This is a genomic window from Aurantibrevibacter litoralis (assembly GCF_034651555.1).
GTDB classification, from domain to species: Bacteria; Bacteroidota; Bacteroidia; order Flavobacteriales; family Flavobacteriaceae; genus Aurantibrevibacter; species Aurantibrevibacter litoralis.
The window spans coordinates 1-57,671 of sequence record NZ_JAYEEQ010000018.1 but is presented as its reverse complement, the minus strand read 5'-3'; the positions used below and the strand labels follow the sequence as shown (position 1 = coordinate 57,671).

General features: G+C 40.3%; 45 protein-coding genes (1 of these 45 running past the window's edge). 26 read left to right on the top strand and 19 right to left on the bottom strand.

The annotated features are described in order from the left end of the window. The 14 genes from U1E44_RS13540 to U1E44_RS13475 form a co-directional block, all read left to right on the top strand. On the top strand, positions 1-786 hold the 3' portion of the coding sequence (locus U1E44_RS13540; RefSeq protein ID WP_322931635.1) for a CDP-glycerol glycerophosphotransferase family protein. It extends 285 nt beyond the left edge of the window; 786 of the gene's 1,071 nt are visible here — the last part of the coding sequence; its start codon lies beyond the left edge, outside the window; the stop codon is at positions 784-786. 20 nt (positions 787-806) lie between these two features. Then, positions 807-1,571, top strand: coding sequence for a glycosyltransferase family 2 protein (locus U1E44_RS13535; RefSeq protein ID WP_322931634.1), 765 nt, complete (start codon positions 807-809; stop codon positions 1,569-1,571). Positions 1,572-2,055: 484 nt separating this feature from the next. Beyond that, on the top strand, positions 2,056-2,865 hold the full coding sequence (locus U1E44_RS13530; RefSeq protein ID WP_322931633.1) for a glycosyltransferase family 2 protein: 810 nt from the start codon (positions 2,056-2,058) through the stop codon (positions 2,863-2,865). A 108-nt stretch (positions 2,866-2,973) separates the two neighbouring features. Continuing rightward, positions 2,974-3,546, top strand: coding sequence for an L-threonylcarbamoyladenylate synthase (locus tag U1E44_RS13525; protein WP_322931632.1), 573 nt, complete (start codon positions 2,974-2,976; stop codon positions 3,544-3,546). A 4-nt stretch (positions 3,547-3,550) separates the two neighbouring features. Beyond that, a complete protein-coding gene (locus U1E44_RS13520) occupies positions 3,551-4,978 on the top strand; it encodes a CCA tRNA nucleotidyltransferase (RefSeq protein ID WP_323673905.1) in 1,428 nt (475 codons plus the stop codon). A gap of 88 nt (positions 4,979-5,066) precedes the next feature. Next, a complete protein-coding gene (locus tag U1E44_RS13515; protein ID WP_322931630.1) occupies positions 5,067-6,101 on the top strand; it encodes a COX15/CtaA family protein in 1,035 nt (344 codons plus the stop codon). A gap of 27 nt (positions 6,102-6,128) precedes the next feature. Continuing rightward, complete coding sequence (locus tag U1E44_RS13510) at positions 6,129-6,623, top strand: IS1096 element passenger TnpR family protein (RefSeq protein ID WP_322931629.1); 495 nt, start codon at positions 6,129-6,131, stop codon at positions 6,621-6,623. An 81-nt stretch (positions 6,624-6,704) separates the two neighbouring features. Then, the gene (locus U1E44_RS13505) at positions 6,705-7,763 is read left to right on the top strand and encodes a nucleoid-associated protein (protein ID WP_322931628.1); all 1,059 of its coding nucleotides are present in this window, start codon (positions 6,705-6,707) and stop codon (positions 7,761-7,763) included. A 797-nt stretch (positions 7,764-8,560) separates the two neighbouring features. Continuing rightward, positions 8,561-10,162 (top strand): glutamate synthase-related protein, encoded by a 1,602-nt coding sequence (locus tag U1E44_RS13500; protein ID WP_322931627.1) that lies wholly within the window; start codon positions 8,561-8,563, stop codon positions 10,160-10,162. Between the two features lie 13 nt (positions 10,163-10,175). Then, the gene (locus tag U1E44_RS13495; RefSeq protein ID WP_322931626.1) at positions 10,176-10,958 is read left to right on the top strand and encodes a hypothetical protein; all 783 of its coding nucleotides are present in this window, start codon (positions 10,176-10,178) and stop codon (positions 10,956-10,958) included. A gap of 20 nt (positions 10,959-10,978) precedes the next feature. Beyond that, complete coding sequence (locus U1E44_RS13490; RefSeq protein ID WP_322931625.1) at positions 10,979-11,260, top strand: DUF427 domain-containing protein; 282 nt, start codon at positions 10,979-10,981, stop codon at positions 11,258-11,260. Further along, entirely contained in the window at positions 11,260-12,417 is a 1,158-nt protein-coding gene (egtB, locus tag U1E44_RS13485; protein ID WP_322931624.1) for an ergothioneine biosynthesis protein EgtB, read from the top strand. The genes U1E44_RS13490 and egtB overlap by 1 nt, the downstream gene beginning before the upstream one ends. Then, a complete protein-coding gene (locus U1E44_RS13480) occupies positions 12,418-13,359 on the top strand; it encodes an L-histidine N(alpha)-methyltransferase (protein ID WP_322931623.1) in 942 nt (313 codons plus the stop codon). Between the two features lie 523 nt (positions 13,360-13,882). Further along, positions 13,883-15,229: a metal-dependent hydrolase family protein gene (locus U1E44_RS13475; protein WP_322931622.1), complete on the top strand. Its 1,347-nt coding sequence runs from the start codon at positions 13,883-13,885 to the stop codon at positions 15,227-15,229. 74 nt (positions 15,230-15,303) lie between these two features. Here U1E44_RS13475 and U1E44_RS13470 read toward each other — a convergent pair whose 3' ends face one another. Continuing rightward, a complete protein-coding gene (locus U1E44_RS13470) occupies positions 15,304-16,389 on the bottom strand; it encodes a hypothetical protein (RefSeq protein ID WP_322931621.1) in 1,086 nt (361 codons plus the stop codon). An 87-nt stretch (positions 16,390-16,476) separates the two neighbouring features. On the opposite strand from U1E44_RS13470, the gene U1E44_RS13465 reads away from it, so the two are divergent. The 5 genes from U1E44_RS13465 to uvrB all read left to right on the top strand — a co-directional run bounded on the left by U1E44_RS13465 (position 16,477) and on the right by uvrB (position 23,186). Continuing rightward, the gene (locus U1E44_RS13465; protein WP_322931620.1) at positions 16,477-17,382 is read left to right on the top strand and encodes an ABC transporter ATP-binding protein; all 906 of its coding nucleotides are present in this window, start codon (positions 16,477-16,479) and stop codon (positions 17,380-17,382) included. Between the two features lie 4 nt (positions 17,383-17,386). After that, entirely contained in the window at positions 17,387-18,220 is an 834-nt protein-coding gene (locus tag U1E44_RS13460; protein ID WP_322931619.1) for an ABC transporter permease, read from the top strand. Between the two features lie 35 nt (positions 18,221-18,255). Then, complete coding sequence (locus U1E44_RS13455) at positions 18,256-20,001, top strand: T9SS type B sorting domain-containing protein (protein WP_322931618.1); 1,746 nt, start codon at positions 18,256-18,258, stop codon at positions 19,999-20,001. A 156-nt stretch (positions 20,002-20,157) separates the two neighbouring features. Next, positions 20,158-21,006: a T9SS type B sorting domain-containing protein gene (locus tag U1E44_RS13450; RefSeq protein WP_322931617.1), complete on the top strand. Its 849-nt coding sequence runs from the start codon at positions 20,158-20,160 to the stop codon at positions 21,004-21,006. Positions 21,007-21,197: 191 nt separating this feature from the next. Next, entirely contained in the window at positions 21,198-23,186 is a 1,989-nt protein-coding gene (gene uvrB / locus U1E44_RS13445; protein WP_322931616.1) for an excinuclease ABC subunit UvrB, read from the top strand. Between the two features lie 280 nt (positions 23,187-23,466). Here the strand turns inward: uvrB and U1E44_RS13440 are convergent, their stop codons facing one another. Further along, a complete protein-coding gene (locus tag U1E44_RS13440; protein ID WP_322931615.1) occupies positions 23,467-23,892 on the bottom strand; it encodes an Hsp20/alpha crystallin family protein in 426 nt (141 codons plus the stop codon). A gap of 202 nt (positions 23,893-24,094) precedes the next feature. Between U1E44_RS13440 and U1E44_RS13435 the strand changes: the two genes are divergently transcribed. Then, complete coding sequence (locus U1E44_RS13435; protein WP_322931614.1) at positions 24,095-24,463, top strand: DUF1456 family protein; 369 nt, start codon at positions 24,095-24,097, stop codon at positions 24,461-24,463. A gap of 32 nt (positions 24,464-24,495) precedes the next feature. On the opposite strand, the gene U1E44_RS13430 is transcribed toward U1E44_RS13435, so the two are convergent. The 11 genes from U1E44_RS13430 to U1E44_RS13380 all read right to left on the bottom strand — a co-directional run bounded on the left by U1E44_RS13430 (position 24,496) and on the right by U1E44_RS13380 (position 43,126). Next, positions 24,496-24,831 (bottom strand): hypothetical protein, encoded by a 336-nt coding sequence (locus tag U1E44_RS13430; RefSeq protein ID WP_322931613.1) that lies wholly within the window; start codon positions 24,829-24,831, stop codon positions 24,496-24,498. Positions 24,832-25,058: 227 nt separating this feature from the next. Continuing rightward, positions 25,059-26,474, bottom strand: coding sequence for a glucuronate isomerase (uxaC, locus tag U1E44_RS13425; protein ID WP_322931612.1), 1,416 nt, complete (start codon positions 26,472-26,474; stop codon positions 25,059-25,061). Position 26,475: 1 nt separating this feature from the next. Continuing rightward, positions 26,476-27,657, bottom strand: a complete 1,182-nt coding sequence (gene uxuA / locus U1E44_RS13420; RefSeq protein WP_322931611.1) for a mannonate dehydratase — start codon at positions 27,655-27,657, stop codon at positions 26,476-26,478. Between the two features lie 22 nt (positions 27,658-27,679). Further along, positions 27,680-28,507: an SDR family oxidoreductase gene (locus U1E44_RS13415; RefSeq protein ID WP_322931610.1), complete on the bottom strand. Its 828-nt coding sequence runs from the start codon at positions 28,505-28,507 to the stop codon at positions 27,680-27,682. Positions 28,508-28,617: 110 nt separating this feature from the next. Beyond that, the gene (locus tag U1E44_RS13410) at positions 28,618-29,811 is read right to left on the bottom strand and encodes a Gfo/Idh/MocA family protein (RefSeq protein ID WP_322931609.1); all 1,194 of its coding nucleotides are present in this window, start codon (positions 29,809-29,811) and stop codon (positions 28,618-28,620) included. 114 nt (positions 29,812-29,925) lie between these two features. Then, positions 29,926-31,266, bottom strand: a complete 1,341-nt coding sequence (locus tag U1E44_RS13405) for a Gfo/Idh/MocA family protein (protein WP_322931608.1) — start codon at positions 31,264-31,266, stop codon at positions 29,926-29,928. A 10-nt stretch (positions 31,267-31,276) separates the two neighbouring features. Beyond that, a complete protein-coding gene (locus U1E44_RS13400) occupies positions 31,277-32,656 on the bottom strand; it encodes a 3-keto-disaccharide hydrolase (RefSeq protein ID WP_322931607.1) in 1,380 nt (459 codons plus the stop codon). 167 nt (positions 32,657-32,823) lie between these two features. After that, positions 32,824-34,902, bottom strand: coding sequence for a glycoside hydrolase family 3 protein (locus tag U1E44_RS13395; protein ID WP_322931606.1), 2,079 nt, complete (start codon positions 34,900-34,902; stop codon positions 32,824-32,826). 113 nt (positions 34,903-35,015) lie between these two features. Continuing rightward, a complete protein-coding gene (locus U1E44_RS13390) occupies positions 35,016-38,381 on the bottom strand; it encodes a VCBS repeat-containing protein (protein ID WP_322931605.1) in 3,366 nt (1,121 codons plus the stop codon). 75 nt (positions 38,382-38,456) lie between these two features. Then, positions 38,457-40,052: a RagB/SusD family nutrient uptake outer membrane protein gene (locus tag U1E44_RS13385; RefSeq protein WP_322931604.1), complete on the bottom strand. Its 1,596-nt coding sequence runs from the start codon at positions 40,050-40,052 to the stop codon at positions 38,457-38,459. A gap of 23 nt (positions 40,053-40,075) precedes the next feature. Continuing rightward, positions 40,076-43,126, bottom strand: coding sequence for a SusC/RagA family TonB-linked outer membrane protein (locus tag U1E44_RS13380; protein ID WP_322931603.1), 3,051 nt, complete (start codon positions 43,124-43,126; stop codon positions 40,076-40,078). A 283-nt stretch (positions 43,127-43,409) separates the two neighbouring features. Between U1E44_RS13380 and U1E44_RS13375 the strand changes: the two genes are divergently transcribed. Further along, entirely contained in the window at positions 43,410-44,474 is a 1,065-nt protein-coding gene (locus U1E44_RS13375; RefSeq protein WP_322931602.1) for a substrate-binding domain-containing protein, read from the top strand. Positions 44,475-44,563: 89 nt separating this feature from the next. On the opposite strand, the gene sucC is transcribed toward U1E44_RS13375, so the two are convergent. Next, positions 44,564-45,760: an ADP-forming succinate--CoA ligase subunit beta gene (gene sucC / locus U1E44_RS13370; RefSeq protein WP_322931601.1), complete on the bottom strand. Its 1,197-nt coding sequence runs from the start codon at positions 45,758-45,760 to the stop codon at positions 44,564-44,566. A 268-nt stretch (positions 45,761-46,028) separates the two neighbouring features. Between sucC and lysA the strand changes: the two genes are divergently transcribed. Together lysA and U1E44_RS13360 are read left to right on the top strand one after the other, a co-directional pair. After that, positions 46,029-47,270: a diaminopimelate decarboxylase gene (gene lysA, locus U1E44_RS13365; RefSeq protein ID WP_322931600.1), complete on the top strand. Its 1,242-nt coding sequence runs from the start codon at positions 46,029-46,031 to the stop codon at positions 47,268-47,270. Positions 47,271-47,401: 131 nt separating this feature from the next. Then, on the top strand, positions 47,402-47,866 hold the full coding sequence (locus U1E44_RS13360) for a thioredoxin family protein (protein WP_323673904.1): 465 nt from the start codon (positions 47,402-47,404) through the stop codon (positions 47,864-47,866). Positions 47,867-48,007: 141 nt separating this feature from the next. On the opposite strand, the gene guaB is transcribed toward U1E44_RS13360, so the two are convergent. After that, a complete protein-coding gene (guaB, locus tag U1E44_RS13355) occupies positions 48,008-49,480 on the bottom strand; it encodes an IMP dehydrogenase (protein ID WP_322931598.1) in 1,473 nt (490 codons plus the stop codon). A 479-nt stretch (positions 49,481-49,959) separates the two neighbouring features. Between guaB and U1E44_RS13350 the strand changes: the two genes are divergently transcribed. Further along, entirely contained in the window at positions 49,960-52,185 is a 2,226-nt protein-coding gene (locus tag U1E44_RS13350) for a TonB-dependent receptor family protein (protein ID WP_322931597.1), read from the top strand. 46 nt (positions 52,186-52,231) lie between these two features. On the opposite strand, the gene U1E44_RS13345 is transcribed toward U1E44_RS13350, so the two are convergent. Beyond that, entirely contained in the window at positions 52,232-53,098 is an 867-nt protein-coding gene (locus tag U1E44_RS13345; RefSeq protein ID WP_322931596.1) for a hydroxymethylglutaryl-CoA lyase, read from the bottom strand. Positions 53,099-53,132: 34 nt separating this feature from the next. After that, positions 53,133-53,759, bottom strand: coding sequence for a LysE family translocator (locus tag U1E44_RS13340; protein ID WP_322931595.1), 627 nt, complete (start codon positions 53,757-53,759; stop codon positions 53,133-53,135). A gap of 83 nt (positions 53,760-53,842) precedes the next feature. On the opposite strand from U1E44_RS13340, the gene U1E44_RS13335 reads away from it, so the two are divergent. Next, complete coding sequence (locus U1E44_RS13335; protein ID WP_322931594.1) at positions 53,843-54,259, top strand: Dabb family protein; 417 nt, start codon at positions 53,843-53,845, stop codon at positions 54,257-54,259. A 110-nt stretch (positions 54,260-54,369) separates the two neighbouring features. Here the strand turns inward: U1E44_RS13335 and U1E44_RS13330 are convergent, their stop codons facing one another. Continuing rightward, positions 54,370-55,413 carry a quinone-dependent dihydroorotate dehydrogenase gene (locus U1E44_RS13330; RefSeq protein WP_322931593.1) on the bottom strand — a complete coding sequence of 348 codons (1,044 nt, stop codon included), beginning with the start codon at positions 55,411-55,413 and terminating at the stop codon, positions 54,370-54,372. An 87-nt stretch (positions 55,414-55,500) separates the two neighbouring features. Further along, entirely contained in the window at positions 55,501-55,914 is a 414-nt protein-coding gene (locus U1E44_RS13325; protein ID WP_322931592.1) for a hypothetical protein, read from the bottom strand. Between the two features lie 373 nt (positions 55,915-56,287). Here U1E44_RS13325 and pepT point away from each other — a divergent pair, with 373 nt between their 5' ends. Then, positions 56,288-57,517: a peptidase T gene (gene pepT / locus U1E44_RS13320; RefSeq protein WP_322931591.1), complete on the top strand. Its 1,230-nt coding sequence runs from the start codon at positions 56,288-56,290 to the stop codon at positions 57,515-57,517. Positions 57,518-57,671: the final 154 nt, after the last annotated feature.

Here is a 57,671-nt window from a genome sequence, read left to right as displayed (position 1 = left end):
GACCAATTTACCATACGGAATTTCTTTGATCTATATTGCACTCAAGGCCCTACTTCTACGGACGTATTTAAGGCAAAAAGTTTGAGATTAAAACATTTTGAGGTGATAGAAACCGGGTGGCCTAAAATGGATGCACTGTTCCCTTTGGAGGCCATAAAAAGGACTGTTACAAAACCTGTTATTCTTGTGTCGTCTACATTTACCAAAAAATATAGCTTGGCTTTGAATGATGAATTCTGCACGGAATTGCAACGTCTTTCAAAAACCGGAAAATGGCACTTTGACGTGGTATTGCACCCCCTACTGCCTAAGAGTGTGGTTAAAAAATTTAAGACCATGCAACACGAAAACTTTTGCTATCACGACACTACAGATTTAATACCCCTGTTTAAAAAGTCCGATATAATGATCTGCGATACCTCATCGGCCATTATTGAATACCTTTTACAAAAAAAGCCGGTGGTTACGTTTCGAAATAATAAGCCACTACCCAGCTACCTCAATATTACGGCGGTTTCAGAACTGGAAAATGCTATAAACGACGCCTTATCCTATCCCTCTTCACTTTTGAGCGAAATAGAAAAATATGCCCGGGCATCGCACCCTTATGAGGACGGAAAATCTTCACAACGTGTCCTAGATGCGGTGTTACATTTCTTACAGAAAGACAAATCGCACTTAAAACCAAAACCCCTAAGTGTATTGCGAAAATTTAAAATTCGGAAAAAATTACAATTTTGGACTTTGCAGAGTTACCGCAAACCCATCACACTCGCTATTGATTAAAATTTATTTACCGGCACATATTGAAAAATAAAGTAAAAATTTCGGGTTTGCTCATCACCTATAACGAGGAAGAATTTATTGATGATTTTATAATCGCTTTGGATTTTGTAGATGAGTTAATCATTATAGATTCTTATAGCACGGACAGCACCGTCGAAAAAATTAAAAAATATCCTCACGTAAGGCTTATTCAACGACCTTTTAAAAATTTTACGGACCAAAAATCATTTGCCTTAAAACAGGCTACCCATAACTGGGTTCTTTTTCTGGATGCTGATGAAAGAATTCCCGAAGCATTGAAAAATGAGATTTTGAGTACCATAAATTCGGAGGAATCTACGGCGAGTGCCTACTTTTTTTACAGAACCTTTATGTTCAAAAATAAAGTACTTCACTTTAGTGGTTGGCAGACAGATAAAAACTATAGACTATTTAAAAAAGACAAGGTAGCGTTTACACAAGACCGTATCGTTCACGAAACCCTAGTTGTAGACGGTGTATCTGCTACGCTTCAAAATAAGCTCATTCATTACTCGTATAAGACCTACGAGGATTACAAAGGCAAAATGATACGCTATGGGGAACTCAAAGCGCAGGAAGAATATCAAAAAGGAAAAAGATGGTCCCTAGCCCAACAGCTATTGCGGCCGGCTTGGAAATTTATGAACCATTACCTCTTACGTTGTGGTATTTTGGACGGAAGTAAAGGCCTTATAATCTGCTATTTAAATGCCCTTGGCGTATATGCTCGGTATAAAAAACTTAAACAATTGGATAGCCTTTAAGATGCGCAAAGAAAATAACAGCATCCTATGTTAGTTTTGGCGGTTATTAGAACGATATTAGCGTCTCCTAAAAAATTTCTTAACAGGAATAGATTGATAAATAATCACTCCAGCGAATCTTTTTGACCTCCTTGCTGTTAACCCACATCATAAAGAATGGAAAATTAAAATTACTACGGAGCATTAAATTCAAAAAATGATGCTAAATAGTTGTGGATAGCATTGGTAAACGCCTGATTTTTAGATTAAATTTAGCTTCCATACTACATCAAGGTACCTATGCATAGTTTAAAAAGTGTATGGTTTCATCAAAAAAAAATCAACAATTTGCACTACAAATCCTTATCATAAACCAATCGTGTAGCTTACCTTTGTCACTTTTGTACTAAAAATCGTATGTTTTAAAGAGAAGGATATACTTTTTTAGTCTTTTTTGAGTTTAAATATACGAGCATCAACGTTTCATTGCCCCAATATAATTGAAATGCGCACACCCTTAACTGCTTTGGTAATTACCTATAATGAGATGCATTGTATTGAACGTTGCATTGCGTCAATCTCTTTTGCCGACGAAATTATTGTGGTTGATTCGTTTAGTACAGACGGCACCTACGAATATCTTTTAACCCATCCCAAAGTAAAGGTGGTGCAACGACCCTTTGAAAATTTTACAAGGCAAAAGTCTTTTGCACTTTCCAAGGCAACCCACAATTGGGTGCTCTTTGTTGATGCTGATGAAGAGATAACCGCCCCATTACAGACTGAAATTAAAAGTACCCTACAACACAATACCAGTTGTGTGGCATATTGGTTTCGGCGAAAGTTTATGTTCTGTGGCAAACCGCTACATTTTAGTGGCTGGCAAACCGATAAAAATTATCGCTTATTCCGAAAGGATAAAGTGCAATTTTCCGAAAAAAGAATGGTTCATGAAACCTTGGAAATCAATGGAAAATCAGGTATTCTTAAAGAAAAACTAATTCATTATTGCTATCGGGATTACGACAACTACAAATCCAAAATGCGTCATTACGGACAATTGAAAGCCAAAGAGTATTGTATGTTAGATAAAAAATTTAACTACATGCAGTTGATCCTTAAACCCTTTTGGAAATTTACCTACAATTATGTGGTGCGCCTCGGATTTTTAGACGGTAGAAAAGGAATAACCATTTGCTATCTGGGGGCGCTAGAAGTTATTGTTCGCTATGCCGAACTACGCAAACTAGAGACACGTAACCAACGGCAAGCTTATTATTATAGCGCCAACAAGAAGTCGGTTTTGGCAGAGTAACACTTCCGGTTTTCTGACCGTTTTCCTTTTTACATCTTCTACTTTTTATACGACCCCTAATTCCCTTATTTTGGAAATTCAATTTTTATATCTTTGTGCTCCAAAATTATGGATACAAAATTAGTAGAAGAAGCAAATCAGTGCTATACCATCTTACAGCAGGGCGGTATTATACTCTATCCTACAGATACCGTTTGGGGCATTGGTTGCGATGCTACCAATGAGGAAGCAGTAAAAAAAATATACGCCCTAAAAAAAAGAGACGAGGCTAAGGCTATGATTTGTTTGGTTGCCAACGAACCTATGCTGGGCAAGTATGTAAAGGAAGTGCCGCAAATGGCTTATACACTCATCGAATTATCGGAGAAGCCCATCACTATTATCTACGACAATCCAATTGGTGTTGCCCAAAACCTCATCGCCGAAGACCAAACCTTGGCACTTCGTGTTGCGCAACATGCGTTTTGCCAATACCTTATTAAAAAACTTAGGAAACCCCTTGTATCTACATCGGCCAATGTAAGTGGTAGTCCCTCACCATCAAATTTTAAAGAAATAAGTTCCGCGATTTTAAAAGGTGTAGACTATGTCGTAAATTTGGAGCGAGATACCGCTAAAAGCAAGCCTTCATCAATTATAAAACTCGGTACGGATGGAACGGTAAAAGTGATCCGTGAATAATACCATGCATAAAAACTGTAGTGAAGCCATACAACTCCCTATATTCTCTATCATTGCAACGGCAGCCGCTGATCTGGGGGTAGACTGTTACCTGATTGGAGGTTATGTGCGCGATTTTTTATTACAACGTCAAAGTCCAAAAGATATAGATATCGTAGCCATTGGCAGTGGTATTGATCTGGCGAAAAAGGTAGCCGAAAAATTACCCGGAAAACCAGAAGTGACCGTATTTAAGAATTTTGGTACGGCCATGCTGAAACATGGTACTATAGATTTGGAATTTGTGGGAGCGCGAAGAGAGAGTTACCGGTCGGAGAGTAGAAAGCCCTTTGTAGAAGATGGTACTTTAGAAGACGACCAAAAAAGAAGGGATTTTACCATAAATGCCTTGGCTATTTCCCTTAACAAAGCGAATTATGCCGACTTATTAGATCCTTTTCAGGGCCTAACAGATTTAGAACGAAAGCAAATTAGGACGCCATTAGAACCAAGTATTACTTTTTCGGACGATCCGTTGCGAATGTTACGTGCCATTCGGTTTGCAGCACAATTAAACTTTACTATAGATGCTAACGCATTACAGGCTATAGCCAACAACAAGGATCGTATAAAAATAATTTCCGGAGAACGCATCGTAGAAGAACTTCACAAAATCCTTTTAAGTCCAAAACCATCTATAGGCTTTACACTTTTGCACCACACCGGGTTACTGGCACACATTCTTCCGGAATTAGTAGCATTGCAAGGGATAGAAGAGGTAGAGGGACAACGCCACAAAGATAATTTTTGGCACACGCTGGAAGTGGTAGATAATATTTCAGAGCATACAGATCATCTATGGTTGCGCTGGGCCGCTTTGCTACACGATATTGGGAAAGCCCCCACAAAACGCTTTGACAAAAAAATAGGCTGGACTTTTCACGGCCACGAATACGTTGGCTCCAAAATGGTGCACAAAATCTTCAAACGGCTAAGAATGCCCCTGAATGAGAAATTAAAATTTGTTCAAAAAATGGTGCTGATGAGTTCCCGACCTATCGCACTTTCAGTAGAACACGTTACGGATTCGGCGGTGCGGCGTCTCGTTTTTGACGCTGGTGACCACGTGGATGACCTCATGACATTATGCGAGGCAGACATCACTACCAAAAATCCAAAGAAACAAAAAAAATATAAGAACAATTTTAAGGAAGTACGGCAAAAAATAATAGAGGTAGAAGAACGAGACCATATAAGAAACTTCCAACCTCCGGTAACCGGAGAGGAAATAATGACCATTTTTAATTTAAAACCATCAAAGAAAATTGGGATTATAAAAGAGGCTATAAAAGAGGCTATCCTAGAGGGAGAAATTCCTAATGAACACGAAGCCGCCTTTCAGTTTATGCTAAAAAAAGGGAAGGCATTAGGTTTAGTTACTACCTCAAAATAAAGAGGTCCTTTTTTTAAAACACTATAAACCAAAACTTTGTGATTGCCCTTTTCACCTACGCCAAAGGATTAAAGCCTTAGGATAAATTATGGAAAAACGTTTTAGAAATATCGCGAAAGTAGCTTTGGTATTAGTATATCTAGTCATTGTGGCCGGAGCTGTGGTACGTATGACCGGAAGTGGTATGGGCTGCCCCGATTGGCCCAAATGTTTTGGCTATTATATTCCGCCCACCCATGCCTCGGAATTAGAATGGAAACCCACCCACACCTATCGTTCCGGTCAGGTAATTATAAGAGACGAAACGCTGCAGGTAGCCAAAACCGATTTTACCACAGAAACCGCGTTCGACACTAAAAATTGGGAACCCTATACTAAACACGATTATGCGGTCTTTAATCCGGCACATACTTGGACAGAATTTATTAATAGACTTTTTGGTGCTTTGGCCGGTTTAGGAACCCTCGTGCTTGCTTTATATTCCCTAACGTTTTGGAAAAAACAAAAGGTCGTTACCCTAGTGTCTTGGGTTGTAGTTCTCGCTATGGGCTTTCAGGCTTGGCTGGGTGCTACTGTGGTGTACTCGGTATTAGAACCTGTGAAAATTTCAGTTCATATGGTCATGGCTTTAGTTATTGTGGCGCTTTTGTTATTCCTAATTCATAAAACAAAAAACAGGGATACGCCCCTACCCTATGATCCCCTTACCGTAAGACTCCTTTTCGTAGCGCTGGCATTCTCCTTGTTTCAAATTATAGTAGGCACTCAGGTACGCCAATTTGTAGATGTTCAAACCGATCTTTTTGGGGAAAGCAACAAACACTTATGGCTACAAAATCCGAACGTTCAATTTTATGTACATCGCAGCTTTTCTATTTTAGTAGTGCTTTTAAATCTCTTTCTTGCGTACCGCATAACCAAAAAAAATCTGGGATATGATAAAATTCGGTGGGTGCTTTTGTTGCTTTTTCTAGAGGTTATTTCTGGTATGGGTATGTACTACCTTCATTTTCCCTTTAGTAGCCAACCGTTGCATTTAGTTTTTGCTGCGGTGCTGTTCGGACTTCAATTCTATTTGATATTGGAACCTATAAAATCGGCTACAAGTCCTAAAACTTTGTAACTTTGTGGCACCCAAAACACCTAGGCAATGATATATAAAATCAGAATTATTTTGGATGCGGAAGAAGACATCTTTAGGGATCTGGAAATTGAAGGAGATAATACCTTAGAAGACTTCCACAATTCCATAACACAGGCTTTTGGCTTTGGCGGACACGAAATGGCTTCGTTTTATACTTGCGACGACCAATGGAACCAACAGGAAGAGATTGCGCTTTTTGATATGAGCGAAAACGGTTCTGACTTAAGGCTAATGAGTGAGACTTTTGTAGAAGATCTTTTGACCGAAAATACCCCAAAACTCATTTATGTGTACGACTTTCTAAGCATGTGGACGTTCTTTGTAGAATTGGCCGATATTGTAGATCCTATGCCCGGACAAGCCTATCCTAATTTACTTTTCAGTTTCGGTGAAATTCCCGATGCCGCTCCCGATAAAAAGTTTGAAGCCGAACCCGGATTTGATTTTGAAGATACCCTTGATAATTACGAAGATCTTGATTTTGATGAAAATTGGAACTAATCCATAGGCTTCTAAAATTGACCCATCACCTTTTCAACGCATCATCTTTTTTAACCCTTAAACTATTTCTTTATCCTGTAAATGATCAATCTATACACCACCCAAATTGAAACCATCTCCCTGCATCGTGTGGGAAATAAAAATAAAAACGAATCGCTATTTTTATCCCAAGAACCTTTCGCCCTTAATGACGAGACCACAGGCTTGCTCAAAGAATATTTTTTTAAGCCCTTTCGCGAAAAAGAGGAAAACTACTTTAAATTATCTCATGAGGTAGATTTGGAATTCAATCCCGTTTACAAAATGGCCTCCGCCATTTTTGCCGATCCGGACTCCGTGCATGAACAGTCTAAAGCCATCGCAACACATCTATTTGAACAATCGAACCATCCCCATATTAAAAGTGGCGAAGTATATGTGGCTTACCTTAGCGGAATGTATGTAGACAATGTAAAGTTGGATGCCGTGGGGATTTTTAAAAGTGAACTAAAACAAGACTTCCTTCAATTCACAGAAAAAGAGGGGAATCTTGATATTTTGATACAGCAGGGCATCAACATCAACAAACTTGATAAAGGGTGTCTCATTTTTAACACAAACAAAGAGGAAGGTTATAAAGTATTATCTGTAGACAGCAACCGCTATGACGCTAAATATTGGCTTGAAAACTTCTTGGAGGTCGCGGTACTGGCCGATGAAAATTTCCTGACTAAGAACTACTTGAAATTCTGCCAAAATTTTGCTAAAGATGTTGTTCTACCGGCCGAAGATAAACAACAAGAAGTTTTGTTTATGAACAGGGCGGTAAACCATTTTGCGAAAAACGACGCCTTTGAGGAAACCAATTTCTTAAACGAAGTCATGGAGAATCCGGAGTTTATACCAGAATTCAAAAATTATAAGGTAGACAAAGGAGCTAAATACAGCATTGAAGATGTCTCTAACTTTGATATTGCGAATAAGGCGGTTTCCGAAGCGCGAAAAAAAATAAAAAACGTCATTCATTTAGACACCAATATACAAATACGGCTCGACTTTATAAATCCCGATTCTGCGGAAAAGTTTGTAGAGAAAGGGTGGGATGAAGAACGACTGATGTACTACTATCTGGTCTACTTTAATAAAGAACAAAAAAGCTAAGGTGTTGATTGCCCTTTTTAAGATCACTTCAGAGTTTCCATTCCGGTAAAAGGGATCGTGCTTTGGAGGAAAAATAGGATCATCCTGTTTTTTTTGCGGTACTTTGCAACCCCTATTTTTAGTATTCCGCTTTTATGTGGTAGCTGTTGTTGATTTTGACTTGATTTCTTAAATTTTTGCCCTTCCCTAAAAGGGTACATCGATGACATCTTCATTACCTCCTTTTAGATCGAGGCAAATCATGAAAATTTTAGTATTAAATAAGTACTAAATACTCAAAATACACTATGGGTTATGCTTTATCTTTTTATATTGCAAAAACCCATTACAACGCAGCAACAGCAAGTAATAAAAAATTTAATGAAACTGACTATTCCCGAGGCAAGCCATGGGGGTATACTTCTACTGCGCTCAGTACGGGTTTTGCCAGTTTCATTTTGGTCTTTAGGCCAAAAACCGAAATTTTGTATTTTATCTCAGCCGGAACTGCAAAAAGGCAATTCCGATCGCTCCAAAGGATAGGTAAATAGGAAACCCCGACCCTTGGGTCGGGGAATCTTTAGATTGAAATCGTAAGAGTACGTTTCTAAATTCGCATTTTTAGAATAAGGCTCTTTTTTTATTAAATTAGACTTGTCACTGGCGCGTTGGAGCCCGTAACGCATAACAAAGGAGTAAATCCACCTTGGAACACACCCGCGAGGCATTAAAAGGAAGCTTTACAATCCGTTTTGAAGGCAACGTCGAAGCATTAAAATATCGATTATTAAATAAAAATCACCTGCCAAAATAAAATTATGACTAAAACACTAAAATTCTCCAACCTTCAAGAAAAACAACCCACACACTATCAAATTAACGGACTCGATCTGGTCATCGTTAAGTATGAAGACAAAGTGTCTGTACTTTACGGTCGCTGCTTGCACCGTGGCGCACTGATGTCTGACGGATATGTGGAGGGAAACAATCTCATTTGCGGCTTGCACGGCTGGGATTACCGCATCGATACGGGCGTTTCGGAATACAATAACGAAGAAGTGTTACACAAATTCACCGCAAAAATCAAAGACGATTTTATCTGGGTAGATGAAGCTGAAATCAATGCTTTTTTAGAAGAACATCCGCAACCCTTCAACAGAGATCAATACCTCGGGCAGTATGCCGATACGCATCCTGAAGAGACCGAACCCTATACCAACTACATCAAAGAACTCGCCCAAAACGGACTCAAAAACTACGGACATCACGGTCCATCGGCCAGTATGGGTGTAGATAGAAATACCTTACCCAAATGGGAAAGCATTCAGTTTCTCCCTGCTCAATTGGCAAGTCGTCCACTTTTAGATGATGAAGCGGTAGAAACGTCTGTGATTATCGGTGCAAAGGCAAAAAAACCACTCAAACTAGACATGCCGCTTTTTGTGTCCGATATGAGTTTTGGCGCACTTTCTCGTGAAGCTAAAATTGCCTTGGCGAAAGGCGCTGAACTAGCAGGCACAGGTATTTGCAGTGGCGAAGGTGGAATGCTACCGCAAGAGCAGGAAAGCAATTCCAAATATTTCTACGAGTTAGCCTCCGGTAAATTTGGTTTTTCGTGGGATAAGGTAAAAAAAGCCCAAGCCTTTCATTTTAAAGGCGGTCAAGGCGCAAAAACAGGTACAGGTGGACACTTACCCGGCAATAAAGTCACCAAAGAAATAGCTGAAGTGCGAGGCTTGAAAGAAGGCGAAACTGCCATTTCACCTGCGGCTTTCCCAGATTTGTTTACAGCAGAAGATTTTAGAAAAGTAGCTGAGGAAGTGAGAGAAAAAACGGGTGGCATTCCCATTGGGTTTAAAATTGCTGCCAGCCACATTGAAGCAGATATAGACTTTGCACTAAAAGTGGGTGTAGATTACATTATCCTTGACGGACGAGGTGGCGGAACAGGCTCTGCTCCTACTATTTTGAGAGACAATATTAATGTGCCTACCATTCCTGCATTGGCTCGTGCCAGAAAACACTTGGACAAAGTAGGTGCTAAAGAGGTAACGCTCGTCATTACAGGCGGATTGCGTGTAGCAGAAGATTTCGCAAAGGCATTGATGCTGGGTGCAGACGCCATTGCAGTTTCCAATTCGGCCTTACAGGCTATCGGTTGTTTGGGTATGAGGGCGTGCGCTTCCAATAATTGTCCGGTGGGAATTGCTACCCAAAAAGAAAGCCTTAGAAGTCGCTTAATTATTGATGCATCGGCGAAACAATTATTCAATTTTTTCAGTGCTACCAATGATTTAATCAAAGTGGTGGCGCGTTCCTGTGGACACGATTCGGTTAGTAAATTTAATCAAAACGACTTATCAACTATGGATTATGACATTCATAGACTGACAAGTATCAATTATGCAGGAATACACTAAACAGGAATTAATTATGAAAAAGTACACTAAAATAGACCAATACATTCACCAACTTAGTCAAACGGTCGCAAAATTTGGACGAAGCTTTTCGGAAAAGAAAGAAGACGATAGCCATACCAATCTGCGCTTTGACCTTATTGGAAAACAAATCTGGGGACGATGGGCAAATATCCGTAGTGGACATTTAATTTTAAGCCTAAACTTAGCGCACCAAACCTTTCATTTGCTGGATAAACAAAACCGAGAAGTGGCCTCTTTTGAAACCATTGGAAAAGCCCAAAGCGAGGTAGAAATAGCTATTGCCCATTTTCTTACTAAAAATCTTAAGGTAGATGGAGCCGATTTTTTAAAACCCTTGCATTTTGAAATACCAGATTACGATTTTAAAAATGATGCCCTACAAAAATGGGACTCCGAAGCCCTAGACCAATGGTTGCACTATAGAGCTTTAGCAAATCAAGCTTGTAGCTTATTGAACGACCACCTAAATGTAGAATCCGAAATTAGAATATGGCCCCACCATTTCGACACCGGAATTTACACCGAAGTGAATCAAAACATCGGCATTGGTTTTGGCTGGGCAATGGCAGACAGTATGATTGATGAAGCGTATTTTTATTTTTCAGTTTACAGCCTTAATGAGCACAATGTCGACTATGCTACCACAAAACCTTTATCTGTCGGTAAATGGATAACCGGCGAGCACTGGAATGGTGCAGTACTTCCATTAAGTGACACGAAGTTAGCTACTATTCAACCCTTTTTAAAAGAGGCTACACAATGGTCACAATCCTAAATTAAATAAAATTAACCACAATGAAGGCCATTTGGAACAATCAACTTGTCGCAGAAAGTAACGAAACAATTGTTATCGAAAACAACCATTATTTTCCAGCAGATAGTATTAAAAAGGAATTTTTTAAAGATAGTACTACAAATACCTCATGCCATTGGAAAGGTGTAGCCAGTTATAAGACATTAGAGGTAAATGGAGAAAGCAACAAAGATGCCGCTTGGTACTATCCCGAGCCTAAAGAAATGGCAAAAGCAATAAAAGGTTATTTTGCCTTTTGGAAAGGTGTAAAAATTGAAAAGTAATGAGTTTAAAAGATCAATTTTCAAATACCCGTAAATCCACAGAACAGCTTTGTAATCCTTTGGAAACCGAAGATTACGTAGTGCAACCCATGAATAATGTGTCACCGCCTAAGTGGCATTTGGCTCATACGACTTGGTTTTTTGAACAATTTATTTTGGTCAATTTCGCAAAGGATTACGCTGTTTTTCACCCTGATTTTGCATATCTATTTAACAGTTATTACAACAATATGGGTGAACGCAGCTTGCGACAAAACCGAGGTTTTATGACCCGACCCAGTGTAGCAAAAATATACGAATACCGAAAATACGTTACTGAAATTATCGTTAATTTACTGGAAAATAACCCTAGTGATGAAGTATTAACCTTGGTAGAAATAGGTATAAACCACGAGCAGCAGCATCAAGAACTTTTGGCGTATGACATCAAGTATATTTTAGGCACTCAGCCTACATTCCCAAGCATTGGCTCCTATTTCAGGGCAAAAAAAGAAACCCAAACGCAGCAATGGCACCCTATCGAAGCAGGAGTTTATGAAATAGGGCATCAAACAAACGACTTTTGTTTCGACAATGAATTGCCGGTACACAAAGTGTATATACAGAGTTGTGAAATAAGTAACAAACTAGTAACCAATGGAGAATACATCGAATTTATAGAAGCAGGCGGATACGAAAACTTCAACTTATGGCACGATGAAGGTTGGCATTTTATTCAAAATAACGAAATAAAATCGCCCCTATATTGGCATTACAAAGACGGACAATGGTGGCATTATCACTTTAATGGTTTAGAAAAACTCAATCCCCGTTTACCCGTTTCGCATATTTCAATGTACGAAGCTTATGCATTTGCCACTTGGAAAGGGATGCGCTTACCTACCGAGTTTGAATGGGAAATAGCTTCCAAAAAAATGGAATGGGGACAACTTTGGGAATGGACCAACTCTGCCTATTTGCCCTACCCTGGCTTTAAGCAAGCAGAAGGTGCATTAGGCGAATACAACGGTAAGTTTATGATAAATCAAATAGTACTTCGTGGGTCTTCGGTAGCCACACCACAAGGGCATAAGCGCGCAACCTATCGCAATTTTTTTCACGCTTCCAGCCGTTGGATTTTTTCTGGAATACGACTGGTAAAAAAAAGTGATTTTTAAATGCAACAATTTTTAGAACACGTAAAAGAAGGACTTCATAAATCACCCAAAAAACTCTCTTCCCGTTATTTTTATGATGCCAAAGGGGATGCACTTTTTCAGCAAATAATGCAGTTAGATGAATATTATTTGCCCCGCAGCGAAATGCAAATCATCACAAGCAAAAGTGTGCAACTAGCCCAAGATATTTCTGCCAAACATAAAAAAATACAAATAGTAGAGCTTGGGGCTGGCGATGGAACCAAAACAAAACATTTGCTAAGGCAAGTAAAACCCTATTTTGAGACTTTAGAATATGTAGCTTTAGATATATCTTCCAATGTATTAAACATCAATAAGGAAGAAATAAAAGCAGTAGCGAGCGACATAAACATCACGAGTATAGCCGGAAATTATTTTGACACCTATAAAAAATTACCTCCCTCAGAAAACAGTAGATTGGTATTGTTTTTAGGAGCCAATATTGGCAATTATCCCACACCAGAAGCTATCTGTTTTTTCAAATTTATAAAGGCCAAACTCAAAGCAAACGACGCTTTGCTCGTAGCCTTTGACCTCGTAAAACATCCCAGAAAAATACTAGCTGCTTATGACGATAGTCAGGGAGTTACTAAGCAATTCAATATGAATCTGTTGGCACGAATGAACCGAGAATTGGGAGCTAATTTTGACCTAGAAGCTTTTGACCATTTCCCTTTTTACAATCCTATGACAGGCATCACTTCCAGCCAGATTATTAGCTTAAAAAAGCAAACCATAGAATTTAAAGATGGATTTTCGGTTGTATTTGATGCCTACGAAGCCATACATACAGAGGTATCTAAAAAGTTTTTTTGGACAGATATAGAAGAAATAGCCCAAGCCTCAAATATGCAGATTTTACAAACTTATTTTGATGTAAAAAAAGAATACGCCTTCGTTTTATTTCAGCCCAATGTCTAAACCTACGGTTATCTTCTCTAACGGATTGCCTATTTTCTATAATTTTCTAACTAAAAATTGGGTGTCGAACAATGATTTCATTCCTTTGGTTTTGTATCTTGATTTGTACATACTTCCAAAGTGATTTTAGATTTCAAAAACGAATTATTAATTGAATATCAATACTTTAAACAATAGAAGTCCCTAATTAGTATCAAATAAGTATTAAATACTCAAAATGCACAACGGTTTAAGCTTTCTCTTTTTCTACTGTAAAAACCCATTGCAATGCAGCGCCGTTAATTATTGAAATAATAAGAAAACGTTTCTAAATTCGAATTTTAAGCGTAAGGCATCCTTTTTTTTATTACATTAGTTTTGTCACACCGGTGCGCCCTGAAAAAAAAGCAGTAAATCACCTCAGAGCACACCTTCGAGGCATTAAAAGGAACCTTTACAATCCGTTTTGACGCCAACCTCGAAGCGAAGCATTAAAATATCGATTATCAAATATAAATCACCTGCCAAAACCAAAATAAATAAAATGAAAAACCTTTCTTTTCTTTTCAGCTGTATTTTAATTTTAATTTCTTTGGTAACTAAGGCGCAAGAGCCTACTACCACCGGAAATATTACCCTCATTAACAACGTTCAAATCTTTAACGGAAAGGATGAAAAAACCATAAGCGGCAACGTGCTTTTGGTAGGTAATCGCATCAGCAAAATTTCAACCACAGCAATAGCCACGGACAAAAGCGGTACTACAAGAATTATTGATGGTCAAGGAAAATTTCTAATGCCCGGATTAATCGACGCGCATGCGCATCTAATGTGTGCAGGCATCACCCAACAAACTATTTTAACAGCCGATATCGGTTTTGTAAACTTGGTGGCCGCCAAAACAGCGGAACAGACCCTATTACGGGGTATTACCTCTGTGCGTGATTTAGGTGGCCCTGTTTTAGGTCTAAAAAGAGCGATTGACTTAGGAATACACAAAGGGCCACGAATTTGGCCCTCAGGGGCATTTATTTCGCAGACCGGAGGACATGGCGATTTTCGTTTGCCCAATGAAATACCTCGATTATCGAACTCCGGCCCTACGTATTCTGAACGCGTTAACGCTGCTATCATTGCAGATAACCCGGATGATGTTCGGCGTGCCGCAAGGGAACAGTTAATGCTTGGCGCAAGTCAGTTAAAACTCATGGCAGGTGGCGGAGTTTCTTCAGTGTATGATCCTTTAGACGTTTCTCAATATACAGAAGCGGAATTTATAGCGGCGGTAGAGGCCGCAGAAAATTGGGGCACCTATGTTACTGTACACGCATACACTCCTAAAGCGATACGAACCGCCATTGCTGCGGGTGTAAAATGTATTGACCACGGACAGTTGGTCGATGAAGCTACAGCCCAGCTCATGGCTTCTAAAGGAATATGGTGGAGTTTGCAAGTGTTCTTAGACGACGAAGATGCCAATCCAAAATCTAACGAAGACAGTAGAGCAAAACAAATTGAGGTTTCTAAAGGAACGGCTAATGCGTACACATTGGCCAAAAAATATAAAGTAAAAACGGCATGGGGGTCAGACTTTCTTTTTGATCCTTCGGCGCGGGTGCAACAAGGCAAACAAATGGCAAAAATGGCACGGTGGTACACCCCTTTTGAAATACTAAAAATGGTTACCAAAGATAATGCAGAACTGCTTCAACTTGCCGGTAAACGAAGTCCCTATCAAGGTGTTTTAGGTGTCATTGAAGAAGGAGCCTTGGCCGATATTTTACTTGTAGATGGCAATCCACTACAAGACATAAATCTCATTGCAGATCCCGAAAAGAACTTTGTTTTAATTATAAAAGATGGTGTCATCTTTAAGAATACCCTAAAGTAGAACAAAAAATAACGGAAAAGAAACCAAAGGTTCTTACTCAAGAAATGTATATTGTTGACGTTTTAAAAAACAATTTACTGAATTTTAATGCGCTGTTCTATAATTTGATGCATACTTACATCTTCATAGTTCCGTTTCACAAAATCTAACGCTAAGGACAGTACTTGCCCCATGGTGGTACATTTTTTAAACTTTTTGTCTAACGTAAGGTCATAAATTTGTTCTCGTAGCATTTTAACATTTTCGGGCAATGAAATACGATCGGCTTTAATGATGGTGATAAGTTTCTTAATACGGTTGCCCGAACTTAGAATCCGTTTGGCCACAATAGATCGTTCTTCTATTTTATACTGATCCACAGAATAATTCTGTAATTTACTGCGAACAAGTTCTACCATTAAAAAATTTTCCTTAAAAAACTGCGGACGATAAACCTTTAATTTTCCTTCAAAACATTGTTGGTCAAAATCTATAGCCCGTATTTTGTACACCACATGATCAAAGTCGTGGGTTGGCACGATGACGTAGTTATAGGAACGCATATCGCCCAAAAGGCGTATCATACAACGTTCGTTAAATTTTACAAACTCCTTGGCCAACTGCGATTTTTCAGATTCCGAACATTTTGGAAGCATCTCCTTAATAAAAACATCCCCGGGAATCCCTGCAATATGCTCTTCTATTAAGGTATTCATATACACCAAAAAATTAAGGTTATAGGGCGATAGCATATGCTCTAATTCCAATCCATAGACCCGAGATGCGTCGGCCTTTTTTACATAGAAATACGTGAAATTATCATTGAGAATATTCCTGATTTTAATACGAAAAGGCTTGGAATTTCCAAACGTACAATAATCCACAGCATCAACATTCAGGTACTGTACAATATGGTCTCCCCCATCGGAATGAAGAATGGAATAGACTTTTTTAAGACTTAAATCGATTTCCTTTCTGTCAAATTCAGAATAGAATACCCGAATCCAAAGGGTATCTTCGTCATTAGAATCGTAAACTACTACCGAACCCGAAAAACGCAAAAGATCTTCATAAAAGATTGGTATTTCTATCTTTCTGTTGTAATGATTCAAATACGCATCCAAATCATCATTTATAGAATAAGAAGGTTTCTTTTTAGACATCAATCGTTCTTCCGACATAGTGTTGATCTTAAATTTGACTTACTTTGTAACAAAGTACGCTTTCAAGCGTCAAGTTAACATAAACAAATCAAAAACTCTTCCATTTTGGAAACGATTCTTAGCGTAAGCCACCTCACTAAAAAATTCGGTCATCTCACCGCTGTAAAAGATCTTTCTTTTACGATAGAAAAAGGCAATGTATACGGTATTTTAGGCCCTAACGGAAGTGGAAAATCGACCACCTTGGGGACTGTACTCAATGTTGTAAACAAAACCCACGGGGAATTTTCTTGGTTTAATGGACACACTTCCACGCACCAAGCGCTTAAAAAGGTGGGTGCCATTATAGAACGTCCCAACTTTTACCCCTATATGTCCGCCTTACAAAACTTAAAATTAGTCTGCAAAATTAAGGAGGTAAGCTATGCGAAAATTGAGACTACATTAAAGCTGGTAGACTTATGGGATAGAAAAGACAGTAAATTTGAAACTTTTTCTTTGGGCATGAAACAGCGTCTGGCCATCGCTTCTGCGCTACTGAACGATCCTGAGATATTAATTTTAGACGAGCCCACCAACGGTTTAGATCCCCAAGGCATACATCAAATACGGGAAATCATAAAAAAGGTAGCGGCTCAAGGGACAACCATTCTATTGGCCTCACATTTGTTAGACGAAGTAGAAAAGGTGTGCAGCCATGTAATTATTCTTCGAAAGGGAGAAAAACTATACGCTGGGCCGGTTGATACCATGTTGGCTAGTTTTGGATACTTTGAACTAAAAACAGCCCAAACGGATGCTTTGGTTGCTTTTTTGAAAAATCATCTCAGCTTTGCCTCTGTTAACTTTAACAATGAATTGGTTATAGCGGTTTTAAGGGAAGAACTTAAACCGGAAATCCTTAACCGCATGTTGTTTGAAAAAGGCATTTTCCTATCGCACTTAGTAAAACGGAAAGAAAGTTTGGAAGATCAATTTTTAGCCTTAACGAAACAGCAAACCAACGCCTAAACGTATGATACGATTGCTTCACATAGAATTTATAAAACTTTGGAACAACAGGGCTAGTAAAATATTGATTTTTGCCTATTTCATCCTACTTTGTTCAATAGCACTGGTAGCTGCTATAAAGTTCAACATTGGCCCCATACAGTTCCATTTGGCCGATCAGGGCATCTTTAATTTTCCGTATATCTGGCATTTCAACACCTACATTGCGGCATTCTTTAAATTGTTTTTGGCCATTGTCATTGTATCTATGGTGGCTAATGAATACAGCAATAAAACCATCAAACAAAATTTAATAGACGGTTTAAGCAAAAAGGAGTTCATCCTCTCAAAATTTTTAACAGTGGTTTCATTTGCGCTGATTTCCACCTTTTTTGTCTTTTGTGTATCGATCATATTGGGTCTGGTCTATTCCGATTATACGGAGATTTCTATCATCGTTTCGGATTTAGAATATGTGTTGGCCTACTTTATTAAATTGGTAGCTTTTTTTTCTTTTTGTCTTCTTTTAGGGATTTTAATTAAACGTTCGGCGTTTGCCCTTGGTTTTTTAATCTTATGGATGGTACTGGAGCAGTTCCTTTATGCTGTATTGGGGTGGCGCGTAGTATCTTGGGAAACGGCGCGCAGTATAAAAAACTTCTTTCCGTTACAAGCTATGTCCAATGTTATTAAAGAACCCTTTAGCCGCTTATCCGCAGTAAAAAACATTGGGCTACAATTAGGTGAGGATTTTAGATTCGATGTGGATGTGCACGGGTATGAAGTCCTTGTTTTAATTGGTTGGACTATTATTTTCGTCTATTTGTCTTATGCTATATTGAAAAAGCGAGATTTATAGTATCTTGTACCTTTTGATGCCTTTAAAGGCCCATTATGGGTTTTCAAATGTTAAAAAAGTTGCTATGCATTTTCAGTATTTTTTTAGGCCTATGGTCTAGTGCCCAGCAATGCCCTGTATTAACCAATCCCTTAAATGGGGCAACCAATATTCCCGTAACTACTACCATCAGCTGGACACCTGTACTAGGTGTACCCGGGTACCTTATTTCGTTGGGGACAACACCCGGAGGCACCGATATTATAGATAACCGATCGGTTGGAAGTTCTACCACCTTTACACCTCCCTTAGGCCTACCGGATGATACTTTAATTTATGTTACCCTCACCATTTTCTTTTTTAATAGTCCCAACGTGGTTTGTGCCAGCCAATCTTTTAGAACGGTAGATGTAACTACACCACCACCCTGTACCAATTTAAGAACCCCTCTGGCAAATGCTACAGATGTAAACGGGGCTACTAATATTGTTTGGAACCAGGCACCAACGGCAACTGGCTATCGGCTCAGTATAGGAACTACCCCCGGAAGTGGCAATATCCTTAACAATGCGGATGTGGGTAATGTGCTTACCTACGACCCTCCGAGCGACTTTCCGCCGAACACGCCTATTTTTGTTCAAATAACGCCCTATAATGAAAATGGAAATGCGGTAAATTGTGCCGAAGAAAGCTTTATCACCGGTGCCCTTGCAGCACTGCCCACATGCACTTCCCTTATTTCACCTGCAAATGGTGCCCTTAATGTACCCCTAACACCGCTTATTGAATGGAATGCCGTTCCGGGTGCTACAAGTTATCGAGTTTCTATTGGCACTGCCCCTTTTCTAGAAGATATTTTAGGTAATGCCATTTTTTTTACAAATTCAACCTTTGTGTTGGACTTTGAACCCAATCGCACCTTTTTCATTACTATTGTGCCTCGAAATACCGCAGGAGAAGCCATTGGCTGCACTCAAGAATCATTCTCCACAGAATTGGGTTGTGGCCCCTATTTTGATCCACTAAGCGGTCAATTAGTAGATCTTAGACCCGTCCTGAATTTCCCGGACAGCCTTTCCTTTTGTGAAAACGAAGGTCCCCTACAAGTACGTTCTCCGGATACCGCCGATGGATTCCGATGGTTTCGATTAAACCCAAATAGCAGTGAAACTTTACTGTCGACAACGGCAAACGTTACCATTAGCGAACCCGGAAGGTATCGTTATGAAGCATTTACTACTGTGGTAACCACTAACGGCAGTATAGAATGTCCGGCTTCAAAGGAGTTTACAGTACGCTCATCGGAAATTGCAACCATTACGAATATAGCAGTTAATGAACAGGTTACTGGCTTGCGATTTGTGGTACAGACCTCCGGCATTGGCGACTATGAATTTGCACTCGATGACCGCAACGGGCCGTATCAGGATAGCAACATATTTACGGGAATACCGGCAGGAACCCATACCGTTTTTGTCCGAGACAAGAACGGCTGTGGCATAGCCGAGGAAACCGTTGTTCAAGATATTAGCGTAGAAGGATTCCCCAAGTTTTTTACTCCAAATGGAGACGGTGCCAACGATTTTTGGCAATTTCGGCTTCCGCCCGGTTCCACAGAAGTTACCCTTAGGATCATTCATATTTTTAATCGATTTGGAATGCTGCTAAAAGAACTGGATCCTGCATCTCAGGGCTGGGACGGCACATTTAACGGAAGACCCTTACCGGCTTCCGATTACTGGTTTCGGGCAATAGCTTTAGATAATACTATTTTTAAAGGTCATTTTAGTCTTAAACGGTGAGCTATGCAATTCGGTTTATGGCCCATCCTTTATAAATTACGATGTTTATTATTGTGCATTTTGCTGTGGCCCATGTACATACCATACCCTTTATTTGTAAACGATGTAAACACATTTTATACAAAAGCGTACCTTTCCGCGTATGTGCATAAAAAATTGAAGCACGCCTACACCCTGACACAGGGAACCGCAACCAAGCAAGAATGTAGCCATACAATCAATGCAGTTGATGATTTTTTTGCCTGTGACCGAGATGGAAATAGTTTTGAAGAATTTCGAATCAATCTCGACTCATTGGAGAGCGTACTTATCGGCAATCAATCCGGATTAACCATTACCTATCACGATCCGGGTGGCACTTTAATCGATTTCTCCATAGGCAACCAGAACGTGGTAAACCGGCGCGGTATATTGGCTCGCGCTACTGATAGCAACGGATGTATTAGAGAAACGCTTTTTAATTTGTTCGCACTTCCACCGCCTACTGTTCCAGTTTTTAGCGATGTCACGGTTTGTGACACCTATGTATTGCCCGAACTGCCGGGCAGAGCCTCTTATTTTACCAATCCTATGGGACTCGGTGCACTACTTCCTTCAGGGACGTTCATTCGCAGTAATCAGCAAATTTTTATCTATTCGGCAAATGGAAATTGCGCTAGTGAAAGCACCCTTAGGGTGCGAATAGACACCTCGCTTTGTCAAGAACAACCCCCACCTGAGGAAATCGAAAAAGTAGTACTGGAATTTCCCAAGTTCTTTACCCCAAATGGAGACGGAATTAATGATTTTTGGCAATTTAGACCGCAAAACTACACTCCGGAATCATCCCTTTTAAATATTCTTATCTATAATCGATTTGGGATGCTCATTAAAGAACTAGATCCCACGTCTCAGGGCTGGGACGGCACTTTTAATGGACGGCCCATGCCGGCTTCTGATTATTGGTTTCGGGCTGTAGATCGTCAAAATGTAGCCCATATAGGTCATTTCACCTTAAAGCGATAGTTAAAAACATTAGATAAATTGGGTTGCTTTCGTACCTTTATACTAACGTATCCCTGACCAAGGGATTCAGTTTAACTAAGGGAATCGCTTTTAATCTTTACAAGGAAATGAAATCCCTTAAAGACAAAGTAGTGTATTTATAAAATTACGTAACACACTTAAAATAAAATGTTTAACTTAAATTTAATCCTTTGAAATTTAAGGTTGTATCCGATTTCAAACCTACTGGCGATCAGCCGGTCGCCATCAGCGAATTAACGAAAGGAGTGCATGCCGGAGAACGGTACCAAACCTTGCTTGGTGTTACGGGATCCGGAAAAACCTTTACAGTAGCCAATGTCATCGAAAATGTACAAAAACCGACCTTGTTATTGGCGCATAATAAAACGCTAGCTGCACAACTTTATTCGGAATTCAAACAGTTTTTCCCCAACAATGCCGTTGAATATTTTGTGTCTTATTACGACTATTACCAACCCGAAGCGTATATTCCTACCACCGGAACGTACATAGAAAAAGACCTGTCGATTAATGAGGATATAGAAAAATTGCGATTAAGCACTACTTCCTCCTTACTTTCCGGGCGGAGGGATGTCATTGTAGTAGCATCGGTTTCATGTCTTTACGGCATTGGTAACCCGGTAGAATTTCAGAAAAATGTGATTTCCTTAAAAAAAGATCAGCTTATTTCAAGGACAAAATTACTGCATCAACTCGTACAAAGTTTGTATTCTAGAACTACGGCAGATTTCAGAAATGGGAATTTTAGGGTGAAAGGTGATGTGGTAGATGTGTTTCCCGGTTATGCTGATCATGCCTATCGTATTCATTTTTTTGGAGACGAAATAGAAGACATTGAGGCTTTTGATCCTCTTAAAAACAAAATATTGGAGTCTTACGAACACCTCAACATTTACCCGGCGAATATGTTTGTAACCTCTCCGGACATACTTCAAAATGCAATACATCAAATTCAAAACGATTTGATGATTCAAGTTGATTTTTTTAAATCGATTGGAAAACCGCTGGAAGCCAAAAGACTGGAAGAACGCACCAACTTTGATCTGGAAATGATCAGGGAATTGGGCTATTGCTCGGGCATAGAAAATTACTCTCGGTATTTAGATGGTAGAGCACCCGGCACTAGACCTTTTTGCCTACTAGACTATTTTCCGGAAGATTTTCTAATGGTGGTTGATGAAAGCCATGTTACTATACCACAAGTGCACGCCATGTATGGTGGGGATAGGTCTCGAAAGGAAAATCTGGTAGAATTTGGTTTCCGATTGCCCGCAGCGATGGATAACCGTCCTCTAAAATTTGAAGAGTTCGAAGGCCTACAAAATCAGGTGATTTATGTAAGTGCCACCCCGGCCGACTATGAGCTGCAACGCTGTCAAGGGGTTTATGTGGAGCAAGTAATTAGGCCTACAGGCCTATTAGATCCTGTTATTGAAATTAGGCCCAGTCTAAACCAAATTGATGATTTGGTAGAAGAAATTCAGCTTCGAGTAGAAAAAGATGAGCGCACCTTGGTGACCACGCTTACCAAAAGAATGGCAGAGGAGTTGGCCAAGTACCTAACCCGAATAAGTGTGCGTTGCCGCTACATACATAGCGATGTAGACACTTTAGAACGTGTAGAGATTATGCAGGATTTGAGAAAAGGTGTTTTTGATGTGCTCATCGGCGTGAATTTGTTGCGAGAAGGTCTTGATTTACCGGAAGTATCCTTAGTAGCTATTTTAGATGCTGACAAAGAGGGTTTTTTACGTAGTGCCAGATCCTTGACGCAAACCGTTGGTAGAGCTGCCAGAAATCTAAACGGAAAAGCGATAATGTATGCGGACAAAATTACCAACAGTATGCAAAAAACAATCGATGAAACCAATTACAGAAGAGAAAAGCAAATTGCGTTCAATACCAAAAACAATATCATTCCCACCGCATTAAACAAAAGTTTGGACAGTGCATTGGCCAAAAACTCGGTTTCTACCTACCATTTTATAAAAGAAGAGTTGCGCGCCGCAGAACCGGATCTTCACTACCTAACGCCCGCACAAAAAGAAAATCTGATCCGTGACAAACGCAAAGAAATGGAAAAAGCCGCAAAGGCATTGGACTTTTTACAAGCCGCAAAAATCCGAGACGAACTAAAAGCACTACAAGAGCAAGCCTAAAAAAAGAAAACAGGTCGCTGTAGTAGCCACCCGTTTTCGAAAAAAACCAAAAACTAAGCCAAAATAAAAAAATTCTTGAAACTGACGATCCCCGAGACAAGCCATAGGGGTATACTTCTACTGCGCTCAGTACGGGTTTCGGCAGTTTCATTTTGGCCTTCGGGCCAAAAACCGAAATTTTGTATTTTACCTCACCCGGAACTGCAAAAAGGAAGTTCCGACCGCTCCAAAGGAGCGGTAACTAGGAAACCCCAACCCAAGGGTCGGGGAATCTTTAGATTTAGGCAATCTCTATAAAGCGTTTTGGCTTTGGCAAGGCCTCCTCTTTTTTAGGCAATGCAAAACGCAATATACCATCTTCATAGACTGCATTTACGGCTTCTACATTTACCGTTTCAGGTAAGGTAAAGGCTCTTTTAAAGGCACTGTAGCCAAATTCCCTACGAGTATACGTTTCTTCCTCTGTGGTATTTTCTGTTTTCTGCTCGGCCGATACCGTTAGGATGTCTTTATCTATTTCGATATTAAAATCTTCCTTTTTACGACCTGGAACAGCTAGTTCTAGGATAAAATCCCTTTCATTCTCCTGAATGTTAATGGGTGGAATTTGGGTTTGAAAATTTTCTAATCCCCCAAACCAATCCGGCTTAAAAACTTCATTTACAAAAGACGGAAATAACACGTTGCTTCTTTTTACAATACTCATGACTATAGATTTTTTTAGTTAGACTTTTGCTTTTTCTTGGCTAGGGGTCAAACGATGTACCAAAATAAAAATAGCGTCTATTTGTCATGCATCCTATTAAATTACATGTCATTATGGCGTATTGTCTCCAAAATATGTAAAATCAGAAAAAACGATTAGCGCACAGCCCTCATTTTTGTACTATCTTGCATCAAAAAAAATAATGACCAACAATGATGTATTAAAAAAGCTTCGTGTAGCCCTTATGCTGCGGGATGATCATATTGTAGAAATCTTATCCTTAGTCGATTTTAAAATTACGAAGAGCGAGTTAGGTGCTTTTTTTAGAAGCGAAGATCATCCTCATTATGTCGCTTGCGGCGATCAAATTTTACGTAATTTCTTGAATGGCTTGGTAATTTACTACAGAGGCACCAAAGAACAACCTAAAGATCCAAAAAAAACTTTACCTCCACCCAGAAAAAAAGAAGCAGAAAAAAAACCGTATCACGTTGATTTTAAAGCGAAGCAAGAACGAAATATTGATCCCGTTTTAAGAGGTATCAAATTTAAAAACAAAAAAAAATCCTGATGTTCGTCAGGATTTTTAATTTTAAAGATTTCCTATACCTCCGCTGCGGTAATCCTAATCCTTACGGTGTATAGCTTGCCCTCTTTGTGATCTACGATCTCTACCTTCTGATAATTTAAGCGACTTTTTACAAATGCCGCTACCTTGTCGTCCTGAGCTACCACAGAAAGTACAACGATTTCTTTTTCGGCATTTAGGGTAAAACGCACATCTGCCGTTAATTCTCCATGGTTAAGTTTGAAAGGTGCTTCCTTTAAAATTGCTCCAATTTGTTTCGACAATTTTTCGGTGGGATTTAAATCTTTGGAAAAGATACTTCCGGACAAGAGTAACATCGCAGTTACTACCATTAAACTACGTTTTTTCATGATGTTTTTGATTTATGATTGATGAATTGATGATATACTAAAAAGACGCCTTAAAAATAATAATGTTACAACTACCATCAATTTTAACATTTTTTAGCATCCCTATACCAAACCAAAAATCACTTACAATACACCTTAAAAAAGTCGCAATAGCTCCTTAAAATCTTCCCGTACTACATCTCGAAAAGAACATTATAATCTAACAAAAAAGCGGCGTTTTTTACGTACTATTTAAAATCAAAATAGGCTTTAGCGTTATGATAGGATATATCCTGAACCAACTTACCTAGAAACGGGATGTCATTAGGCACTAAACCTCTTTTTAGATCATCGCCTAACATATTGCATAAAATCCTCCGGAAATACTCGTGTCTGGGAAAAGATAAAAAACTACGACTATCGGTTAACATTCCCACAAACTGACTCAACAGACCTATATTAGATAGGGCGTTCATTTGCTTTTCCATACCGTCTTTCTGATCCAAAAACCACCACCCTGAACCCCATTGCATTTTTCCTTGAATGCTTCCGTCATTATAATTCCCAATCATACTGGCAAACACTTCATTGTCTGCCGGGTTCAAATTATATAATATCGTTTTGGCCAACTTATTTTTACGATCTAAGGTGTCGAGAAATTTAGACAAAGTTTCGGCTTGTGTGTAGTCTCCTATAGAGTCCCATCCGGTATTTGGGCCTAGCGTGTTCAGCATACGGGTATTCGTGTTTCGCAATGCTCCCAAGTGAAATTGTTGCACCCAACCGAAATCGTGGTACGATTCTCCTAAAAACAGTAACACTGCGGTTTTATATTTTTCTGCCTCACTAGCGGAAACAGCACCTCCCGCTCGTCGTTTTTCAAAAATCGATTTTATTTCGGCCCCTGTAAACTCTTGAAAAGGAATACGGGCCAAACCATGATCGCACAAGCTACAGCCCTGAGCCTGAAAATAGCGCATACGATTATGTAGTGCCGCCTGAAGGTCGCTATACGTGTTGATCGATAGATCTGCCACCTCACCCAAAAGATCGACATAGCTATTAAAATCTTCCGCGTCAATTAAGATAGCTTTATCGGGTCTAAAAGCAGGAAGCATCTTAACCTCATAATTCGTTTTAGACACAGCCTTATGATGTTTTAGATCATCTGTTGGATCGTCCGTAGTACACACGCGCTCCACATTCATTTTGGAAAGCAACTGGCGGCAACTGAACTCAGGTTGTTGCAGTTGAAGGTTGATGTGCTCATAAAGGGTTTCGGCCGATTCTGCGGTGAGCAATTCATCTATGTCAAAATAGCGTTTCAACTCTAATTGTGTCCAATGAAATAAAGGGTTTCGCAAGGTATAAGGAACCGTTTTTGCCCATGCCACAAATTTTTCCTTGTCCGAAGCCGGTCCGGTTATAGATTTTTCGGAAATCCCCATGGTTCTCATTGCGCGCCATTTGTAATGATCGCCAGAAATCCACAATTGCGTAATATTTTCGTACATACGATCTTCCGCAATCTCCATAGGATCTAGATGGCAATGGTAGTCTATTATAGGCATTTCCTTTGCGTAGTCGTGATACAATAGTTCTGCTTCTTTGGTATTCAACAAAAAATGCTCGGTAAGAAATGGTTTTGTGTTTACTTTTTGCATGCTAAAGACTTTTAAGTATTCCGGTTTCTAAACCCCTTAATTCGGCTAATCCGCGTAATCGACCAATAGCCGAATACCCCGGGTTTGTTTTTTTATGTAGATCATCTAACATTTGGTGTCCATGATCCGGACGCATAGGCATCCTAACGTCTTTGCGACCCTCCCCTATTCGCCTACGTTGCTCTAAAAGTAAGGCTTTCATAACACCATACATATCTACGTCTCCCTCCAAATGATTGGCTTCATAAAAATTACCATCTGCATCACGTTGCGTACTTCTAAGGTGGATGAAGTGAATTCGATGTCCTAATTGTTGGACCATTTCAGGCAAATTATTATCGGGGCGTACACCAAAGGAACCTGTACAAAAGGTGAGTCCATTATTGGGACTGTCTACCGCTTTAAATATATCTAAAATATCCTGAGCTGTACTCACAACCCTAGGTAGCCCCAATATGGGATACGGAGGATCGTCCGGGTGAATACACATGAGTACACCCGCCTTTTCTGCGTACGGTATAATTTGTTGTAAAAAATAAATGAGATTCGCCTTTAATTCTTTGGATCCTATATCGTTGTAGGTGGCCAAAATGGTATTAAATTCTGACAACGTATAGCCCTCTTCGGCGCCCGGTAATCCCGCAATAATATTATTGATGAGTTTTTGCTGTTGTGCATCACTCATTGTGGCAAGTTTAGCTTTGGCGCTTTGTATTTGCTCGGCGTTATAGGTGTTTTCAGCCCCGGGGCGTTTCAATAAAAAAAGCTCAAAGGCAGCGAATTCTGCCGCATCAAACCGAAGGGCTTTAGAACCATCTTTAACTTCGTAGTCTAGATCGGTTCGTGTCCAGTCTAACACCGGCATAAAATTATAGCATACAATATCGATACCACAGGCACCCAAATTAGTAAGGGTTTGCTTGTAATTTTCAATATAGCGATGAAAATCGCCCGTCTGTGTTTTTATGTTTTCATGAATAGGAACACTCTCTACTACGGACCATGCAAGACCATTCTTCTCAATAATTCTCTTACGCGCTTCAATTTCGGCCACCGGCCAAACGGCACCATTGGGAATGTGATGTAACGCAGAAACAATCCCAGTAGCTCCGGCTTGTTTGATGTCTGATAGGGATACGGGATCCTTTGGTCCGTACCACCTCCACGTTTTTTCTAGTACCACGTTCTTTGTTTTTTAGTTATTATTACACACCGCTAAAAGCGCTAAATCCTCCGTCTATGGGCACCACGACACCGGTTACAAATGCGGCTCCTTCACCGCACAACCACAGTGTGGTGCCTATTAAATCCTCCGGCGTTCCGAAACGTCCCATGGGCGTTTGCGAAAGGATGGTATTGCCTCTTGGGGTTAAATTACCATCTTCCGTAGTAAGCAGTGCTCTGTTCTGATCGGTTAGAAAAAATCCGGGTGCCAGCGCATTAACACGTATGCCTACTTTTGAAAAATGTACTGCAAGCCATTGGGTAAAATTAGATACCGCCGCCTTAGCTCCGCTATACGCCGGAATTTTGGTTAAAGGCGTAAAGGCATTCATAGAGGAAATATTTAAAATAGAGCATCCTTCCCTTCCGACCATATCTGTAGCAAACACTTGCGTAGGCAACAAGGTTCCTATAAAATTTAGATCGAACACAAATTTGATACCCTCCATATCCAAATCAAAAAAAGTTTTGAACCCGGCTGCTTTATCTTCTAAATCATCCACCGATAAAAACGAATTTGTTGTTGTACCTAAGGGATGATTGCCACCAGCACCATTGATTAAAAGGTCTACCTTACCAAATTTACGATTCACCGCTGACTTTGCATCATCCAGTGATTTTCGTTCCAAAACGTTAGCGGCGATGCCTATGGCCGTACCCCCAGCCCTGGTAATTTCGGCCGCTTCTTTTTCCGCGGCTTCCGACCGTAAATCTAAAAGCACTATTTTATGCCCTTCTTTACCCAATGCTTTCGCAAGAGTGCTGCACAATACACCACCCGCTCCTGTTATTACAATTACCTTACTCATTTTTTAAAAACCCAATTTCATTTCATTTTATGATTCTGATTCCTTTATGGCTAAGATCGCAACTCGAAAAAACATCGGACGCGCTACGCTCCCTATTATGGACTATTATTTTAGTTTACCGAATAGAAACCGTGTTTGGGCTTTCGAATAATTTCATCCTTACGCATGGCATCCAGTCCCATTTGCACACATACCGCCGTGTTGGCACCAGTAAAAATATCTGAAATAGGTTTGGTATTATTCCAAATACTGTCTCTAAAATCAATTAAGGCCTGCTTGCTGGGATCGGCATGCTCAAATTCGATAGGAATTCCCTTTCCTTGTTCCCAATTTGTGGTGGCACCAGAAACACCATCGACATTTCCTAATTCTTTTGATGTACCTCCTTCAGGGAAAAACCAAGCTTTTTGATAATCTAGAACAATCGTTCCTTTATCGCCCATTACTTTAATCTTATAATCATCTAAAGCATTGCTGGTAAGACAGGTAAACGAGGCTTTTACGCCATTCGGGTAACTGTACATCAAGTGAATATTGTCATACGTTTCCCTACCGTCTTTCCAATAATCGATACCACCAACACCCATAACTTTCTCAGGAAAAGCCTCTAAAACCCAACTTACGAAATCGATTTGATGTGAACATAGTTCTGCGACCAAACCCCCGGAAAATTCGGTGTACATACGCCAGTTTACCGCTCTTTCCAAATTAGGATTCGGCACAGGTCTACGCCAATTTCCATTTCTGTTCCATTGACATTGAAAAGCCGCTATTTTTCCTATTTTACCATTCTTTATGAGTTCTGCCACATGCACATACAATCTGGAACTGTGATATTGATGTCCTGTTTGGAAAATGGTATTGGACTTTTTTTGTTTTTTGACCAATTCATTGATTCCCTCATACCCTTTGGCCAGCGTTTTTTCAGCATATACGTGTTTTCCGGCCTCTAGGGCATCGCCATATATTTGGGAGTGGGTATAAAATGGCGTTGCTACTAATACCGCATCGATATCCTTCCGATCCAATATGGCTCTGTAATCTGCATAGCCTTTGGCCTTTTGCTCCACCTTAGCCAAACCTTGTTCTAATCGAAATGGCAATACATCACAGCAGGCTGTTACGCGAATACCCGGTATCTGATTGAGAAAAGGGATGAGCCCTGCTCCGCGGTCACCGGTTCCTATAACACCCAAATTAATGGTATCATTAGCGCCAGATGTTAAAGATCCCAAGGCAGATGAACTCATTAGTGTTCCTGCGGAGATTAATCCCCCTTTTATAACAAAATCTCTCCGCTTCATATGTTCATTTTTAGGACTATTTCTCAGAATGTGAAGACAAAACAAAATACAACATCAAACTGTACTATAATTTTTCTAGTCATACTATTACTAGTGGTTGTTAGCAATTCATTTTTATAATGTTGGTTCCCACCCCTTCTCATAAGGTCTGGACCAAAGTTTCATGGCGTCCCTGTCGTAAATAGTCCCTGTTTTTGGATCGATATCGATTCCTCTTCCTATGCGATACGCAATGTTTGCATAATGTACCATAGCCATACTAATACTGGCATCTGCAATAGGTGCGTTTAACTGGGCTTTCCCTCGAATAGTATCAAAAAAGTTTATGACATGCGTTGTGGTCATATCACCACCACCGCCTAATGTATTTCCGGCTTCGGCGACTCCGGAGGTACTGTTTTTAACTACTTTCCCAGATCGATCTGTGAGGATATATTTTCCTCGATCTACAAAAACACTTCCCTCACTTCCGTAAATAATCGTGCCACGATCTCCTGAGTAGGTATCATACCCATTTCTACTTTTACCATCCCATTGGATCACTTTATCGCCTTCAAAATGAAAAGTAGCCTCCATAGTGTCGTACATTTCCCAGCCATCGGTAACAAAATGACGCTTGGCCGCTTCTACCCGAGCGTGTAATGGAAAATCTACTTGCATTGCCCAGCGGGCGACATCCAATTCGTGGGTGCCATTATTTCCAGCTTCCGCAGTGCCATAATCCCAGCCATACCAGTGCCAGTTGTAGTTCCAGGTTTCTTCGGTATATTCTCTGCGAGGGGCGGGACCTTGAAACAAATCCCAGTCTAGTCCTTGAGGAATTGCCGCCTTTTTTTGCACGGGTACTTCTCCTCTTTGGTTGGTATAAAAGGCAACCGCTTTATACGGCTTACCTATAATACCCGAATGAATTTCTTTAATAATCTCGATGGTGTGGTCCGAAGATCGCTGCTGGTTTCCCATTTGAACCACTTTGTTGAACTTTTTGGCTGCCTGCACCAATAGCGTATTTTCATGCATATTATGACTACAAGGCTTTTCCACATACACATTTTTTCCTGCCTTTAAGGCCATAATGGAGCCAGGCGCATGCCAATGGTCGGGGGTGGCGTTAATAAACACATCCACTTTAGCATCTTCTATAACCTTCCGGATATCGTTTTCCAATTTGGGTTTGTACGTAATGTATTTGGAAAAACTTTCCAGCGCCTTAGTACGCTGATGTTCCATAACATCGCACAAATAGAGTAATTGCACGTTGGTCTCTTTTTTAGCGATGGGCTCATAAAAAGCCCCAAGCCTTCTTCCTAATCCTGCAATAGCAACATTCAACCGATCATTAGCACCTATAATGCGTCTGTAACTGCTGGCAGACATACTCATGGCAGAGGTACTTACTGCCATGGCAGTGCTTCCCAACACTGTTTTTGTGATGAAATTTCTTCTCGTTGTCATTATCTTAGGTTTAAAGTGGTTTTATTTTTATATTTCTGAACGACACATGATCACCGTGATCTTGGAGTAGAATATGCCCTTGGTCGGCTTCCCCAAAATTAGGCCAATCTACATACTTACTTTCCGAAACAAGTTTACGATATTCTGGGCTTTTGCGTTCATACTCCAATACTTTCACTTCATTTAGCCAATGTTCTACATGGTTTTCTTTTGAAGTGATATACGCCGTATTCCATTCTCCTATCGGATGTATCGGTTTATTTGGATCTGCCATAATAAGATCGTATAACGAAGCTACTGTTCTGCTCCCTTCATGATTTCCTAATTTAGCATCAGGATGACGCGCATCGTCAAGAATTTGATATTCTAGACCAATTGATGAACCGGGCCCTTTATTGAGATCAGTATTCACATAATATTTAATTCCGCTATTGGCACCCTCGGTAATTTTAAAATCGACCTTTAGCTCAAAATCGCCATATAATTGGGTAGTCACAATATCGCCCCCGGCAGCGGATTCGGCACCGTTGGAGGCTAATACGGTGAGTATCCCCTCATTTATTTCCCACCCACTTTCCGGGAAGGCATCTAATTTGGCACCCCGCCAACCCTCGGTGGTTTTGCCGTCCCAAAGTAATTTCCATCCGTTTTTCTCTTCATCTATCGTAAGATTATTGGCGGTAATAACCGGGGTTATGGGCGATTTTCTAGCGTATTTAGAAAGACTATCCGTAAGGATTTTAATGTTTCGCCACGCAATTTCGGTACCTGCCTGCTGGTCGCCCATTAAACTATGCACTTGCAAAGCGATAAATCCTGAAGCCGTTTTTCCATCTATAAGATAGGCTGCCGGCACATCGTTGATCCAGGTTTTAATCGTGTCTTTTATGGCTTCGATGCGATAATGGTTCCAGTCATTTTGTTTAAATGCCTTTTGTGCTGTAGGATTGTTAGTTAATGGCACTAACCATCCACGACGAGCTTCATCGTAAATGCCGGCACTCCAAGCCCTATCCGAAGGATCGATCTCAATTTGATAGCCATGCACGCGACCCTTCATATAATTAGGAAAACTATTGCTTCGAATTTGTATACCGGAGTTCATCGTTGAGTCTACTTTGTATTCTAACTCTAAAATAAAATCCCCATACATTTGGTTGGTTGTTAAAAAAGTATTGGGTGTATCCTGTACAGAACTCCCAACAATAGCACCATCCCTAATGGTGTACTTGGCCTCCCCTCCTTTTAAAGACCAGCCATTTAAGGTTTGCCCGTCAAATAAAGAAACCCAAGGAGTATCATCTTTTGTAGCTGTGGAGCACCCTGTAATACCGAATGCGACAAAGAGTGCCAAGTATATATAGATTCTCGGAGTTGATTTTGCTTTCATTGAGGATTTATTTTTTAATTTATAATTCATTACGTGTGCGCACACAAATATACATTTATTGTTTTTAAAAAGGGTAAAGTTTTGTTAAAAAATTGCAAAATAATACTAGTAAAACCCTTATAACAGATTTCATATATTAAAATACATATCATGTAAATAAATGAAACTCAATAAGACATCCCTTCATCAAACGAAAACAGTGAATACCCCTTCGGCTCCATATACCCTGGCACATCCGATTTTTGATGCTGTGCTGCCTCTTCAGAAATGGGTGTAGAAAATGGCATTTTTCCACTTGGATTGAAAGCACCTGTAACAACATCCAATAAAGCATCCTGCGTTGTACCAAAAGTGGCTAACACCCCTTTTATTCCTGAATTTGATGCGCCATATACTTCACTGATATTCCAAGGATTGGAATAATTGATGGCTAAAATGGTTTGTTTTTTAGCACTTAAAGATTTGACTCTTTCAATATCAATCCCATTCTTGGAAAGCGAAACATACAAGGGACTTCCATCAGAAGCGAACAAGGATTTTCCTTTGGGTATAAGCCACAGTACTATCACGTCTGCTTTCTCCGGGGCATCTACAAATTCTACCGCCCATTTATTAGTAGTATCTGTAAAAATGTTATTCTTTTCATTTCCGTTTTGTGGAACAATGGTTTCAAAATATACTTTAGTGCCTCCTTTTAAGGGGAGAACGTTGCCTTTGGCTGTAGTCTCGTTGCGCAGCAATACTATAGATTTCCGTAACGCAATATCTGCCTTATCTTGAAATTCCTTTTTTCCTATGGTTTTCACTGCATGATCAATGTCAACATATGGATTTTCAAATAGACCCAGTTTAAATTTTTCTAGGAGTAATAGATAAACGGAATGATCTACCAATTTTTCTAATTCCCTGTATTTGTAAACTGTTTCTAAAAGTTGGGTTGGATCGGCTGTTCCAGAAAAAAGATTAATACCGGCTTCTATCGCCTTCTTATACCTCTCGATGATTGTTAAATTTTCTACACCCCAGGGCATCATATCAATCGGACCGGTATCGGAATTTATGATTCCTTGATAGCCAAGTTCACCTCTAAGTAAATCCTGTAGGATTTCCTTATTATATGCATAGGCTACTTCTTCGTATTTGGTATCTACCGGATAGGAGTAATAGGGCATAATAGATGATGTTTTGGCTGCAATTGCCGCTTTGAATGGAATTAAATTATTACTGAACATTCCTCCCGGAAACACCTCTTTTTTACCCCAATCAAAATGTGGATCCTGCCCTCCTTCGGTAGCACCTCCTCCAGGGAAATGTTTAGTAGTCAATGCTATAGAGCTAGAATTCAGGTCTTCACCCTGAAAACCCAAAACGATTTCCCGAATCATCCGAGCCGCCAATTCGGCATCCTCCCCAAAGGTACCTTCAACACGTTGCCAACGAGGCTCGGTAGCTAAATCTGCCATATACATATACCCCTTTCGTATCCCTGCGGCCAACCATTCTTGCCTCGCAATATCGGCAAACTCACGGACAAGTTCAAAATCCCTCATTGCGGCTAACCCGAGTTCTCCGGGCCATCTGGAAAATTCAGTTTTCCCAACACTAAGCCCCACCGACGCATCCATTGTGATGTGGTTTCTTGGATTGGAAGTTACAACGGCGGGAATTCCCAAGCCATCACTTTCGCAAAGGGTTTGTAGGTTATTGATCCACTCTGCAAGTATTTTCCTTGGAGGATTGGCTCTTAAAATAAAGTGGCGCTCATGAAATTCGGTGACTGCTTTGGTTGTTCCGGCCGCAGACATATTTGGATAATCTAAGGGTTTACGGGTAAACATGTTCGTATGGGCAACAAGATCATCTTCATTAAACCCATTGCCAATAGGTTCATTATTCTTTGGTTTTTCAAAAGCCCAATCATTTTCCATCCTCGTTGTGCTTATGATCATAAAACCAACTTTCTGTTCCAGTGTCATTTTTGATAAAAGGTCGGCAGCCCTGTCTTCATAACTTAAACGCCAATCTTCATAGGGATCCAAAGTATTGTTTTTATTTAAATCCTTGAATTCCAAATTATCACTTTTCAGTAACTGAACAGATTTGTATCCGAGTTTGGGCTGTTCTAAAGCGAACCCATTATTCCTTGGCGACTCATTTTTACATGAGATGCCAATGGTCAACAACATGCCTACAGAACAGGCAAGAGACAGATTCTTTAAACCAAATACTATTTCCTTTGTTACCATTTGTTTATTTTCTAGGGTGTTTTTGCGTTTACAATGTTTTAAAAACTTATTTTGAGGCAACTTGTTATAGCTTATACTGCCTCAAAGCTCTTGGTGTGCTTCTCTTTATGACATTAAAGATGCGCTTCTGCCTCGTGTTTCTCGTCTCCTTTTTTTTGATTGATTTTCACCAATCGCGTCGCTTTATTGTTCTCTGATACTAGTAGGAATGGTTGGCCACCTACCTCAATGCGTTTTACGTCTTTTATATCGCCTCCCAAATACAAACCACTTTGGCTAGGATAATTTACCTTAAAATTCCCCTTACCGTCGCCTGCGAGAAATGCGCCAAAACTAGCATCGTTACGAGGGGTCTCTATTTCTGAAGTATATAAATTACCCGCCAAAAGGATATCGAGATGTCCATCCAAGTTAAAATCGTCGATTTGTATGCTATTAACCGATGAAAATTGCGCTACACTAGGTAATTGGCTGGGTGTAAAGGTACCATCACCATTGTTATCAAAATACGTGGTAGCAAAAGTATAAGCCTTGCCATTCATTGCTTTTGATAACGCTTCGGTACCTACTATTTCAGCAATGGTAGCCGTACTAAAATCGCTGTAAGAGCCATATTTTTGGTTGATAAACGGCATTTGTTGTGCTGAACAATTTTTTCCACGTAGGGGGTAGTGTTCTCCATTTACATTTACACTTAATAGTATATCGCGCCGACCATTATGATCAAAATCGGAACTGTATACCTCAAATGGGGCTTCCTCTGAAGCCGTGTATTTATAGTTTAAACCTAAATTTCCGACCACGAGATCTATGTCGCCATCGCCATCAAAATCTGCTGCATCAATAGCATACCACCAGCCCTCGGATTTGCCAAGTCCCAAGGTTGAATGTTCCATCTTTTCAAAATTATTTCCGGTATTCCGAAACACGGTGATCGGCATCCATTCGCCCACTACGATCAAATCGCTATTCCCGTCCTCATCATAATCTATCCAGACGGCATCGGTAATCAAACCTAAATCGGAAAGACCGGGTGCCTTGGCAGCAGTAATGTCTATAAAAGAACCATTTTGGTTTTCGTAAAGATATCCGGAACCGGGTATAGGATAATTCTGAGGTACAATACGTTCTCCTATAAAAATATCCAAATCGCCATCCTTATCAAAATCGCAAACAGAAACCTTTGATCCGCTAAAGGCCTTATTTGGCAACCGGTGTGAAGCATCCTCAAACTGAATATTACCCTTATTCAGCAGCAATCGATCTTTATAGAATGGGCTCCCAACCGGGAATTCGTTACCGCCATTAACAATATACAAATCCTGATTTCCATCGCCATCCACATCAAAAAACAAAGCAGACACCTCTTCACTACCTGCGTTGTCTTGCCACGGGCCATGGATGGCTCGGAAGCGTCCATTTTCCCCTTGAACGAATAACGCACCGCTTTGGTCTTTGGCACCACAAATGTATACATCGTCCCTACCGTCACCATTGATATCGCCTACGGCTATGCCCGGACCCAATTGGGAGTATTTATGGGGTAATAAAGGTTCCATGGCATAATCATCAAAAATAGTTTCTTTGTGCTCAAAATGGATTCCTAACTGATCTTCTACAAAAGAAAATAGATAAGACGCTTCCTTTTTCGCTGTCGCTTTTGGCGCATTGCTTGCGTCATAATCTATGGTTACTATTTTATTTACGTCCACGTTTTTAACCCACTGCGTATGGCCTCCCGGCCATGTAACCGCAAGAGAATCTATTGTTTTGGACTGTCCTACACCAAAATGAAGAAAAGGTTCTTGGGAGGAAAGATAGCCCCGCACCATTTTAAATTCTTGGTATTGCTGTTGGCTATCATGCCATATTTCTACTTTAGCACCTATGCCGAGGGTGTTCTTGGCTGGTCCTTTAAAATTTATTCTAAGGAAATTGTTAGTGCCGTTAGCGATATTCTCAAAAATAAAAGCGTGGTCGTCCAAATTATTAATCACCAAATCTAAATCGCCATCATTATCCAAATCTCCGACGGCGGCACCATTTGAAAAACTTTCTTCCGTGAAGCCCCATTGTTCTGAAACATTGTTAAAACTTAGATTTCCATTATTTTGAAAAAGATAATTCCTTTCTTTAATGGGGTTGTACAGATTTATGATCTCGTCTCCTTTTGCCGATATCAGTTCAGTGGCCGATTGATATTGAAACGTGTTCTTATTGAAAAAATCGCGTAACCTTAGGTCTACATCATTGTCAAAAACATTGCGTTTATACCCGTTGGTAATAAAGACATCTTTATGTCCGCTATTATTTAAATCGGCCACCAAAACACTCCAGCTCCACTCTGTTTTATCCATTTTTGTTAATTGTGCTACCTCACTAAACGATCTATTACCTTGGTTCAATTGAATGGTGTTTTGCATGTATTGGTAGTAAAAACCCATATCAACTAACGCATTAAAACCTTCAACGTTCATGGAGGGCATTGATATTTTGGCTTCTTTAAAATCGCTGGGCATCATTTCGGTAACAAAAATATCTTCCATACCATCGTTGTTGAGATCCATAATATCTGCACCCATACCGTATAGCGCTATATGGTTCATTGTGTTCTTTATGCTTTCCTTGAATCCTTTTCCTTTCTGATTGATATAAAAATAATCGTGTTCATCATAATCATTGGAAACATAAATATCCACATAGCCATCTCTATCGACATCGGCAGTCACCAATCCAAGACCATATCCAAAATTATGGGTGATCCCCATTTCATTGCTTGCCTCTACAAACGTTCCATTATCGTTCCTGTACAGTTTATCTCTATGATCGTCCGTGGGATTCTCCTTGTTTCTAAGTACTTCAGCGATGGGAAGCATAAATTCACTGGGCCTGTTCATGATATAGACATCCAAGTCGCCATCATTATCAAAATCGAAAAAAGAAGCCTGATTGGAATACCCAAAATCGGCCAGACCATAGATTTCGGCCTCTTCCTTAAATGTAAGGTTACCTTGATTAATATAAAGCAAGTTTTTGCGATCTTCCCTTTGGTCTTTCCATCCGCCACGACACACGTACATATCTAATAATCCATCGTTATTAATATCTACCATAACCACACCATTGTGCCATCCTTTTGCTTCCCCAAGATTAGCTTTTTCGGTAATGTCATCAAATTGCAGATTGCCCTTATTTAGGTATAGCCTGTTCCCCACTTCGTTTCCCGTAAAGAAGATATCTTGTAGTCCGTCATTATTGATATCGCCTATAGCGGTGCCTCCTCCGTTATAGAGGTAACTAAAATCCTCGAACCGATCGTATTGCTCATCTACCTTATTGACAAAATCGACGCCGGAATGACTGAACGGCACCCTTTTAAAAAGTGGAATTTCTAAGGCATCTTCCTTGTGTTTCTCGGGTAAAGAACAAGCGGTGAAAAGTGCTGCACACAAACAAAATAATAGCTCCTTATAATACATGGCAAACGATTAATTAAAAAAACCTTTCCATTTTAAAAAATGTAAAATGGAAAGGTCAAATTAACAAAACTTAAATTAATATCCCGGATTCTGTGGAAAAGCTGAGGTGGTTCTATCTATTTGGCTCAGCGGTATAGGCCGTAACATATGAAAATCTTGTATGTTAGGCGCTCCTTGTGGATTATGCAATCGCACCCTTTCCACTAGTTTTTCTGTTCTGACCAAATCAAACCAACGTTTGCCTTCTTGCGCCAACTCCTTGGCCCTTTCTTCTAAAATGATATCTAAAGTAACACTGGTGATTGGTGGTAATGCACCTACATTATTTACATCATAGGCTCGCATACGCACTTCATTGAGAAACTGTAAGGCTTTATTTTGATCTGGAGCAGGCTTTAATGCATTGGCCTCTGCAGCTATGAGATATATCTCTGCCAATCGCCAATGGATGAAATCCCTACTGCCCGATTCGTTATTAACCGCTATCCTATTGGGCTGTATCCACTTTTTTGTAGCGGGGTATACTCTTTCGGTATATTCGTCCGGATTAAAAATATTAACACCGTGTGGGCGACTATCTTTTTCGGCCTGTGAAAGCGGAACACGGGGCAACCAAATCGCCGTATCACCGGGCTGCATACCCGGAGGAGCCGAATTTGGATTGTTGGAGAACCAAACGGTTTTAAAAGTAGCATCGTAACGTTTATCTTCCAAATCATACAAATTAATTAAGTAATCTGTGGGTTTAAACCGCTTCCAAGGTCTGCCATTGGTGACATCCCGCACCATACCGGGTCGGTTATCATATTCCATTAGAAAATACATATGCGCAGGATTGCCCCCATTATCAAATTCTAAAATATCTGAAAATTGAGCCGATAAAATAACTTCTGAATTATTTTCATTGTCCAAGTTCCATAGGTCTTCTACAGGCCTAACCAAATTGAATGGCCCATTGTTTATAATATCTTCCGAATATTGAGCGGCTAGGTCATAATTTTTTCGAGTAAGGTGAATATCGGCTAAGGCTGCTTTTGCTGCCCATGAAGTAGCCCTTCCGAAATCGCCTTGCGAAGGTGGCAAATTCTGAGCTGCAAACTCCATATCTTCAATTATTTTCGTGTAAATTTCAGGAACGGGTGTTCTGGTTGCTTCCGTTTCTGCACCTACCGTTTCTTGATCGGTGTAATGTACCGCCCCCCAAACACGCACCAAATAGTAATAATACAATCCTCTTAAAAAGTGAGCTTGCCCTAAAATGTTTTGAAGTTTCGCCGGGTCTGTAATGACCTCCGGTGCCCTTCCAATAACGGTATTAGCACCATTAATGCCTCTGTAAAATACATCCCATGGTTCTTGCACAATAACCGTACTGGCTGCAAGATCTGAATTATAGGTGTTAAAAAATTTAAAATTCCCATCAGCTCCGTTGGTATAGGTATCTGTACCCATGGCAATCAACGTCCATCCTGTTTCTCTATTGCCCGACGTACTACTACCTATAAATGAAGTAAAGGCAGAATACGTGCCGTTTAAGGCTAAATTAATTCCCTCCTCAGTCGTAAAAACACCATCTACAGTTAAATCACCGGTAAGGTTTTCGTCTATGGCATCACCTGCACAGGATGCAAATAGGGATATGCCTATTACGATTAAAATTATTTTTTTCATCTTTTATATTTTAAAATTTAAGATTAAAATGAAACATTGATTCCAAATAAAAATGTACGAGGACTTGGCATAAACGTATTCGGATCTAAAGCAGCGCTTCCTGCCTGAATATTCGGAGTACCGGCTGCAACTTCAGGATCCAGTCCATCTAAATCTGTAGAGGTAAACAAAAATGGGTTTTGAGCCGTAGCATAAATCCGAAATTGATCTAACCCCAATATCTCCGTTATTTTACTGCTATGCGCAAAATTATACCCTAAGGTAATGTTACGAACGCGTACAAAAGAGGCATCAATAAAGCTCAAAACCTGCGAATCTAATGGGCGTTCCTGATTTGCGTTGGGTCTCGGGAAAGTATTGCTTGGATTTTCTGGTGTCCAAAAATCAACATTAAGATTATTAAACCTTCCAAATAAGGTATTCGAGGTTTCCAAAACACGAGCTCTCGTAACATGTCCTTGTCTTGTGTATAAGGCAAAAGAAAGATCGAAACCTTTATACTGCATTCTACTGGTTACACCACCGGTCCATTTGGGGTCTAATTGCCCGATAATTCTTCTATCATCATCATTAATCACCCCATTGTTATCTAAATCCTTTAATTTAATATCGCCGGGCCTTCTGCCAAAACTGGCCGCTTCAGCGACTTCATCCAATTGCCAAATACCGTCAAAAACACGATCATATAACACATTAAGTTGTTTCCCAATAAACCATCTATTCCCTACATCATCTACCTTACCATTGGCAAGTTCATCTATTTTATTGGTGTTTACAGAATAATTAAAATCCGCAGACCATTTAAAGTTTTCGGAATCGATTAACACCGCACTTAAAACGACATCCAACCCTTCGCCACTGGTTTTTCCCACATTCTGTAAAATGGATTGAAATCCGGAAGTTGCCGGTAAAAATCGGTTTAACAGCAAGTCTTCGGTCTCATTGGAGTAATAATCAATAGACCCGGATATCCTATTGTTTAGGATGGCATAATCTATACCCACATTAAAGGTCTTTGTTGTTTCCCATTTAAGATCCGGGTTTGCAATATCCTGAGGCAAAAACCCAAAGGCAGCCTGCCCGCCAAAAGAACCTTCGGTTCTGCCTAAACCACCTAAGGTAGCAAAAGGAGCTATAGGATTGCGACCTACCTCACCGTATCCCAACCGTAATTTAAGATCTGAAAACACAGTTTGTTGTTGCATAAAATTCTCTTCTAACACTTTCCATGCAAAGGCTGCAGAGGGGAAAAAGCCCCATTTATTGCCTTGCGAAAGTTTCGAAGATCCGTCATACCTACCCGTTAAGGTAAAGAGGTACTTATTGAATAGAGTATAGTTAACCCGAGCCATATAGGAAGTCCATTCTTCGGTATCTAATGAACTATCCCTAAAATCGACCAATTCCCCATCACTTAAATTGTTGAACGTTTGTGTATCTGATGGTAGTCCGCTTACGCCCAATGTAAAGAAATCACGTTCCGAATCCTGAAAGCTATACAGAAAAGTGGCATCCAAGGCATGATTTTCGTTAAATGCGATGTTATAATTTAAGATATTTTCTAAGGTGTACGACGTATTTATTCTTTCCGTTTTACTGGCCTCGTTCCGTACTCCCCTTCCGACACCACTTTGGGTTCCGCGAAAATTATTTCTTCTGATGGTCTCAAATTGAGGTTGAAGACTTAGGGTGTACTTAAGATTTCCAATTCTTTCATTGTTGAATAGGTTATAGGATGCAAAAATGTTAGCAAAATACCTGAAATTCTTCGTCTTATCTATAAAGTTTTTGCGGTCCAGGTCGTTCAGCGGATTCCAAACCAAACCATCGGCCAAAGGATCGGTAGTTGGACTTCCATCCGCATTGAAAGGTCTTGTCAACGGACTATTTGACAAGACACCACCTATAGGATTAGAATCTTGTCGTTCTCCAAAGCCGGCCTGTTGCGAAATACCAACTTTTAAGTTTTTGGTTAAATCCATATCTAAATTGGCTCTAAAGGTATATCGTTCAAACTCCGCCAATTTAAAAACACCCTCTTGCTTAAAATAATTTAAGGATACGGCATATCGCACTTTGTCCGAGCCGCCGTTCACTCCAATATTGTAATTGCTTTGCTCTCCGGTCTGTGTGGCGAGATCTTGAAAATTAGTATCTACCCCATCCCTAAATGCTTGAAGTTGTAATGGTTCTAAGGCATCTTCTACAGAAGGTATAGGGCTAGTACCTACAGGCAACCCATTGTCTTGATCGGCTGCGGCACGTTGCGATTCCCTGCGCATAGCGACCCATTGTTCAGAATTCATCATATTAAACTCTGTAAAGGGTACTGCAAAACCTGTATAGGTGTCAAAGTTAAATCGAGGCTTACCGGAAACACCCCTTTTAGTGGTTACTAAAATAACCCCATTAGCCCCTCTTGCCCCATAAATAGCTGCAGAGGAAGCATCCTTTAAGACTTCAATAGAGGAAATATCAGCCGGATTAACGTCTCCAAGACTACCCTCTAAAGGTATCCCGTCTACTACAATTAAGGGCTCATTAGAAAAGGTGAGCGAACTCCTTCCTCGAACTAAAATACTAGGATTACTACCCGGTGCGTTGTTAGATATCCCAATGTCTACCCCGGCAACCTTACCCGCAAGCGCATTTAAAGGATTGCTTTCTCGAGTAATATTGATATCCTCGCCCGAAACCGATGTAATTGCCCCGGTAACATCGCTTTTTTTCTGCGAACCGTAGCCAACTACAATAACTTCATCTAAGGCATCGGCACTAGCTTCCATAGTGATGGTAAGCCTAGTTTGCCCATTTAAGGGATAATCTACGGTCTTAAACCCAATAAAAGATACAGAAAGCACTGCATTTGAGTTAGCGACAGAAATAGAAAAATTTCCATCGAAGTCGGACTGTACTCCGTTGGTGGTACCAACCTCAAGAATGTTGGCACCCGGCAGAGGTTGCCCTAAATCGTCTAGAATGGTTCCGGAAACCTGCGTTCCCTGCGAATACAATTGTCCTGCCGTAATACAAAAAAGCAGCAACAATAATCGATTAATTTTCATTTGTTTCATACTTGTTGTTAAATTTTAGAGTTAGATTGCACGTGTACGCACACAAATTACCACGAGATATTAAAATTCCTTGCAGTACTATTAATAGTGTACGCACACAAATGTAATTATTTAAATAAAACATTAAAAAAAAAATGAAAAAAAGAATGAAATCCCCTTAAAATTTAACATAATACAATTATAGCATGCTACCACATCACAACCAGACAACCCAAAATGTACATTTTTTTCCCTCTAGTGTTCGCACACATAAATTATTTTTACATTTGACAAAAATGAAACAGTGAAAACCATTAAAGATATAGCCGTGGAGGCTAACGTTTCACCGGGTACTGTAGACCGGGTGCTTCATAATCGCGGTGGGGTTTCCCTTAAAACGGAGGCCTTAATCAAAAAAATACTTAAAAAAAATAACTTTAAAATCAACAAGGTAGCACGATCACTGGCCATGAACAAAACCATTACCTTGGCCACCTTACTCCCAAAATTTGATATGGAAAATATCTTCTGGAAAGCCCCACATTTAGGTATTGAGGCCGCTAAAGAAGAAGTAGAAGTTTTTGGAATTCGTGTTCGCAATTTTCCATTTGATCAATTTGAAGCAGCGTCATATCTGAAACAGTTTGAGGCTTTGATCCATGCCAAACCGGATGGCGTTATCATTGCTCCTAATTTTACAGATGAAACACAACGTATGATTGGTGCCTTGGATGAGGCTAAAATACCGTATGTGTTTATCAACATTGACCTTCAGGGTTTTAACAACCTAACTTTTATTGGTCAGGATGCAGAAATGAGCGGCATTTTAGCGGGTAGGTTAATGCATCTTTCTCTGGGCAACCAAGGTGCTGTACTTATAGTGAGATCTAAAGGCAATAGCGATGTAAACAAAACCATTTCCAAACGGATAAGTGGCTTTAAAACCTATTTCAAAACCCATAATATCCCCATTTCGTGCTCCTTTTTAGACACATATAGCCTTTCCCAAAGTGAAAATTTAAAAGAAAAATTTAGCATGGCACTCCAAACAACACCTGAAATAAAAGGTGTTTTTATTCCCAATAGCCGCACAGCCTACTACCTTAGTTGTTTAGAGACCCATACAGCTAAAGAACTAACTATAATTGGATTTGATGGTACCGATGAAAATGTAAAATGTCTGAAAACAGGCAAAGCCACTTTCCTAATTTCTCAAAAACCGTTTCGACAGGGATACGATGCTGTAAAAACCTTAACCAATTTTATTCTGGATCGCAAGCTGCCCGAAAGTAAAATGTATTCTCCCATTGAAATTTTATCGAAAGAGAATGTTGACTTTAGCCGGGAAGCGCATACTGTGAAGCCGTAACATACGAAACCTAAGAAACAGCACTATGCAAAAAAAGGCAGTACATCCCATACTGCCTCTGTTATAAATTTTACCGTTTTTTTTTTGCGTTATGAAGCCAACACAGCTTTCACCTTATCAGCGGCTTCCTGAAACTGTACAGCAGCATGAACCGCCAAGCCGGAATTATCGATAATATCCTTTGCCAACTCCGCATTGGTACCTTGCAAACGCACGATAATAGGCACCTTAATGGCATCACCCATATTCTTGTAGGCGTCTACCACACCTTGCGCCACGCGATCGCAACGGACAATACCGCCGAAAATATTAATTAAAATTGCTTTTACATTAGGATCCTTCAAAATAATCCGAAAGGCTTCCTCTACTCTTTTTGCATCTGCCGTACCCCCTACATCGAGAAAGTTGGCCGGTTCGCCACCTGCCATTTTTATAAGATCCATAGTCGCCATGGCCAGTCCGGCACCATTTACCATACAGCCCACATTACCATCTAAATCTACATAGTTTAAACCTACCGCTCTGGCTTCTACCTCTATCGGACTTTCTTCTCGTAAATCCCGCATTTCTGCATATTGTTTCCTGCGATACAGGGCATTATCATCTATGGAAACCTTGGCATCTACCGCTAAGATTTTATCGTCCGACGTTTTTAAAACCGGATTGATCTCGAACAAACTAGCATCACTTTCTACATATGCTCGGTATAAGGCGGTTACAAATTTTGTCATTTCTTTAAAAGCCGTACCTGAAAGCCCTAAATTAAAAGCAATTCGTCTGGCCTGAAAAGGAAGAAGCCCTACTGAAGGATCTATTTCTTCTGTAAATATGAGGTGTGGCGTTTTTTCGGCTACCTGTTCTATATCCATACCACCTTCGGTAGAATACATAATCATATTTCGCGCTTTGCTCCTATTGAGGAGAACGGACATGTAAAATTCACTTGTCTCACTCTGACCCGGATAATACACATCTTCGGCCACTAACACCTGATGCACTCTCTTTCCGGTTGCAGATGTTTGAGGTGTAATAAGATTCATTCCAATAATCTGTCCGGATATCTCTTCTACTTCCTTTAAATTCTTTGCCAGCTTTACGCCACCTCCTTTGCCGCGACCCCCGGCATGAATTTGCGCCTTGATCACATGCCACCCTGTTCCCGTCTCTGCAGTGAGTTGCTTTGCAGCATCTACAGCTTCCTTTGCATTGTGGGCTACAACCCCGCGTTGAATGCGAACGCCAAAACTTGCTAAAATTTCCTTTCCTTGATATTCGTGAAGATTCATATCTCGTATGTAATTAATTGAATGGCAAAAATAGGAAACCAATGTTTAATAGCCTAACGAAAAAAAAAGACACATTAATTTTAAAGCAGAATTAGTCTTTTAATGCACGAAAACGCCCTAAATGAGTTCAAAAAAAGAAGCTCTTTCCAAACATTTATTGCTATGCAAAAATATGTAAATATAACATTTTGTTGTATTTTTAACAAATTGATGTTTTTTTTTGAATACCTCATATTTCTGGCTAGCTTTGCGAAAAATTTGTATAAAAATGCAACATGCCGATTTACTTAAAATTGTAAACGAACACGGAGCTCCCGTATATGTTTACGATGCTGAAAAAATAATAGCGCAGTTTCAAAGGCTCACCAATGCCTTTAAAGGTGTAAAAAAGCTAAAGCTGAACTATGCAGCTAAAGCACTCTCTAATATTTCAATACTGCGTTTAATGAATAGTTTGGGCAGTGGCTTAGATACCGTTTCTATACAAGAGGTGCAATTGGGACTCATGGCTGGTTTTTCACCTGATGCTATAATATTTACGCCAAATGGGGTATCCTTAGAAGAAATTGAAGAAGCTGCGGCACTTGGCGTACGGATTAATATCGACAATTTGTCAATTTTAGAGCAATTTGGCGCCAAACACCCGGAAGTGCCAGTATGTATTCGGATAAATCCACATGTAATGGCCGGAGGAAATTCCAAAATATCCGTGGGTCATATCGATTCCAAATTCGGCATTAGCATACACCAAACACCGCATCTTCTCCGTATTATTGAACTCACCAAAATGAATATCAATGGTATTCATATGCATACGGGAAGTGATATTCTAGATATTGATGTCTTTCTTTATGCCTCCGAAATCTTATTTGAAACCGCCAAAAATTTTAAAAATCTGGAATTTATCGATTTTGGCAGCGGATTTAAAGTTCCCTACAAGGAAGGAGATATAGAGACTAATGTAGAAGAGCTCGGCAAAAAACTGAGTGAACGTTTTAATACGTTTTGTGAGGCTTATGGCAAAGAACTTACGTTGGCATTTGAACCGGGTAAGTTTTTGGTAAGTGAAGCCGGTTTCTTTTTGGCGAAGGTAAATGTAGTAAAGCAAACCACATCCACTGTATTTGCGGGCATAGATACAGGTTTTAATCATCTTATACGCCCCATGTTTTATGGCGCTACCCACCGAATCCGGAACATTTCCCATCCCGAAGGAAAAGAACGGTTTTACTCCGTCGTAGGGTATATTTGCGAAACAGATACCTTTGCAAGCAACCATAGGATCAGTGAAATCTCAGAAGGGGATATTCTCTGCTTTAGCAACGCCGGAGCCTATTGCTTTACCATGGCGAGCAATTACAACTCCCGATTTAGACCTCCGGAAGTGTTATGGTACAAGAACAAGGCTATTTTAATTCGAGAACGGGAAACTTTTGACGACCTCATTAAAACCCAAATTGATGTGCACGACTTATTTGCGCCAACGCCCGAAAAGAAATTGGTAAAATAAATGAAGGCTTTCTTCGTTAGTTTATTGATTGTCTTTCGACAAAAGCCAAAAAATATGTTGTTATGAATACGTCAGTTGCATCTTTTTTAAAAGTACCTTTATTTTTATTCTTGCTAACCTTGGGGATTGAGATGAAGGGGCAAGAAGTAAATTGGTTAACTTGGGATGAGGCCGTAAAATTGTCTGAAACAGAGGCGTCTCCAAAGAAAATGTTCGTAGATGTGTACACTGATTGGTGCGGCTGGTGTAAAAAAATGGATAAGGATACGTTTCAGAATGCCGAGGTTGCCAAATATATGTCCGAAAATTTTTATATGGTAAAAATGGATGGGGAAGGCAAGGAACCGCTAACCTATAAGGGAAAGACCTATAAATACGTTCCTTCGGGAAGATCGGGTTACCACGAGTTAGCTGCCGCCTTAATGCAAGGTCGATTAAGTTATCCTACCACTATTTTTTTAGATGAAAAAATGAATATGTTATCGCCACTACCCGGATATCACAAAGCCCAGCCTTTTCTCAATATTGCGAAATACTTTGGCGACAATGTGTATTTAGATAAAGATTGGAAAACCTACGAAGCAAAAGGGAAATAGGCAGCACAAAGAATGACAATTGATATTATAAAAAAGCCCTCTATATAAAAATAGAGGGCTTTTTCTCTGTTTTATTTCAAACACACGTGCCAGCTAATTAGGGTTTTCTACTCCTGACAATTCAATACAAAACCCCTTGCACTACCTACTGTAGTTTGGAGATTCCTGAGTTATGGTTACATCATGAGGGTGACTTTCATTGATCCCGCTGGCGGTAATTTTCACGAATTTGCCTGTATCTTTTAACGTGGCAATATCCTTAGCGCCACAATACCCCATTCCGGCCCTAAGTCCGCCCACAAACTGATGAATGCTCTCAAATAAATCGCCTTTATACGGCACCCGACCTACAATACCTTCCGGAACTAATTTTTTGATGTCGTCTTCCACATCCTGAAAATACCGATCCTTACTGCCTTGTTTCATCGCTTCCAACGAACCCATACCTCGATACGATTTAAACTTTCGTCCTTCGTAGATAATAGTTTCGCCCGGCGATTCCTTGGTGCCTGCTAATAAGGAGCCCAGCATTACCGTATCCGCACCGGCTGCAATTGCCTTGGGAATATCTCCCGTATAGCGAATGCCTCCGTCTGCGATGACCGGAACGCCACTCCCTTTTATAGCTGCAGCAACTTCTAATACGGCAGAAAATTGAGGAAAACCTACTCCTGCTACTACTCGAGTAGTACAGATAGATCCAGGTCCTATACCCACTTTTACAGCATCTGCCCCGGCATCCACCAAGTATTTAGCGGCCTCTGCGGTCGCGATATTGCCCACAATGACTTCCAAATTAGGGAATTTAAGTTTAATGGACTTAAGAACACTCACTACTCCTTTGGTATGACCGTGGGCGGTATCAACCACCACGGCATCTACCCCCGCATTCACCAAAGCTGTTGTTCTATCCAATACATCGGGAGTTACGCCCAAAGCCGCAGCCACACGCAACCTGCCATACTGATCTTTGTTGGCAATGGGTTTTTGAGTAAGTTTTGTGATATCCCTAAAAGTGATTAACCCCACCAGCTTATAATCCTTATCGACTACTGGCAATTTCTCGATCTTATTTTCCTGTAAAATATCTTCCGCTTCTTCCAATGAAGTGCCCTCACCCACCGTAACCAAATTTTTAGAAGTCATTACTTCGGAAATGGGTCGGTCATTATTTTTTTCGAATCGCAAATCCCTATTGGTAACAATCCCTATGAGCTTCCCATGAGCATCCACAATAGGAATGCCACCAATACTAAATTCTTTCATATTGGCTTTGGCGTCCTTCACTTTGGCGTGTAAGGGAAGGGTTACCGGGTCTAAGATCATGCCGCTTTCTGCACGTTTCACTTTACGCACTTTTAAGGCCTGTTGTTCTATAGTCATATTCTTATGTAATACGCCTATACCCCCTTCTTGCGCAATAGCAATTGCCATCTTGGATTCGGTTACCGTATCCATGGCCGCAGATACAATGGGAATATTTATAACAATATTTCTCGTGAATTTGGTTTGAATATTAACCTCTCTGGGAAGAATTTCGGAATATGCCGGCACCAATAATACGTCATCGTACGTAAGACCTTCACCGATAATTTTAGATAAATGAGCTTGCATGGCAATTAAAGTTTAATTGCATGCAAATGTACTACTTTTATATGGGAATTCTTCAAATAAAGAGTTTCTTGAAATTGCCAATAGCTGTTTCAACCGCTCCAAAAGAGCGGTGGACACGGAAACCTAGGGGAATTCTTTACGTTAAACAAATGCATCCCTCAAAAGAACCATCCACTCTTGTCACTCTTAAAATCGGTATTACTTCCTATTTAGGGGCATTTGGGATACTGAAATTAGGGCTTGGCTCTCAGTAAAAATGCGTCCACTTCACTTTTTCAAACAAGTCTTAAAAGTACCCGACCTGTGCATTTAATTGCTACATCCTTGAAAATCAAATTCTTTTACAAAGACGTTCAAAGAGCATACAATCTTCACTCTAAAAAGGTGTAAAATTATTTTTATTAATTCTAAATAAACTTTGTTTCGGTCTATTTTATATACTACATTTGCGTCATTATTTTTAATAAATCTAAATAAGAATGAAGTATTCGTTAGCCGGATTATGTGGATTGTTAAGCATTCCTTTTGTACAAGCCCAAGATTACAATTCCCAATCTCAAGATAGTGTAATTACTTTAAAAGAAGCAGTCATCTCGGCAGATTTGCTTTTTGGAAGTAAATTTCAAGCCAAAAACAGAACTGGTGCGGCCTACTATGTTTCACCGGAAGAACTAAAGCAATTTGGATATACCGATATTAACAGGGTGTTGCGCGCAGTTCCCGGGGTGAACGTCTATGAAGAAGACGGTTTTGGGTTGCGACCCAACATTAGTTTGCGAGGAACCTCTCCGGAGCGCAGTTCCAAAATTACTGTTATGGAAGATGGTGTCTTAATTGCTCCGGCGCCCTACAGTGCGCCCGCGGCCTATTATTTTCCGAATGTGGGAAGGATGCATGCCGTAGAAGTTCTTAAAGGAAGTAGCCAAATTCAGTACGGTCCGTACACCACCGGAGGAGCCATAAACCTGATCTCCGGAAGAATCCCCGATACGTTTACAGGTGGACTTAGTGCCAATTACGGTACTTTTAACAGCAGCAACCTTCATGCACATCTTGGCGAAAGCAAAACAAACATCGGCTATTTTGTGGAATACTTGAATTATCGCTCCGATGGATTTAAGGACTTAGACAATGGCGGAAATACCGGTTTTAATAAAAATGATGTCGTTGCTAAATTTCGTCTTTCAACCAAGCCTGAAGCCCAAATTAAACAAGCCATAGATCTAAAATTTCAATACGCAGAAGAAGATGGCGATGAAACCTATTTAGGTCTTACGCAAGACGATTTTGATGCCACCCCTTTCCGACGCTACGCAGCATCACAAAAAGATAAACTAACAACAGATCATATCCAATTCACAGCAACCCATACGCTGGAATTTAATGATTTTTTCAGGATCACTACGACAGGGTATTACAACGGATTTAACAGAAACTGGGCGCGTTTAAGTGATGTAGTTGCAAATGGAAGTACCACCGGTATAACCGACATTCTTAACAATCCCCTGCAATTTGCAGACCAACTGGCTATTCTTCGTGGGGATGTTGACGCCGCTGGGAATGTATTGCGCTATACGCAAAACAATAGAAGTTATGTATCTAAAGGCATACAAACCAAGCTTGATTACCATTGGGGTGATACCGTTTTTCACGACATTGAAGTAAGTTTACGATACCACTATGACCAAGAAGACCGTTTTCAATGGCGCGATTTCTACGGAATAACCAATGGTATTATGCAATTAAACACCGCCGGAAAGCCAGGAACCTCGGCCAACCGTTTAGATGATGCTACCGCCTTTGCCGCTCATGCACTTTACAAAATAAAATTTAACGACCTGACCATTATCCCGGGAATACGCTATGAAACTATTGAACTTACCAGAACCGATTTTGGTACTAACGACAATAGCAGATCTGGTGCTAATGTTAGCAACAGAGAAAATAAAATTGATGTATTTATTCCGGGCATAGGGTTCAATTACAACCTTAACAACAAGATTTCACTATTTGGTGGCGTGCACAAGGGTTTTGCTCCCCCAAGCAACACCCCGGATCAAGAAGCAGAAAAAAGTGTAAACTACGAATTGGGTACGCGCATTAGTACAGGTGGTTTATCCGGGGAACTTATTGCGTTTTATAATGACTATTCTAATTTGCTCGGAAACGATTTTGCCTCCTCAGGTGGGGAGAGTACCTTAGATCAATTTAATGCAGGTGAGGTAAAAATTAAAGGTTTGGAAGTACTGCTTAATTACAATCTTATGCACCATCAAACTAATGGCTTTGCGTTACCCATAACCTTGGCCTATACGTACACCGATACTGAATTTTTAAACAGTTTCAGTAGTTCGGCCGGACTTTGGGGTGATGTCACCGCAGGCGACGAACTGCCCTATATTGCCAAGCACCAAATGAACGGAACGATCGCTTTGGAACACAAAAAATTTGAACTCGCCTTAAGTGCAAGATATCAAGATACACTTCGAACCCTTGCAGGTAGTGGTTCCATCCCGGAAAATGAAAGGCTAGATTCCTTTGTGGTGGTAGATTTTTCCGCAAAATACCACGCCACTCCGTATTTAAGCTTTACCGGAAATATAATCAACCTCTTAGATGAAACCTATGCAGCAGCAAGGGTACCTGCGGGGTTACGGCCAGGACATCCCTTTGGAGTGTATGGCGGTTTTAACTTGCATTTTTAATGAAGTAGAAACTCCTAGGCGTTACAACTTTTCAATAATCCCGCTCTTAATGGTAGGATCCAAAAAGATATGACGCTTTGTTATAAGCTGCCTCAAAAGCCAACCAGTTAACCCCTGTTTTCACTTTCTGTTCCGTAAAATAAGAGAGCATCTTTTCGGTGGGCATATTGCCGGTTAATTCATCTTTGGCCATAGGACAGCCGCCAAATCCTTGGATAGCACCATCAAATCTTCGGCATCCGGCCCTATAAGCAGCGTTTATTTTTTCGTGCCACGTAGCTGGAGTGGTGTGTAGGTGCGCCCCAAATTCAATTTGCGGGTATAGAGGGATAAGATGAGAAAAAAGATAGGTTATAGTTTCCGAGGTCGATGCGCCTACGGTATCGGAAAGGGACAGTATCTGCACGCCCATCCCCGATAATTTTTGAGTCCATTCCCCTACAATATCTACATTCCACGGATCGCCATACGGATTTCCAAAGCCCATAGAAATGTAGGTTACCACTTCTTTTCCCTGCCTATCTGCCACATTTAAAATTTCTTGAAGTGTAGCTACGGACTCGTCAATGGTTCTATGGGTATTCCGCATCTGAAAATTTTCTGAAATAGAAAATGGATACCCCAAATACCGTATTTGAGGAAAACGAACCGCCTCTTCTGCACCACGGATGTTAGCCACAATAGCCAACAGTTTACTCTGCGTTTTGCTTACATCGAGTCCTTCTAAAACGGCAGCCGTATCTACCATTTGCGGTATGGCTTTGGGCGATACAAAACTACCAAAATCGACAGTATCAAATCCGCATCCTAATAGCGACTGTACATACAAAATCTTTTGTTGGGTGGGCACAAACCTCTTAATACCTTGCATGGCATCTCGCGGACATTCTATTATTTTAACCTTTGTAGCCATTATACCGAATTTCCATTACAGCCAAAATTACCACTTACTTATCCGACAGGATTAGAAATAATCCAATACTCACAAAGACGATGATTTGAAACCACTTGAGATAGTTTCCTACCGCTTGGTTTTCTGAAAACCGCGCTGCAATAGTCCCCGAAAGTACGGCAATACCACCAAAAATAAAAAATGAGACCCCGATAAAAAGAAATCCTAAGGTATAAAATTGAGCTATTGTACTCCACGAGTCGCTAAACAAAAATCCCGGGAAAAATGCCAGAAAAAAAATGGTTACTTTAGGGTTTAACACATTCATGATAAATCCCTGTTTAAACAGCGATATCAAACTGCCTTTAGCCGTCTTTTCCGTAGGAAGCCCTGTGGTATTCTCACTTCGTAATACCTGAAAAGCCAAGTAAAACAAATACATTGCCCCAAATACCTTGATCCCAAAAAACACATGTTCATTCGCTTTTAGCGCGGCAGAAACCCCAAAAGCCAATAAGGTAGTGTGCACCAAACAACCCGACAAGAGACCGGCCGTAGTAGCCAATCCGTATTTTTTACCATGGCTTATACTTTGCGAAAACACATAAATATTATCCGGCCCGGGCGCAATCGCCATAGCGGCCGTCGCCAAAACAAAAGTGTATAAAATATCGTAATTCAACGGTTTCGCAATAAAGTCGGGAATTTACAAATTAAACCGCAGTATCGCACTTTTTTTATATCTTGCCTAAAATTTAAAAATCAATGAGAATTCTTACCGCAGTACTGCTGCTAACCTGCACGTTATACAGCTTTAGCAGCCACGCAATTAACAACGAGCCAACCTATAGTGTCGCAGAAATGATGAAAAAACAAGATAGTGTACTGCGCCATGTAGTACTTTTTAAATTTAAAGAAGGCACTTCCGAAGAAAATTTAACCAAAATCCTAACCGCCTTTTCCCAATTACCATCTAAAATACCGCAAATAAAATCTTACGAATGGGGTCTTAACAATAGCCCGGAAGGTTTAGAAAAAGGGTTTACCCATTGTTTTTTCCTTACGTTCAACAGCGAGGAAGATAGGGCTATATACCTTCCGCATCCAGATCATAAGGCATTTGGCGCTCTTTTGGGACCACATCTAGATGATGTTTTGGTTGTCGATTATTGGACGAAATAAATCAGCCCTTTCAACCTATAAAAGACAAAGAACCATTCTAAATTTTGACAGCATAAGCGTCTTTGCCTTTTAAATTTTTTGTTGTTTCGCAGCGGCTATTCCGGGGTCTTTTAAGTTTCCATGGAAGCAAGTATAGCCCTATTAATCTTTTTTACCAAAGCCGGACCTTCGTAAACAAATCCAGTCCAAAGCTGCACAAGATCGGCACCGGCTTCCAGTTTTTCCAATGCATCTTCCGGACTATGGATGCCTCCTACCCCAATGATAGGAAAGGCTTTCTGGCTTTTTTCGGCCAAAAATCGGATAACCTCTGTGCTCCGTTGCGCCAAAGGCTTCCCACTTAAACCGCCAGCTTCTTCCGTTATATATAGCGGCGATGACAGCCCATTTCGGCTCAGGGTGGTATTGGTAGCAATCACCCCATCAATCTGTGTGGTGGTAATAATTTGTATGATGTCTAAAAGTTGTGCCTCTGTAAGATCCGGTGCTATTTTCAATAAAATAGGTTTTTCTGCCTTGTTAGACTTCCTTGCACATTTTGTATTCTCCTTTTTCAACTCTTTAAGCAAAGCCGTAAGGGGTTCCTTTTCTTGTAGTTCCCGCAAACCCGGGGTATTCGGAGAACTCACATTAATCACAAAATAATCTACATGGGCAAATAAGGCATCAAAACAGATAAGATAGTCTTTAATAGCATCCTCATTGGGCGTATTCTTATTTTTACCAATATTACCGCCAATAAGTACCTTATGCTTTTTTTTTAGGCGTTCTACAGCATCAAAAACCCCCTTGTTATTAAATCCCATTCGGTTAATAATGGCGTTATCTGCTTTTAAACGGAATAGTCTTTTTTTGGGATTGCCATCTTGGGGTTTTGGGGTAAGCGTTCCAATTTCTACAAAACCAAAACCAAAATCGGCAAGCTCGTTGTACAAAGAGGCATTTTTGTCAAATCCCGCCGCCAAACCCACCGGATTTTTAAATTTCAGTCCAAAAAGCTCCCGTGTTAAACGTGTATCTTCTACAACATAAAGCGATCGGAACACTCTAGAAAAACCAAGTTTGGACAAAAAGCCAATAATTTTAAACGAAAGTGTGTGAACCACCTCCGGATCAAATAAAAAAAGAAGCGGACGAATCAATAGCGTGTACATGGGGCTAAACGGCGTTTTTGCAAAAATACAAACTCCCCAGTCCTTATTTCGCTTCCGCGAAGCTATTTATCAACATCAAAACTAAAGTTATTCAGGGTTTCGTTCCAAAGGCCGCCGTACCGCCTCCCCGCACAGATCAAGATACCGTTGGTACTGCTTCTCATTCAATACGCTTACTAGCTTTACATCATAATTTGCGGATATTCCAATCATTTTATCCTGCACAGCCCTATATTTTTGAGCCAATGCCGTCAATTCTTCCGGAGTGTGTTGGGGCTGTTTGGCCAATAGGGTTGTAGCCTCTTCTTCTAACACATTCAGGTGCAGTTGCACCTCGGCCTGCCATTGTTCTGCCTGTGCAGTTTGCGTGTCGTTTAATTGAAAAATTTTAATGAAGGTGTCGAGCTTCGTCCCTGCCAAATCTAGGGTACAGTCTTGTGCAGAAACACAATAGACAAGACATTGAAGCGCCATAAGCGGTATCCATTTTATGCGTTGCATAGCGTATGTAATTGTTTTAGAGAGTGCAATGTATTTATTTTAAAGTTTGCACACACCAACTCCTTTAAAATTGCGATAAAAAGCACTTTGCAACGTACAAACCTGCATTTCATCACAAAAGAATACAAAAAAATGTGTCCTTTTAAAAACGTTCAAATCGGACAATTCGTGCGCTGTCAATAAAATTACGCACCAAAGTCCGATCTTCTTCAAGATATATTTTCTGAGCGTTACCACAAGGGTCGGGCTTTTCGTTGCAATCTTTTTGTAAAAACAAAAAGGATTTCCACTGCAATCCCTAACGCAAAAAGCTTAGGAATACACTATGCTTTGCCAAGGATCATTATCGTATTTTTGTGGCAAACCAAAATATATGCAACAACTCATAGACCGCTTTCTTCGGTACGTTACTATAGATACCCAAAGCAATCCTCATTCGGATACTACCCCAAGTACAGAAAAACAATGGGTATTGGCTAACCTACTGGTACGCGAATTAGAACAAATTGGCATGCAAGACGTTAGCATCGATACCAATGCCTACATCATGGCTTCCTTACCCGCCAATGTGGACTACGAGGTACCTACCATCGGATTTATTGCCCATATAGACACCGCTCCCGATTTTCCTGCCACCAACGTAAACCCGCAGATTATTCGCAATTACGATGGCACCGATATTGTGCTACATCAAACGGAAGACATTGTTTTGTCGCCCACTACCTTTAACGATTTGTTGCGTTACAAAGGGCAAACCTTGATTACCACAGACGGTACCACCCTGTTGGGTGCCGATGATAAAGCCGGTATTGCAGAAATTGTTTCGGCTATGGAGTATCTCATAAAACATCCCGAAATTAAGCATGGCCCCATCCGCATTGGCTTTACCCCCGATGAAGAAATTGGCCGTGGTGCGCATCATTTTAATGTTGAGAAATTTGGTGCCCATTGGGCCTACACGGTTGATGGTAGTGAAATTGGCGAACTGGAATACGAGAATTTTAACGCTGCAAAGGCCAAAATTACTTTTAGCGGTAAAAGTGTGCATCCGGGCTATGCCAAAGGTAAAATGGTGAATGCCATAGGGCTTGCCCACGCCTTTATGGCAGGACTTCCCCTAAATGAAATTCCTGAGCGGACCTCGGGTCGCGAGGGTTTTTATCACGTACATCATATTTCCGGAGATGTATCGGAGGCACAACTAGAACTTATAGTCCGAGATCACGATGCCATTATATTTCAAGAGCGAAAGCAAGGGCTGCTAGCTCTTGTAGCGAAGTTAAACCTTAGCCACCCCAAAAGCACGACCATAGTAATGGAAGATCAGTACTACAACATGAAAGAAAAGATAACCCCGGTGATGCACATCATAGCCATTGCGAAGAAAGCCATGGAAGCTGTAGGTGTAACCCCCATCATAAAACCTATTCGAGGCGGTACAGATGGTTCCCAACTCAGTTATATGGGACTTCCCTGCCCCAACATTTTTGCCGGGGGACACCATTTCCACGGAAAATACGAATACATTCCGGTAGAAAGCATGCAAAAAGCCATTGAAGTCATCGTAAAAATTTGCGAGTTTACAGCTAGCGCATCAAAATAAACGTAAACCAGACAGCGATTTTAAATGGCTGTTAACGTTTAGTGATCGAGTAGACAAGGGGAATTTTGCTGACCGAATATAATTACCCCCATCCTTAGGACAATAAATCTTTAAAAATAAGTTTTATGATGGTGTTGAAAGAGGGGGGTCCGGG

What these genes read in the sequence shown, in the direction of transcription:
- U1E44_RS13470 (WP_322931621.1), bottom strand. Translation starts at nt 16,389, where the DNA reads ATGTCGGAAGAACGATTGATGTCTAAAAAGAAACCTTCTTATTCTATA.
- U1E44_RS13415 (WP_322931610.1), bottom strand. Translation starts at nt 28,507, where the DNA reads ATGAGTAAGGTAATTGTAATAACAGGAGCGGGTGGTGTATTGTGCAGC.
- U1E44_RS13510 (WP_322931629.1), top strand. Translation starts at nt 6,129, where the DNA reads ATGATATATAAAATCAGAATTATTTTGGATGCGGAAGAAGACATCTTT.
- guaB (WP_322931598.1), bottom strand. Translation starts at nt 49,480, where the DNA reads ATGCAAGCTCATTTATCTAAAATTATCGGTGAAGGTCTTACGTACGAT.
- U1E44_RS13500 (WP_322931627.1), top strand. Translation starts at nt 8,561, where the DNA reads ATGACTAAAACACTAAAATTCTCCAACCTTCAAGAAAAACAACCCACA.
- pepT (WP_322931591.1), top strand. Translation starts at nt 56,288, where the DNA reads ATGCAACAACTCATAGACCGCTTTCTTCGGTACGTTACTATAGATACC.
- U1E44_RS13325 (WP_322931592.1), bottom strand. Translation starts at nt 55,914, where the DNA reads ATGCAACGCATAAAATGGATACCGCTTATGGCGCTTCAATGTCTTGTC.
- U1E44_RS13410 (WP_322931609.1), bottom strand. Translation starts at nt 29,811, where the DNA reads ATGAAGCGGAGAGATTTTGTTATAAAAGGGGGATTAATCTCCGCAGGA.
- U1E44_RS13350 (WP_322931597.1), top strand. Translation starts at nt 49,960, where the DNA reads ATGAAGTATTCGTTAGCCGGATTATGTGGATTGTTAAGCATTCCTTTT.
- U1E44_RS13490 (WP_322931625.1), top strand. Translation starts at nt 10,979, where the DNA reads ATGAAGGCCATTTGGAACAATCAACTTGTCGCAGAAAGTAACGAAACA.
- U1E44_RS13400 (WP_322931607.1), bottom strand. Translation starts at nt 32,656, where the DNA reads ATGAAAGCAAAATCAACTCCGAGAATCTATATATACTTGGCACTCTTT.
- lysA (WP_322931600.1), top strand. Translation starts at nt 46,029, where the DNA reads ATGCAACATGCCGATTTACTTAAAATTGTAAACGAACACGGAGCTCCC.
- U1E44_RS13385 (WP_322931604.1), bottom strand. Translation starts at nt 40,052, where the DNA reads ATGAAAAAAATAATTTTAATCGTAATAGGCATATCCCTATTTGCATCC.
- egtB (WP_322931624.1), top strand. Translation starts at nt 11,260, where the DNA reads ATGAGTTTAAAAGATCAATTTTCAAATACCCGTAAATCCACAGAACAG.
- U1E44_RS13435 (WP_322931614.1), top strand. Translation starts at nt 24,095, where the DNA reads ATGACCAACAATGATGTATTAAAAAAGCTTCGTGTAGCCCTTATGCTG.
- U1E44_RS13440 (WP_322931615.1), bottom strand. Translation starts at nt 23,892, where the DNA reads ATGAGTATTGTAAAAAGAAGCAACGTGTTATTTCCGTCTTTTGTAAAT.
- U1E44_RS13515 (WP_322931630.1), top strand. Translation starts at nt 5,067, where the DNA reads ATGGAAAAACGTTTTAGAAATATCGCGAAAGTAGCTTTGGTATTAGTA.
- U1E44_RS13525 (WP_322931632.1), top strand. Translation starts at nt 2,974, where the DNA reads ATGGATACAAAATTAGTAGAAGAAGCAAATCAGTGCTATACCATCTTA.
- U1E44_RS13330 (WP_322931593.1), bottom strand. Translation starts at nt 55,413, where the DNA reads ATGTACACGCTATTGATTCGTCCGCTTCTTTTTTTATTTGATCCGGAG.
- U1E44_RS13405 (WP_322931608.1), bottom strand. Translation starts at nt 31,266, where the DNA reads ATGACAACGAGAAGAAATTTCATCACAAAAACAGTGTTGGGAAGCACT.
- U1E44_RS13360 (WP_323673904.1), top strand. Translation starts at nt 47,402, where the DNA reads ATGAAGGGGCAAGAAGTAAATTGGTTAACTTGGGATGAGGCCGTAAAA.
- U1E44_RS13495 (WP_322931626.1), top strand. Translation starts at nt 10,176, where the DNA reads ATGAAAAAGTACACTAAAATAGACCAATACATTCACCAACTTAGTCAA.
- U1E44_RS13475 (WP_322931622.1), top strand. Translation starts at nt 13,883, where the DNA reads ATGAAAAACCTTTCTTTTCTTTTCAGCTGTATTTTAATTTTAATTTCT.
- sucC (WP_322931601.1), bottom strand. Translation starts at nt 45,760, where the DNA reads ATGAATCTTCACGAATATCAAGGAAAGGAAATTTTAGCAAGTTTTGGC.
- U1E44_RS13505 (WP_322931628.1), top strand. Translation starts at nt 6,705, where the DNA reads ATGATCAATCTATACACCACCCAAATTGAAACCATCTCCCTGCATCGT.
- U1E44_RS13520 (WP_323673905.1), top strand. Translation starts at nt 3,551, where the DNA reads ATGCATAAAAACTGTAGTGAAGCCATACAACTCCCTATATTCTCTATC.
- U1E44_RS13395 (WP_322931606.1), bottom strand. Translation starts at nt 34,902, where the DNA reads ATGGTAACAAAGGAAATAGTATTTGGTTTAAAGAATCTGTCTCTTGCC.
- U1E44_RS13335 (WP_322931594.1), top strand. Translation starts at nt 53,843, where the DNA reads ATGAGAATTCTTACCGCAGTACTGCTGCTAACCTGCACGTTATACAGC.
- U1E44_RS13480 (WP_322931623.1), top strand. Translation starts at nt 12,418, where the DNA reads ATGCAACAATTTTTAGAACACGTAAAAGAAGGACTTCATAAATCACCC.
- U1E44_RS13390 (WP_322931605.1), bottom strand. Translation starts at nt 38,381, where the DNA reads ATGTATTATAAGGAGCTATTATTTTGTTTGTGTGCAGCACTTTTCACC.
- U1E44_RS13460 (WP_322931619.1), top strand. Translation starts at nt 17,387, where the DNA reads ATGATACGATTGCTTCACATAGAATTTATAAAACTTTGGAACAACAGG.
- U1E44_RS13430 (WP_322931613.1), bottom strand. Translation starts at nt 24,831, where the DNA reads ATGAAAAAACGTAGTTTAATGGTAGTAACTGCGATGTTACTCTTGTCC.
- U1E44_RS13380 (WP_322931603.1), bottom strand. Translation starts at nt 43,126, where the DNA reads ATGAAACAAATGAAAATTAATCGATTATTGTTGCTGCTTTTTTGTATT.
- U1E44_RS13345 (WP_322931596.1), bottom strand. Translation starts at nt 53,098, where the DNA reads ATGGCTACAAAGGTTAAAATAATAGAATGTCCGCGAGATGCCATGCAA.
- uxaC (WP_322931612.1), bottom strand. Translation starts at nt 26,474, where the DNA reads ATGCAAAAAGTAAACACAAAACCATTTCTTACCGAGCATTTTTTGTTG.
- U1E44_RS13530 (WP_322931633.1), top strand. Translation starts at nt 2,056, where the DNA reads ATGCGCACACCCTTAACTGCTTTGGTAATTACCTATAATGAGATGCAT.
- U1E44_RS13455 (WP_322931618.1), top strand. Translation starts at nt 18,256, where the DNA reads ATGGGTTTTCAAATGTTAAAAAAGTTGCTATGCATTTTCAGTATTTTT.